We start from the raw sequence: 57,671 nt of genomic DNA on the forward strand, positions 1-57,671 counted from the left end.
CGAACAGCATCTCAAAAACTCAGACTTCGAGGCTTTACCGATGTTGAGATTGCCCCGTTTACCTCAGAACAAATCATCGCCTTTGCTCAAAAATGGTTTGTGGCCTTTACCAAAACCAACATTCAAGACGGTCAAGCGCTGTCCGTTCAGTTTATTGAGAAGTTGGACTTAGATGAAAACTGGCAATTTCGCCAACTTGTAGTTACACCCCTATTTCTGCATCTTGCTTGCTGGGTGTTTCACGGTCAAGAAAAATTTCCGACTAAGCGGACTGACTTTTATAAGCAAGGTTTAGACCTTCTATTGGGCAAATGGGATGAAGCCAAAGGCATTGAACGGGATGAAGTTTACCGAGGGTTTTTGTTACCACAAAAGCTCAAGTTATTGAGTCAGATTGCAGCAGCGACATTTGAGCAAGGTCAGTACTTTTTTGAGCAACGCATCGTTGAGCAATACATTGGTGACTATATTCAGAATCTGACCAAAACGCCAATGGATGCCGAAGAACTGCAAATAGAAAGTGAAGCAGCACTGAAAGCGATCGAGGCTCAACATGGGCTACTAGCAGAACGGGCGCGGGGAATTTTTTCCTTCTCCTATCTGGCGTTTCAGGAATACTTCACAGCAAGAAAAATCGTTGCCAGCCATAATCTAGAGGCATTTGGAGAAGCTTTAGAAGGATTAGTTAGTCACATTACAGACCCGAACTGGCACGAAATTTTCTTGTTAACAGCTACCATGCTCAGAAGTGCAGACTCTTTAGTACAGTTGATGAAGCAACAGATTGATGCACTGGTTGGCCAAGACCCTTATTTACAAGAATTTTTGACTTGGGCGAGCCAAAAATCTCGTACTATTCCCAGCCAACCAAAAGAGGCGACAACTCGAGCCTTTTACCTTGCCTTAAGTCGGACTCCTCACATAGCTTCTCACTTTGCCCTAGCCAGTAGCCTCGACCAGGGAATGTTTCTGGATACGGCTTTAGATGACCTGCTGCTCGAATGTGCAATTGATGGAAGCCGGGACTTTGCCCACATCCACGCCTGTGGAGATGCTCTCGCAAACATTTTGGGTATAGTTCTGGATGTTGGACTTCATAAATCTCTGCAACAACTCTTTGATCAATTGCCAAGTTCTCGTCAAAATAAAGAACGGCTTAGGCTATGGGGGCAGACAAACTATTCAGCCTGGGCTGAACAATTAAAGATGACGGTTATTAATTATCGCAACATTAACCACCAGTGGCAGTTTAGCACCGAACAACAACAAGTTTTGCAACGATACTACGATGCCAATAAGTTACTACTCGATTGTCTGCATAGCAATTGTGAAGTGACTGCTGCTATCAGGCAGGAAATTGAAGCCACCTTATTGTTACCTCAAAAGGAACTTGAGGACAGGGAATGGCAATAATCCTTTTGGTTAATTACGCAAATAGGTAGTTGCCAAATTAGTATTCATTACGTTTTGTGTCGTAGTCAATCAACTAATTTAGTAAATCAAACAACACTTTGCCATATTACAGAAAGTTTTTCATTTAATTTCTAGCAAAAATCCTTCTTTCGGTACTTTTCTGTGTAACCACTCTTCTCATGAGACAGAAGCTGCGCGTAGCTTACTTAGAGTGCTACGGAAACGTTTCCAATGAATGCGCCTTTTGACAGAAGCAACTAGAGACACGATAGGGTCTCTAAGAGTTGCCCAGTACAATTTCGCATCTCTACTTACTCATTTTCAACCCACTTTGCACTTAGAGCTTTAATGGCAGGTCTTGTTATGAATTTAATCAATGGCTTTTGCTTGACAGATGGGATACTCAAAGGTGTAGAAGTACTCGTTGTAGACAACGATCGCGATAGTAGAGATTTGTACACATTTTTACTCGAAGATCAGAGCGCAAATGTGATTACTACAGGCTCGGTAAAAGAAGCTTTAGAAATCCTGAGTTGGTTCACACCCAACATCCTTGTCTGTGAAATTAGGTTTTTAGGTGAAAGTATTTATACATTGCTAAATACATTGAGTGCTATGGAAGCAGACAATGGAAAGCACATCCCAATTATTGTGACTTCAACATCTACCACAGGTACTCATGACCTAATTCCAAATGTGGAGTTTGAAGAATATTTACTTAAACCATTCGACCTTGACAAATTTGTTTCTATGATTAGAAATCAAGTACAAGAAGATGTGTCACAAAACTTTTGCCCCGATGTATTAGTTTTACATTAGTACACTGTAGCGGAAGCGTATCGCCCGATTACTAAGCACTTCTCAAAGCCACAATTGGGTCGAGTTTAGCAGCGCGACGTGCAGGAACAACACCAAAGAATAAACCAATACCACCAGAGACACCAACTGCCATAGTAATTGCTACAGGCGAAAGACTTGCCTCTAAGGGAGTTAAGGCTCCTACTAATAGAATGCCACTGATGCCAACCGCAGTCCCAACTAAACCACCAGCTGCGGAAACTATTACTGCTTCAATAATGAACTGTAGCAAAATATCTTGCTCAGTTGCCCCGATCGCTTTTCTCAATCCGATTTCTTGGGTACGTTCGGTGACGGAGACAAGCATAATATTCATAATGCCAATGCCGCCGACAAATAATGATATCCCGGCGATCGCTGCTAGCATAATTGTCAATGCACCTGTGATTTGACCGACAGTTTGCAAAGCATCCTTTTGAGAGCGGATAGTAAAGTCATCTTCACCATTAATTTTGTGCCGTAGACGCAGCAAATTACCAATTTGAAATTCTGCTGCATCCACGCTCTCTGAATCACGAGCGGCAGCAACGAGATAATCTAAAGCAATACCATAAGGAGAATTCTTTCCCACAAGTCGGTTTGCTGAGGTTGTGATTGGTATGAGCGCAGCATCATCATAATCTGCTCCGACGCTGGAACCTTTGGCTATTAATGTCCCAATCACTTGAAAGCTAGTATTTCCAATTCGCAATTGCTGACCAATAGCGTTACTATTACCGAATAGTTTTTCTGCCAAGTCTCCACCTAAGACAACGACTTGGTTATTTCGCTTAATGTCTACCTCACCAAAAAATCTGCCTTTAGCAGTTTCAAAATCCCGCACTGATAAGAAGGTGGGAGTTGTACCAATGATATTGACATCAGTGTTTCGGTTGCTATATGTAACTACCTGTCTCCTGTTTAACTCTGGCGCAACTCCTACTACTGTCGGTACTTGAGAAGCGATCGCTTCGGCATCTTGTAACACCAGAGTTTTTGGCACTTCAAAGGAGATACGCTGAGTTTCTTGATTACCTGGCAGTATAAACAGCACATTTGGCCCTAATGACTCTAGCTGTTTATTCACGTACTTTTGCCCACCTTCACCAATACCAATCATGGCAATTACTGAGGCATTGCCAATAACGATACCTAACATCGTTAGGGCACTACGCAGCTTATTTGACAGCAGGGTTTTCCCCGCCATTTGAACACTTTCTAAAAAATTCATGTTTTAATAATTACGAATTACTCTTTTCTTTCGCCTTCTCGATTTTGTAGTCTTTGGGTGGATTAACAAAAACGCGATCGCCTTCTTTAACTCCCCCTAATATCTGAGTTTGGTCTTGAATCTGTGCCCCAACTGTAATTTCGCGGAACTGGGGTTTATTCTTTGCATCTGGTACAAGTACACCAGTTTGACCCTTTTCGGTGACAATTGACACCGTTGGTAACACCAAGGCATTATTGACGCGATCGCCTAAAAAAGTCAGATCCACATTTAAGCCAGAACGCAGTTTATCTGTACCAGTATCAAGAGCAATCCGCACCTGGAAGGATGTCACACCTTGTTCCACCACTGCTTCTGGAGCAATTAGGCGCACATGACCTTTAAAGACTTGATCGGGATAAGCATCAGCCACAATTTCCACCTGCTGTCCCGGTTTAATTCTGCCAATATCAGCTTCGGGAACTTGAGCTAATATTTCTAAACCGCGTGCTACGGCGACAATTGAACTAGAAGTTGCCGATGCACTAGTAGAAGCAGAAGTTGTGGGTGTCACAAAAGCACCTGGTTCTGCATATTTTTGCGTCACAATTCCCGAAAGTGGAGCGCGAATAATTGTATCTTCCAACTGCACTTGCACACCCTTCAATTGAGCTTCAGCACTGGCTACAGCCGCTTGGCGCTGGGCAATTTCCTCAGAACGAGTACCATCTTCTAACAGTACCAATGCTGCCCGTGCTTCATTAACAGCTGCTTGACGTTGGTCGATTTCCTCAGTCCGAGTCCCACTTTGGACTAACGACAATCGTTTTTTAGCTTCTTCTAAACTGGCTCTAGCACTCTTATCTTCGCTGATGGCTTGATCGAGTAATTGTTTTTTCTCTGCTCCCTCTTTATATAGGTATTGGTAGCGCTTTACCTGTTCGCTGGTGTAATTTACCTTTGCTTGAGCCGCATCTACTTGGGATTGAGATTGAGCAATCTCTTGGGGACGATTACCAGCCCTAGCTTGGGCTAGCTGGGCTTGAGCTTGTGCTAACCGCGCTTTTGCTTGAGCGATCTCTTGAGGACGACTACCAGCACGGGCTTCGGCAAGTTGTGCTTGACTTTGGGCTAAGTTAGCACGATACTGACTCCTTTGAGCCTCAATACTGGCACTATCCATACGGGCGAGGATTTGCCCTTGTTGAATGCGATCGCCTTGTTGTACATATAATTGCGATAGGACTCCGGGGTTCTTCGGACTAATATTTACGCTCTGAACTGGTACGACTTTACCGCTAGCTGTAATTCTCAATGTGACGTTTTTCGCTGCCACTGGCACAGTTAATTGAGCAATATCTTCTTTTTTCCCTTGATTCATCAGGGTGTAGGTTGTGATCGTACCAACAACCAAAACACCCCCTGTTATCAGCCCCATCAACCAGCGAAATGGATACTTAACTTTGCCAATAACAGGAATTTCTATGTGCGTAGCCATATCTAACAGCCTAATTAATCTTGCTTTATGGGAGTAGCCTGTAGTTAAAGGGCGAGTACAGGAATGGGGAGTTGTTAAAATTTTTGGATTAAATCTTGATTAATAAGCTAACAACTAGACGCATAATTAGCTTTATAGTTGCTTAATATTACTTCATGATAGGTGTTACATGTCTGTATGCCTTCACCTGAATGGGTGACTTTATACCATTTCTGTTTAAAATAGGTTGGGTGGAGCGGAGCGTAACCCAACATATATCAGAAGAGCGATCGCAACCAACTGCTACTAGAAACGGAAATGAGTTGAGCGAACAACACCCTGATGTCAAACAATTATGAGAAATAAACGCAGTTAATGCCAAGTTATAGGACGTTTGCCTTTGCTACGCTTACCTTTTATTAAGTTAAAGTGGCATCAGGTGTGTTGGAGATAAATATTCCTCAATGCATGTTACAACTTCTTACGTTTTGGTGTTAAAAAGCTAAAAAAATCTAATTATTATACTCATGTAGCATTATTTAAATGCTTGTTAGGAGTATGAGTATGACAGCTAGTACCCTGCTGGAAGAAATAGAAAAGCATATCCCCATTGTGGGAGATATAAATATTAAGAGTCCATTTGCATACCAAGTAACTCGTGGGGCGGTTGAGGTAGTTAACACAGTCCAGATGGCAGTAGCAGAAGCTTATATTAACGGATTAGAAGTTCCTGATTCCGTTCTAGAATCGCTTTTCGATACCTGTATGCCAATTTTCTTTCAGTATTTCCCATCCCTACTAGCACCGTATGAATGGGTATTAAAAGAAACTGATCATCTCGCCGAAGGATCGCGGGAATTAATGAAAATTCAGTACGACTTGCCTCAAGCCATGCTGAATACTATGTTGGGGGACGGGAAACTCATTTATCCTAAGTACAGCATGGGATTGTGGGAAAAAGGAGCATTAAACCTTGAGCAATCCCAGATGCAGATGATTGATGATGTGATTGAAAAACTAGACATCAAGGACGGAGATAATATCTTAGACTTTGGGTGCGGGTGGGGATGTGTTCCTAATTACATTCTTTCTAAGTTCCCCAATGTAAAATTTACGGGTCTTAATTTGAGCCATGAGCAATGCGAATATATACGCCGCAAAATGCAAGATCCTGAGAGTTATCTCAGTTCAGATCGGTTTACCCTATATGAAGGTGATTTGAATAATGCAAATTTCGAGACGAAGTTTGATAAAATTCTCTCGATTGGTGTTTTTTGTCATGTTGGTAACTTAACAGCAGCCTTTAAAAAATTAGCTTCGTTTTTGAAGGATGATGGCAAAGTTTTAATTCACATTATTACAGTCCGCATCCCTAACAATATGTCTAGCGTTTACACCCACAAATATATTTTTCCGCACGGTCGGTACTGGAATTACGATGCAGTTCCTAGCCATAAAGAAGACCTCAAAACAATTCAAAGATGGTATCTCAATGGCTCTAATTACTCTAAAACACTAGCTAACTGGTTACAAAATTTTGACGACAACCAGACAACAATAAAAACATTAAACTATGGCATGGACTATGCCAAGTTTCGCCGGATATGGAGGTTTTATTTGATATGGTTTATTCGAAATTTTGCTAGTTGTGATGGAGAATATAATGGTAATGGTCAATTTTTAATGGTTCATGCTTAACCGGACAAAGCTAGTGTTTTCCCTCATAGGGGATGAACATCCTGCCTTTCCTTATTTAACTAGCTGAACATGCTTTCTTCACAAAAACATCTTCAGCCAGTTAAATCCTTAGATTCTTGACTGAGACGGCAAGGAACAGAATTTTTTCCTGAGCTATCTGTCAACCAAAATATCAGACGGATGTCTTTGCTTTTGCCTTGAACACTGAGTTTTGAAAGTTGCGGTTTCTAGCGCGAGCAATAAGTTCTGCTTCAGAAGGCACTCTAACCTTTGACGCTAGCTTCAAAAACTCAAGGATTTTAATGAACCAAAATGTTGGGTCTGGAAGATAGGCAACCTGGCCTTCTCGCACGGTTATGCCATGCCGGGCTGATGCCTGGAATGCATGATGAAGATTATGCCAGCCTTCACCCAAGGTTAGAAATGCTACGAGCCAATGGTTCCGACTGTAATCATTGGTTGTGAACGGTTGCTCGCCCAGTATGTGGCTGAGTGAATTGACGGTCGCGACACAGTGGAAGAGGACAGTCGTGCTGAGGAAAAAAGCGCCGAGATATTCAACTCCACCAATGTAGTATGAGAACGCACCAAGAGCAAAGGTGGGAATGAAGTGCAAACGATCAACAATCTTCAAAACCACATTACTCTCAACATCAGTGGGAAGTTTCGAGGGAAAAAACTGTGGGGAGAATAGCCATCCAGCTTGAGACCACCAGAATCCTTTGATCCCCTTGAAAGGCATATAGGGAGAATGAGGATCTTTTTCCTGATCTGAGTATTGATGATGCTCCATGTGGTGAGCTTTCCACCAACTTGGCCCCATCTGCCCGGCTGAAGCAGCCACGATGCTTCCAACGCATAGAACTGAGGTTGGAGCCTGGTAGCTCTTGTGGGTGAGTAGCCTATGATAGATGCCAGTAGTTGCAAGCATTCGTATTACATATAACAACACGGCCCACAAAACAGCACCCCACGATAAGCCAGTAACAATAATCAGTAATGATCCTAAATGACTCACCACGATCAAAGTAGGGCCTAGTATGTAAGAAATAATCGTGAGATGAGAGTACTGCTTCATTAGTCTTCTAACGTCCTTAAGCTTCAAAATAAAAATGCACCACACCTTCGCCGCAGTCAAGCTTGCGGACAGCAGAACGCCCACCCTTGTCAGCGTTAGTACTTACACGCATATCTTGGCACAATTCGCTTGGCATATGAAAAGCAGTTTCAAACACAAGCAGTGGCAAAAAACCAGTGAAGAGTTTCTATAGCAATGGGATTTGAGTTAAAATCTCTAATCCCGTAACAGCGAGTTGACCTGGAAAATGTCAAAATTAAATGAGTTTTGCGTAGGCGCATTCGCGCAGCGTCTCGTAGAGAAGCGACTTTATTAGCGCAGATTTGAGATAACTTAGTTGAAATTTATGGGCAAGCAACGTGTTCTTTCTGGAGTTCAACCAACGGGCAATTACCATCTAGGTAACTACTTAGGAGCCATTCGCAACTGGGTAGAAGGTCAGAGTGAATACGAAAATTACCTCTTTGTGGCTGATTTGCACGCGATTACAGTACCACACGACCCCAAACAGTTGGCAGCTGATACCTACACTCTTGCTGCTCTCTATCTAGCTTGTGGTCTTGATTTAAATCACTCCACTATCTTTGTACAATCTCACGTTTCAGCCCACAGTGAACTCACCTGGTTGCTCAACTGCATTACACCTCTAAACTGGCTACAAGACATGATCCAGTTTAAGGAAAAAGCTGTTAAACAGGGAGAAAATGTGAGTGCAGGTTTGTTGGATTACCCAGTCTTGATGGCGGCTGATATTTTGCTTTACCAAGCGGATAAAGTACCAGTGGGTGAAGACCAAAAGCAACACCTGGAATTGACAAGGGATATTGCAGCTCGGTTAAATCACCAATTTGGTAAACCAGATCAGCCAGTTCTAAAGTTACCAGACCCTTTGATTCGTAAGGAAGGGGCAAGGGTGATGAGTTTAGCGGATGGTACACGCAAAATGTCGAAGTCCGATCCTTCAGAGTTAAGCCGAATCAGTTTGCTCGATTCACCCGAACAGATTCAATACAAGATTAAGCGTTGTAAAACCGATCCGATTCGTGGGCTAACTTTCGACGATCCAGCACGTCCAGAGTGTAATAATTTGTTGACGCTGTATACATTGCTTTCTGGGAAGAGAAAGGAAGATGTAGCAGTTGAGTGCCAGGATATGGGCTGGGGACAATTCAAGCCATTGTTGACAGACACAATTATTGAGTCCTTGAAACCAATCCAAGAAAAATATCAAGCGGTAACGGCAGATAAAAGCTATTTGGAGTCCGTATTGCGGGATGGAGGGGAAAAAGCTAGAGCGATCGCAAATCAAACTTTATCACAAGTAAAAGCTGCTTTAGGCTACTCGCTTCCTCTCTAAGTTTTCGCTTTTAGGTGTGATTTGCTATACCATTTAAGAAATTGAAATTCTTAATTTTATGTATCACACCCATAGCCACACAGCTTTTCGCAGAGCTGTACAAGCAGGTGAATTTCTAGTTACCGCCGAGGTAGCACCCCCGAAAGGGGGAGATCCAGCGCACATGATTCAAATGGCGGCGACTCTTAAGGGAAGGGTTCATGCTGTCAATGTTACTGATGGTAGCCGCGCAGTGTTACGGATGTCTTCGTTACTCGCGTCGGTGATTTTGTCACAAAATGGTGTAGAGCCAATTTGTCAAGTTGCTTGCCGCGATCGCAACCGCATTGCTTTGCAAGCTGATTTAATGGGCGCTCATGCTTTAGGTATCCGTAATATTTTAGCTTTGACTGGCGACCCAGTAAAAGCAGGCGATCATCCAGATGCCAAAGCAGTGTTTGACTTAGAAGCGGTGCGACTGCTGCAACTAATTCGAAAGATGAATCAAGGCGTTGATTGCAACGAAAAACCCTTGACTGATGGAGCGCTAGATTTATTTGTTGGTGCAGCAGTAGATCCGCAATGTAAAAGTTGGTCGGGTTTACAAAGTCGATTTGAACGAAAAATCGAAGCCGGAGCGCAATTTTTTCAAAGTCAGTTGATTACCGATTTTGAACGCCTAGAAAAGTTTATGGATACCATTGCCTCTGGTTATAAAAAACCGATTTTGGCAGGAATTTTTCTGTTGAAATCGGCAAAAAATGCTCAGTTTATTAATAGATGTGTTCCGGGTGTCAATATTCCCCAACATATTATTGATAGATTGGCAAAAGCCAAAGAGCCTTTTGAGGAAGGGATAAAAATTGCAGCCGAACAAGTGCAGATAGCACGGCAATTGTGTCAAGGTGTTCATCTGATGGCAGTAAAGCGGGAAGATGCGATCGCACCAATTTTAGATTTGGCTGGGATTGCTCCAGTTAATCAGTTGGTATCTAAGTAAATGAGATAATGGTTTTTTGAATTAAAGCAGATGATTGTTACTATCTGCTTTTTTTAATGCGTAATTAAACGTGCATACACGATTTTTGATAAACTTTGAATATCCAATTTACGCTTGACTAAATCCAAGTGCAAACTGACAAAATATTTTATAGCTTATTTCAATCTTTCCCTAGCATATTTTTTGCAATAATTGGCGATAATACTATCAACGTCAACGCATATCAATTTGTTTCAGTCGAACTAAAAGAAACGGCTTTTAGGATTGATGGGGTATTCATGCCCACAAGTGAAACCACAAATCAACCACTCTACTTTGTTGAAGTCCAGTTTCAATTAGACCTGACTTTTTATAGACGCTTCTTTGCCGAAATCTTTCTTTACTTGCGTCAAAACGAATCAGTCAATTTTTGGCGTGCTGTTGTCATCTATCCACAGCGAAGTTTAGATCCGAACGATCAACTACCGTATCAATCGCTGCTAAACAGTTCACAAGTGCAACGCATTTATCTAGATGAATTAGATACGGCGGAGAACTCACTTCAAGTTGCGATCGTTAAATTAATTATCGAAAGAGAAGAGACAGCCGTTGACAAAGGTAGAGAATTGATTTTACAAGCAAGGCAACAACTAGCGGATGAAGCAACCAGGAAGCAAATTGTAGAATTGATAGAGACTATCCTGTTGTACAAATTTACCCGGTTAAGCCGAGAGGAGTTAGCAGAAATGTTGGGTATAGACGACGAATTCAAAAAAACAAGAATGTATCAATCTATCAAGCAAGATGGCTTGGAGGAAGGTAGACAAGAAGGTAGACAAGAAGGTAGACAAGAAGGTAGACAGGAAGGTAAACAGGAAGCTAAGTTAGAAGCTATTCCCCGGTTATTGGCATTGGGGTTGAGTGTTGAACAAGTGGCGGTGGCTCTTGATTTAACGGTGGCGCAAGTACAGCAAGTAGCCCAGAATCAGTCTGGCTGATAGTGGGCGCTTGCCTGAGTATTGCGCTTTATCTCTGGAAAGAAACACTGTGCTATATATTTCTTAAGCGAAGTGTGCAATATATCAGTTAATAAAGTTTTTTACGTAAAGTGCGTAGGCGTAGCCCGTCGTAGACATCGCCTCTTTTTTATTTAGCAGGATTTACGCAAAAAATACCCCAAACTTGATTTTCTTGTAGGGGCAATTCATGAATTGCCCCTACCGCATATAATTTTGCGTAAGTCCTATTTAGGTTCACTAAAGTAGAAGTGATGTCTACGATGGGCTACGCCTACGCAGTTAAAAACCTGGGTTACATTTTACCGTGTTGCAGCACTTGTTGTAGATGTTGGCGAATCTCTTGTGCGTGTTCAATATCAGATTGGCGCAATTTTTGGAACAACTCTACACAAGGCTGAGAACCTACTTGCTCTGCATCTTTGATGTAGGTATCGTAAGCTTTAACGGCTTCAGCTTTGTTGTGCAACACAGTGACAAAATCATACTCCAAGTCGCTAATCGCTGTTTGAGACTGTCCGTTATCTGTATTTTTAGCCATTGCTTGATCCTCTTTTAGAATTTCTAATTAACTTTATACTCACCCTTAAAGAGCGATTCATCTTCCAAAAAGAGTATATTTCAATACGTCGAAAGTACCTTGCGAGTGTAGATTATAGTATCCAGTGCGTAGGCGTAGCCCGCACTTCGGCTGCGCTCAGTGACCGTCGTAGACATCGCTTTCCAATTACCTCAGTCTTATCCAATCTCGTTTTTCCTTTACTGATGGAACCCTTTAAATTAGTGAGGCAATAGGCAATAAGTAAAAATCAATAAGCCTCTTTGAGTTGTACTGAATTTTTTCAAAAATCAAATAGTAGTCCTATAGATAAATCAGGAAATAGGACAGACAAGGAAGAAAATTCTACCTCATCTCCCCACTCCCTATTTTCATTAGAATTTAGCCAAGCGGTTTATTTTCATCACATTGACGTGAATACTGGAATTCCAAATCATTTTGCCGTTCTCTACCTCCTCTATACACAACCGGACAAAACTTAGTGTTAGCGCTCATACAATCCATGTGTGGAGTTTTAGCACAGACTACAAGTAGTCCACCCAGAACAAATAACAAACCACAAATTGCAAGTGTATTAACCCAAGAAATTTCCAGCGCTCCATGAACTACTATTTCTCGCAGTAGGGATACAATTGTTACCTCAACCGCTACTCCCACAGAGATACTATGTTCTTGCAAGTAGACCATTAATAGTCGAAATAACTCGACTAAAATTAACACAAATAGTATTTTTGCAGTCACGTGTTTATAGTCTAGTGGCTGCATGAGGGCGATAGCTATCCCCCACAATTGGATCAGCATGACGGCGAATAAACCTAAACACAAGACAATCACAATCAAGTCTTGAAAGGCTTCCATGTTGCGAACAATTGAGTGCCGATCAAGCCAGCGATCGCTAAATAAAAATCGACTTTTCTGGCGCTTTTGCATGTACATTTTCCAATCGGGACAAGTTCAGACAACACCAGCGAGTCAACCCAATAGTTTTATGTTATGCAATATTAAGCTTTCGCGCCTCAGCGAGGTTTGTAATTTAAATTTTGTGCTTGTTGCAACAATTGCTCGGCATTTTTCGCCCACTGAGGATTCTTCTGAGCATTATATAAATCTCTAGCAAATTGCAATACTTGCACTGCATCCCCATATTGCTGTAACTGCATAAAAACTAACCCTGCACCATAATAAGCATTGGGATAGTTAGAGTTAGCTTCGGCTGATTTTCTAAAAGCCTCTAATGCTTCTTGTAACTTGTTTTGCTGAAACCAAATTGAACCGAGATTGTAGTAAGCTTCTGGATATTTCGGATTAATTTTTACTGCCTGATTAAAGGCATCCCTTGCTTGATCGAGTTTGCCTTGTTGAAGATAACACATACCTATATGGTAAGAAGGCTCCGGTGCATTTTTGCTATATTCTATGGCTTTTTTAAAAGATGCGATAGCTTTCTCACAATCTCCTTGTTGCTCTCTTACTAACCCAAAATTATAGTGGGCAAATCCTAATTTTGGATCGAGTTCTAACGCTCGGCGCAAATAATCGTTAGCTAACTGTAAATTATTGCCTTCTAATAGCGCACCACCTAAATTAGCAAAAGCTGGAGCAAATTTCGGATCGGCTTGCGTTGCTCGATAAAATGCGTCTGCAGAGGGTTGTAATTGTCCTGTTTGTCGGTACGCTAGCCCTAAATTATAGTACGCTGGTGCTAATGTTGGATCTAACTTGGCTGCTTGTTTAAAGGCTGCGATTGCATCTTTTACTTTGCCCGCCTGAATTGCCTGTAAACCTTGGTTTAGCCAGTCTATGGCTGTTTTTCCATTAGATTGTGCTAGCTCTGAGGGGACATACTCAGAGAGAGAAAGAGAAGGGGAGGGAATGCTAACAACCAACAAAGTCAAACTGACTAACCCTGCTATGGGATATTTAGAAAATGATAATCTCATTGATTTTCTGATTCGCAACACTTTCAGTTAAATTTACTTCATAAAAAGTTATTTACAAAAATTTTAGATTCGCTATTAATCTTTACTAAGATTAACTTTTATTAAGCTAAATCTTACGACAGGCTACAATTTTTTTAACTTTCGATTAAAAGGAGGATAATAACAAATTAAAGAAGGGTAATTTTGACTCCAGAGAACAATTTTTTTATCAATATAGAATTCAGGAGTCAGGAGCCAGAATAATGCCTCCGGCACGCTCCGCGAACAGAATGAATTCTGTACAACTGGCGGATTAATAAATCGGTTTAAGACGCTCGCGGACTAGCTACTGTCAAGATTTATGAATCCTGTTAGCGGATAGCTAAGGTTTAGCTCATTCAGAATAGCTGGATTCTTCTTCAACCATTGATATATACGGAATCATGCGGTTATAAAAGACTTACCGCAAGGAGGATTTTATGAACGAAAAAGTAAAATCGGGTTCGCGGAATGTTGCAATTGTCGGGCCTTATTTAAGTGGAAAAACCACTTTACTAGAAAGCTTGTTATTTGTCACAGGGGCAATTTCTCGTAAAGGCAGCATTAAAGACAGCAATACAGTGGGAGATAGTGCTGCCGAGTCGCGCGATCGCCACATGAGTGTAGAAGTCAGCGCCGCTAGCACTGAGTATAACGACATTCGCTTCACTTTTATTGACTGTCCGGGAAGCGTAGAATTTGCCCAAGAAACGTACAATGCTTTAATCGGAGTGGATGCGGCAATTGTAGTTTGCGAACCCATCCGCGATCGCGTCCTCACCCTAGCCCCTCTATTTAAATTCCTCGACGATTGGGAAATTCCCCATCTCGTCTTCGTCAACAAAATGGATCGGGCAAATATTCACGTTCTAGAAACGTTACACGCCCTGAAAGCAGTATCTAGCCGTCCCCTGGTAGCGCATCAATATCCCATCATGAACGGGGAACAACTCACCGGCTTTATTGATATGGTGAGCGAACAGGCGTATCAATATCATCCAGGCGCACCGGCTGACCCCATCCCCTTCCCCGAAAGTTTAAAAGAAGAAGAACATGAAGCACGGGCAGAAATGCTCGAAGCCTTAGCAAATTTTGACGATCATTTACTTGAAGAACTTTTAGAAGATATCGAACCACCCCAAGAGGAAATCCTCAAAGATTTAAAAATGGAATTAGGGGCAGATTTAGTAGTGCCCGTTTTCTTTGGTGTGGCAGAACAAGATTATGGTGTTAGACCTCTATTAGAAGCCTTGTTACGGGAAGCACCTGAACCAGAAACTACAGCAGAACGCCGTTTAAAAAACTTAAAAGGTGATACACCTCTAGCACAGGTATTAAAAACTTACTACACTCCCCAAGGTGGCAAACTTTCTCTCGTGCGTGTTTGGCGAGGCAAATTAACTGATGGCATTGTCCTCAATGGCATTCGTACTGGTGGAATTTACCGCCTGATGGGACAACAACAGCAGATAGTTAACCAAGTTAGTGCTGGTGAAATTGTCGCATTGAGCCGTTTAGAAGGAATCAAGACAGGCGATACAATTTCCACAGAACAGCAGTCGGCAATCAAATTACCCAAAGCTGTAGAGTTAGAACCTGTTTATGCCCTCGCCATTACACCAGAAAAGCGCAACGATGAAGTAAAACTTAGCAGTGCCATCACCAAGTTATTAGAAGAAGACTGCTCACTTGCTTGGGAACAACACGGCGATACTCACGAAGTAATTCTGTGGGGTCAAGGCGAAATTCATTTACAAGTCGCCCTAGATAGACTGCGCCGCAAATATAACTTGCCGATGACAACCCACTTACCGCAAGTGCCTTACAAAGAAACCATTCGCAAAACGGTGGCTTCAGTTCATGGGCGCTACAAGCACCAAAGCGGTGGTCATGGACAGTTTGGTGATGTTTTTCTCGATATCAAGCCTTTACCACGCGGTACAGGCTTCAACTTTAATGAAACCATTGTCGGCGGCGTGGTTCCCAAACAGTACATTCCTGGGGTGGAAATGGGCGTGCGGGAATTTCTCACACATGGGCCTTTGGGCTTCCCAATAGTAGATTTGGCAGTAACTTTGACTAATGGTTCGTATCACAACGTTGACAGTTCCGAACAAGCCTTTAAGCAAGCTGCGCGATTAGCAATGCAAACGGGGATACCCCAAGCAGAACCTACGCTGTTAGAACCAATTCTCCGCGTGGAAGTGACTACACCGAGCGAATTTACCTCCAAGGTGCTGCAACTTTTGAGTGGTAGACGGGGGCAAATTTTAGGCTATGAAGGTAGAAATGATTGGCAAGGCTGGGATAATGTCTCGGCATACTTACCACAAGCAGAGATGCAAAACTTTATTGTAGAACTGCGATCGCTCACCTTGGGCGTTGGTTCCTTCCACTGGGAATATGACCATCTCCAGGAAGTGCCGGAAAAACTCGCTGAACGCGTCATTCACAGCAATGGCAATGGTAGTAACGGCAATGGCAAGTAATTTTGGATTTATCTGAAATCAAAGCCCTGCACTTAAATATGCGGGGCTTTTTATTAATGAATATTTAATACGCTTTGAAGGTGCTGTTGAAACGCTAATACTTCTGTACTCCACCGTTCTTGGAATGCTTGTATGTTTTCCAATCTTATTGCTTTTCCATTCGGAGGGAAGTTAATTGCACAATCAAAGACTTTACTCTTATCTGGAGGATGATCCCAATCATTCGTCATCCAAATCACCTGGACAAGACGATAAATATTAAATTCCTCTTCAGCATTCCCATCAGGATAAAGTTGCTTATTCAGCATTTGAACAACGTGCGTTACTTTGCTACGTTGTCTTAAAATAATCAGTTCACCTTCTTGCGGAGTCTTGGCATTTATTTCATCTTGATTTTTTAAATTTCTCCAATGTAAAGCAAAAATCTTTAATTCTGGATGTATAGTAAGTATGCTTTGATAAGCCCAACGTTCACCATCTATAGGTTTTACGTTTTTAGTCCAAATTGATCCATTGAAATCCATAAATATATCTCAATCTTGTTGTAATAGAGAAGCTACCGATTTAGTTTTCCCTAAAATATTGTTAAAATAACAAAACTTTTTTTTGCACATATTAATAAAAGGTGTCAAACTGAGCCGAACTTTAGGTATAAGTCCAACGCTCAGAGTATTTAGGCAATGGGTAAAAGAGGAAATTACTCAAACTTAACGTAACGACTGCTCTTTTAACAACTCACTCACCCAAGCCAAATAAACTTCTCCAAGGGGCGGAATTGGTTCACTACTATAATCTATAACCAAATCAAATCCGGCGCGATCATGTACACCGTGTATTAATGCTTGTAAGTCTAATAATGGTTCTGTATCACCCTGACGTAGGGGTAACAAAAAAACGGGAATCTGCTCTTGTAGTTCAAATGAATATAGTTCTGCTTTAGGGCGATATTCACTCCGACTTACCAAAATACGATAGTCTGACTTAATTTGATTACCTAAAATTGGCATGGGTTCGCCGCCACGCAACAAGTCTATTTCTATTAGATGAGTCAAGCTACCTAATACTTGCTGACGTTTACTTTCGTATGCCTTTCTTCCTTCACCAGTCCGCTTATTTTTTGGTGATAAAATTTCAATCACTGTGACAACTTCTCCGGTTGCTACTTCTTAAACTTCTAGGTATCCTTCTCGCACTTCTTCTAGAATAGGAAGATTGACAGTTATTGGTTTTGTAAGCGGTATAGCAATCGCAATATTAGACGGTTCTTTTTCTGTGTTTGTTAAAGAACGTCCGACAACCACATCAGGAATACCAACTAGAATAGAATTTCCATCTGTCATTTTATATACTCGTTTCCCAACCGCTACTCGATATTTGGGTCGTAGTTGAGGAGCAATTACATCTGCAATCGCAATTATCAACCGACTGTGAACTTCAGCCCAGAATTCGGGATTTTCTAGGTAGGGGTTCATCCCTGGAAACGGTGAAGGCATAAGCTTGGCAAAAAAATATTCTTACTGTTTATCCTAACAATCTGGGCTGCCATTAAGAGTACTGAGTTAAAAAGGGTATCAACCAATACTGCTCGGGTAAAGCATTTTTAACTCGGAATTGGGTTTGGGGAAAAGGTTAAAGGTTTTTTCTTTCCCCTTTTCCCCTTAACCGAGAAGTATTGGGTATCAACCTTCTCAATGACAAAAGAGTTCCGCCCACAATAAATGGGGCAAATACCTCAGTGCAAACATCAAGCACTCAGTACTGAGTTTTAGGAATTAATTCTGCAAAATTTATAGCTTGCTGCCCTTGAGGGGAAGTTTCATAAAAGCATCTGGGAATTATGTGATTAAGTATATCCGTCTTAACCACACAGAAAAACTCATGGGCTTTATAATCTCTCTTCTAACTAGCCTGATAGGAATCCTCATTTATCTCAATACGGGTAGGATCTCTGGCGAAAAATCACGTTTAGCAATACGCACAATTACGATATTGATTAGCAGTATTGCAATACTGAATTCTATTTCTAGACTTGTGGTGATTGTCCCACCAGGCAATATTGGTGTCGTCAACTTATTTGGTGAGGTTTCCGAAACTACTCTTAATCCTGGTGTCCACTTGTTGAACCCCTTTAACAAAGTGCTGAATTTTTCCACTCGCATTAAGGATGTGAAGGAAAACATAGATGTAACAACCCAAGAAGGTTTGAGTTTAAATCTGGATGTCAGTCTTCAGTACAAGCTCGATCCCCAGAAAGCAGCCACAGTATATAAAACCATTGGAACTGATGAAACACAACTGGTAATTTCCAGATTTCGCTCTACTGTTCGCGCTATCACGGCAAACTACCCAGCCAGTGCGATTTACTCTACCAAACGTCAAGAAATCGCCCAAAAAATTGACCAACAACTCACTCAGGAGATACCCACTTTGGGTTTCATCGTTGAGGAAGCTCTTTTACGAAACGTCAAAATGCCTGATATTCTACAAGTTGCAATTCAAAACAAACTCAAGACAGAGCAAGAAAACCAGCAAATGAAATTTGTTTTAGAGAAAGAGCGTCAAGAGGCAGAACGAAAGCGTATTGAAGCTCAAGGCATAGCTGATTCTCAAAAAATTATCTCTGGTGGACTTACCAACCAAGTGCTACAATTACGAGCGATTGAAGCCACAGAAAAACTAGCTCAATCTAATAATTCTAAAATTGTAATTATTGGTTCTGAAAAAGGTGGAGCGCCTATTTTGATCCAGCCAGAAGCAGGAACTTCAAAGCCCTAAAATTTTCTGATGAGCGATCGCTGCGGCGTTGCTTCCTCCTACATATCTCTCTTTCGGCTTCCCACCTTGCTACTGGCTGAATGATACAGTATGAGCGTTGCTAGAAACTGATGACTATGAGCGGTGAGATTGTCGAAAAACTCAAGGAAGCTAGTACTGGCTTGTTAATGATGAGCGAGTCGGATTACCCTTTCGAGGTTGTTCAATGGGAAGGTGCTGCACCTGCAACACAAGAGAAAATATTACAGCTAACAGGTTCTCAAAACCTGCCAGTCGAAGTAGTAGAGTTGGACTATTTCTTTCGTAATTGTGCATTTGAACAAGAGTGGCACAATGAATTACAGAAAAAAGATGTTAAAAGATTTCAAACACTTATGCAGGCACTAAAAGATAATCTTAGTGACATCAGCGTTTATCGTATTGGACAAATAAATATTGACGCTTATATCATCGGACAAACTAAAGACGGTGACTTAGCTGGAGTAGTAACAAAACTGGTTGAAACTTAGTAAGCAGGTTGGAAATTTCTTTAAATAAAAGCCTAGCCATCTGTGCAGCTAGGCTTTCTCATTTTTGAAATCATCCAAACTTATAAATTATCAACTTTCGCTTCTATGACAGACTGAGTAGATGTTGAAACTTGTGAGAGAAAATTGTATCCAGTTAGGGATTCTAATGAGTCAACACTAACCCGATAGTTTCTCCAATTTGCTGTTCGCACGCCTTGGGCGTTGGGAATATTGACAGCAATGACTCTCGTGCTGGTTGTCACACCAGCAAGACCTGAACCAGGAGTATTCAATACAACAATAATTTTCCAGGTTCTGTTTGGGACTTGAACCCGTCCATTAGCTATTGTATAGAATGTTCCGTTAGAACCAGTACCACCCATCCCATATCCACCAGATATGATGTAAAGTTCTTTACCCTGTCCTACTAGAGTTCTGGCATAATCCTCTAGGCTTGCCCAAATTCCCTGATTGTTATCTGGGGCTTGAGCAATCATATTACTCATCAAAAAGGTGGCAGAATTATTAGTAACACTACTAGTCCTGTCAGCACTAGGTGTCATGTGACCGCGATCAAACCCACTTCCACTAAAATCGGTAGATTGAACTTGATAACACCCTGAAGGAAGTGTTGTATCAGCCCGAAAAGTATCTTGCCTTGGTGTGCTACCTAACCAACTACTATTTAACTGCCAAGATACCCAATTTGGTCTACCTATTGAGCAGTTGTAACCAATTACATATTGTGGTTTTACCAACAAGTAGTTATTTTGGCTAGAAGTTCCAGCGTTGCTAGGGTTGCCAAGAGTTAGGTGAACACTTACTGATGACTGGGCTGGTACAATCTGTGCTAACCCAATTATGAATAAAGCTACCGTCACGAATGGCAGTAGAAACTTGAAAATCTTGATTTTTTTCACGTTTTTGTGCTTTTGATTACCAAAACAGTGTCCAAGTTCTTCGTTTCAATATCAAGTATTCAGTGATACAAAAAATATTTTTTAATGATAAATATGTAGTGACACAATAGCCTAAAATCTTTATTCGATAAGAGTTTACAATCAAAAAACCCACTTTTGTAATGAGCGATGGCTTAAAATTTTGCATCTCTAACCAAGATTTATGCATCTAATTAGCAATGCCAATCTTTTTTCTTAAAGAAAATTTGATTCACACGATAAATTAGGGCGATGCCTGCGGTGGAAAGCTACGCACTGAATCGCCTTAATATCTAATTTTATAGTTGCAACGGCGGCTATTTAATTTCCTGAAAATTCTCAATTGTGAGATATATTTCTTCATCAGCTATCTGACTGTCGTAATCTATCTCTATTTTGGTTGGATAGCCGAATTTAGGGCTGTAACTCACATTCAGGCTGTAGGCTTGACGGTTGATAGCATCTTGAATCACATCAAACAGCTTAGGAATTGTTTCGTAGTTTTGAAAGAATTCTGGATTAACTGCTTGACCTGTAGCTACAGAAGTGATGGAAGTTGTTTGACCATTACGGACTTCAATGACTACTGGCCCCCTAGCGTCGGGTATACAAAAGCATCCATTACTAAATGTATAGCGATAGTTGGAAATATTTTGCTGATTCCACAAATAGCGATTAAATTTTAATCGCCTTAAATCCAAGTTATTATTTTTTGTTGGCGATTGTGCTATCTCTATGGGAGATTTGGACATTACTGGTAGGTTAAGACCGAAAGATAGCAATAATCCGGCACTGATAATGATAGGTAAACGCATATCAATTCACTTAATTTTAAAAGTGTTATATACATTAGTTCATCTACTTGTTTAAATACACTTTATCTTTTGATTAAAATCCATCAGTGGTTAGCCAAGATCAAATAACAATAAGAAATTTATTCTTCCCACAGGGATCGCTTACAATCGCATTTATCGCTTGTAACTTAGTTTTATGGAAATCTGTGCGATCGCAGATGTACGAAAATCTTTTCTCTATGCTGTAAAATCTTTACTGTAAAAAACAGATTTTTTGTTTCAAGCATGAATGAATCACAAACTTGGTATATTGTCAAGCATTCTGCTGGTAATTGCGAAATCGTCCCCAGCGACAAAATTGGCGACGATAATTTAGAGATTAAAGAAACTATAGAACAGTGGGGGCCTTTTAGTTCGCAAGGAGAAGCGATCGCTCGGCGTGTCGGACTTATTAGGGCTGGAAAGTGCCAACCAGTTTAAGTTAGGAGTTAGAAATGATGGTTTTTATTCTTAAATCCTTACTATTCACTCCTAACTCCTAACTTTATTCTTAACTCTTCATTTTTCTGCTGTGGCTGTGCCCTTAGCAGCAATCTTTTTACCTATCACTTCCACTGCTTTAGCGAATTGGGGATCTTGTAAGGTAGCGAGTTTATCGCGTTCATGGAGCCATAATTCCTGCATCTGCTCTTTGGTCAACTCTACCTTCACATCTGGATTAATACCTTTGTGATTAATATCCGTACCATTAGGAGTATAGTAATGAGCAATTGTTACCGCCAATCCTGAGCCATCTTCTAAGGGACGTACCGATTGCACTAGTCCCTTACCAAAAGTTTGAGTACCAACCAAAGTAGCACGCTTGTTGTCCTTCAAAGCCCCTGAAAGGATTTCACTCGCACTAGCTGAACCTTTATCTACCAGCACCACCAAAGGTTTATCCGTTAAGGCGCGTCCGTTTGCCTCTTCTTTTTCTGCCTCTCCTTGGCGTTCAACGGTGGAGACAATCTTACCTTTATTTATCCACATCCGGGCAATGTCTACACTGGAGAACAGTAAGCCACCAGGATTACCACGTAAATCCAGAATATATCCAGCTACCTTTTTGCTTTCTAAATCCTTGATAGCTGTTTGCATTTCTTTCCCAGCATTAGCGCTGAACTGGTTCAGGCGAATGTAGCCAAGATTACCTGCTGGAGTTTGCTTTTGGGAATATTTAACTGGATGAATTTCAATCCGCGCCCGTTTGATGTCTAATTGTTTTATCTGACCGTCGCGCTGAATCGTTAGGCTAACTTGCGTTCCTGCTTCACCTCGAATCAGGGATACTGCTTGATTAGTATCCATTCCCTTAGTGCTTTTGTTGTCGATTTTGAGGATGACATCTTTTGCCAAAACACCAGCTTTAAATGCTGGTGTGTCTTCGATTGGCGCAATTACAACCAGTTGCTTAGTTTTTTCATCTTGACTGATAGTGATCCCAATCCCGATCAATTCTCCAGAAGTGTCCACTTGCATATTTTTGAATTCTGCTGGATCCATAAACCGGGTGTATGGGTCTTCCAGCTTTTTCAGCATTTCCCGAATAGACTTATAAGCATCCTGGGGATTACTGTAGGACTTGCTTAAGTACTCCTTACGAACAGCCTGCCAATCTACCTGATTGAAAGTACCATCTACATATTGGCGCTGAACAATTTGCCAAACTTCATCTACTATTTCTTTGGGACTTGCTTTAAATAAAGCCTGACCTCGCGAGTGAATGCCAAGGCTAGTAACTGCGATCGTGGAGAGTGTCACCGCCGTAGCACCCAAAACAAGCCTACTTTTTGTAATCACCATAATGACAGCTGCGTCAGAGGGAAAATATATAGTCAGTATGCTCAATCTAACACAGGCTTTCACTGTACAGACCGAGTATGTATTCTTAATTTAAACAAAATACTTGACAATCCGGCGACCTTGGTCGTTATCAATACAAAAGTTTTAAGATTCGGAATTGAGAATTGGGCATTGGGAATTGGGCATTGGGAATGGGGAATGGGGAATTGGGCATTGGGTATTGGGTATGAAGAAGAGACAAAGGATACAAGGAAGAGTGGGGAGACGGAGAGACTTGTCCCCCTGTCCCTTTGTCCCCCCTGCCTCCCCTGCTCCCTTGCCCCCTTGCCCCTCTCTGCTCCCCTTAAGGTTCTACCCAGCGTTCATCTGCCTTGATGAGGTTAATTAATTCCTCTACACCTTTTTCTTCCGGGACTTTTTTAATTTCTTCTCGACCACGATATAAGGAAATGTAACCAGGTGTTTTGCCAACATAACCATAGTCGGCATCTGCCATTTCGCCGGGGCCGTTGACAATGCAACCCATAACCGCTATGTCTAACCCAGTCAGGTGTTTAGTGGCTTCCCGGACTTTGTGTAACACTTCTTCTAGGTTAAACAAAGTGCGCCCACAAGAAGGACAAGCAACGTATTCCACCATCGTTTTTCGCAATCCCAAAGCTTGGAGAATGCTGTAACAGACAGGAATCTCTTTTTCTGGTGCTTCTGTGAGTGAGACGCGAATTGTATCGCCAATGCCATCAGCAAGTAGAGTAGCAATACCAGCCGTGGATTTAATTCGCCCATATTCGCCATCACCAGCTTCGGTAACGCCTAAATGTAGCGGATAATCCATACCCAGTTCATCCATGCGCTTGGCGATCAGGCGATAGGCGGCTAGCATCACAGGTACTCGTGAAGCTTTCATGGAAATTACCAAGTTGCGGAAATCCAAGGATTCACAGATGCGAATGAATTCTATGGCAGATTCCACCATTCCTTCTGGGGTGTCACCGTAGGTAAATAGCATCCTCTCGGCGAGAGAACCGTGATTTACCCCAATTCGCATTGATTTACCTTGATCTCGCAAAGAAACTACTAAAGGTTCTAGAGTTTCGCGGATTTTATCGCCAATTTCGTCAAATTCGGATTGAGTGTACTCGGTTCGATTGACGTTGGGCTTTTCAAAGACATACAACCCCGGATTAATCCGCACTTTTTCTATGTGCTTGGAGACTTCCAGGGCGATTTTTAGCCCATTATGATGGACATCAGCCACAACTGGCACGTCTTGGTAAGTTTTTATTAATTTTTGTTTAATTTCTGCTAAAGCTTTAGCATGAGCCATACTCGGCACTGTAACACGGACAATTTCGCAGCCAATTTCGTGCAGACGACGAATACCAGCTACGGAACCATCAATATCAAGGGTGTCTTCGTTAATCATTGACTGCACTACAACGGGGTAGCCACCGCCAATGGTGACATTTCCTACCTTTACGGGACGGGTTTTACGCCGCTTGATAGTTGTATCAAAGATAGGTTGACTTGATGCAGTATTTGAAGTATCTACTATGGGCAGAGTTTGCATAACCTGATCGGGTAAATTTGCAGTAGCTAAAAATATCAGATTTGATAAATCTCTGTTTCCCAGATTGCCACAGCTAGGGGATCTTTTGGAAAATTATGTAGAAAAAATTGGAGAATTGAGTCGGCAAAGAATTAAAAACTTTTCTAACTGAGCAGTGTTAGTGAGGTTTAACGACGCGATCGCTCTTTTACTGAGTTATAAGTACTACTAACAATGGTAGTAATTATTTGTCTGGTATATTTTCGCTGTTGTGATAGTTGTGTAGCAATGTACCAATACGTTTGATACTTTATCGAGATAACTGATTTTGAACCTTGTAAGCTTAATGCCTTTGGCATATCGCAACTACGGCTTACCGAAGCGATCGCGATCGTGCAGTTCGTCAAAATCGATGATTGGCCCCTTGGGTACAATTCGATTTGGATTAATCTCGGTCATACTCATGTAATAGCCGCGTTTAGTATAGTCTAGATTGCACGTTGCTTTGAATGGCCACGCATCAGAAAGAGTTTCGCCCCCTGCACCCTGTCCAAATAATGATTACTACCTGAGATAGAACTGGCGTTACCCATTTGGGAAGACTAAATATGAAAGCCTTCAAGATTTAGTAGCATGGTTAGTATTCCTGGATACCACGTAACTGAAGAAATCTACAATGGTTCGAGAACCCTAATTTATCGAGAGTATGGAGAAACTGACTTTTCCATCAAAGATGATTTTGGTTTTGAGCGGAGGCGATATGTCGGGTATTTACAAGAGTTTTTAGCGATCGCTCGAAAAATTATAGTGGAAAAAAATAGTGGTTTGATCCAATGCAACTCTTCTCCAGGGCTAGGTACGGAATTTGAGATATTAATTCCAGTTCAACAGTAAGCAGGAGAAACAAGTAATGCATAACACAGAATTCGAGCAAGAAATACTTTTTCTTCGTCAGCAAAACGCTCAGTTACAGCAACAACTGGCAAAATCCACCACAGAATTCAGTGCAGAAATCGCCCAATTAGAACAGAAACTTAGAGAATCAAAACAACTATTAGAAAGTAATTGTCAAGCAGAACTAACCTTCAAGGCTTCTCAAGCAGAATTACTAGCATTGTTTAACGCCATACCAGATGTGATTCTCATCCTTAATGCCGAAGGACGCTACCTCAAAATTGCTCCTAGCGGTGCGCCTTTACTATACCAACCACCTGCGGAACTAATAGGTAAAACCATGCACGAGGTTTTACCTTCTGCTTTTGCAGACTCTTTTCTCAACTGCATTCAGCAGGCACTAAAAACCAAGAAAACTTTCAAAATCGAATATAGCTTGCCCATTGGCCATCAAGAAGTTTGGTTTGAGGCGAGTATTGCGCCAATGAGTGAGGATACTGTTGTTTGTGTAGCTAGGGATATTAGTAATGTCTACAACGAGCTTCGTCTACGCAAAGCGGCTGAGGCAACCTTAAGTCAACAAGAAGCTCAGTATCGCAGCATTTTTGAGACTGTGAATGATGGCATCAGTGTTGTTGATTTAGATACAGGTAAGATTGTCGCTGCTAATCCCGCTTTTTGTGAGATGCATGGCTATTCTCAAGCAGAATTTTTCCACTTAAGTCCTACAGATTTTATTCATCCCGATTCTTTTCAGCAATTTGCCGAATTCATCAACACAATCAAAAAGGGAGGTGAATTTCACACTCAGGCTGTAGATATTCGCAAAGATGGCACTTATTTTGATATAGAAGTTACAGGCAAACTATTGAACTACAATGGCAAACCTCATGCACTTTCGGTAGTGCGAGATATTAGCGAGCGTAAACAAGCAGAGCAAGAGCAAAGAAGACTGCTAACTATTTTAGAAGCCACAACTGATATCGTCGGTATGGCTGATGCAGATGGAAATAATTGCTACCTAAACAAAGCAGGGCAGAAGATTTTAGAAATTCCAGCCTCAGAAACCAACAAATTTCATATTAGCGAGGTTACAGGACTATCAATTTTAGAAAAATTCCAGAATGAAATAATACCTACCGTAGTTCGAGAAAGGATTTGGTCTGGAGAATCTATATTTCGCTGTCGCAATGGTGAAGAGTTTCCAGTTTCCCAAGTGCTGATTGCCCATAAAAATGAACAAGATGAAATAGAATTCTTCTCAACCATTGCCCGTGATATCCGCGATCGCCAACAAATCGAAGCCCAGCTTAGACAACATGCAGAAGATTTAGCCCAAACCCTTCAAGAACTCCAACGTACCCAAGCACAAATGATTCAGGCAGAAAAAATGTCTAGTCTGGGTCAACTCGTGGCCGGAGTTGCCCATGAAATCAATAACCCTGTCAATTTTATCCACGGTAATCTCAGCCATCTTGAAGAACATACCCAAGATTTATTACGGTTAATTAACTCATATCAAATTATTAACCCGCCTGAATTTCAGAACGGTAATTGCTACTCTGGTGAAGCAAGCTATGCGTTAGCAGAGCAACTCAACCCACTACTGACTTTATGCCAAGAAATTGACCTGGAATACATTCAGAAAGATTTACCAAAAATCTTGAATTCAATGAAAGTGGGAACTCAACGCATCCGTCAGATTGTCCTGTCACTGCGTACTTTCTCGCGCATGGATGAAGCCGAGTTTAAAGCTGTAGATATTCATGAAGGCATAGACAGTACCTTAATGATTTTGCAACATCGCCTTAAGGAAAAAGCAGAATTCCCCGAAATTAAGGTCATCAAAAACTACGGTAGCTTACCTTTAGTAGAATGCTACGCCGGACAACTGAATCAGGTGTTTATGAATATTTTTGCCAATGCTATTGATGCCTTAGAACAAAAAACAGATAATGAAGTTTCTCTACCCAAAATTACCATACATAGTACGTTAATAGATTCTCATTGGGTCAAAATCGCGATTGCCGACAATGGTTTAGGGATGCCAGAAGGAGTTGAAAAGCAGGTTTTTAATCCATTTTTTACCACCAAGCCTGTGGGTAAGGGAACAGGTATGGGAATGTCTATTAGTTATCAAATTATTACCGAAAAACATGGTGGCAAATTGGAGTGTTACTCAACACCAGGTCAAGGAACAGAGTTTGTAATTAAAATTCCAATTCGGCATTAGATATTTCAGATGACCTACGCTAGCACTAGCCTTTTCCTCTTGTCGAACAACTTAATAGTACCCTCAAGGGTACTATTAAATGCGTTTTTTAGTTGATATCGTAGCTTTTGAGTACAGCGATGGAGACAATAATTTGCTCTAGCTGGCATTAAAAATTACAGGTTCAACAAAAAATGATTATGAATTTACTCAAGAAGTCTATGCGCTTAACCAAGATTTTAGCATTTGCTCTATCATTTCTGATTTTCTGTTTCTCTACAGAGGCGATCGCAGCACCAAGCACCCTTGCTACCTTAATTATCACGGAAAAAGCGGCAATTACTGGAGGCAAGTTCAGTATCGACACAACAACAACACCTTTGCCAGCGACAACAGTTATTCGCTCTGCTAAACTTTTTTTACCGGCTGGTGAAACTGGAACAATCAACAAGATTCAAATTACTGGACCAAATGGACTTGAATTTGGTTGTCAAGATATTAAGGTGAAGAACGGTGTTGATTTAATTAAAGCCTGTGGTGGCCCTGCTGTTTTAGAAGCTGGAGGAGCAATTACTTATGTAGCTGAAGGAAGTGGTTTTGCACCAAAGCTTAACACCAAATTAAAAGTAGTTTTATCGGATGAATTTTAAACATTAATTTTAACCTGAATTACAACCAAAAATTGTTAACTAAACTATTGGGGTAAAGGTTTTTTCTTTACCCTTTTTCTCTTTGCTTTTTCCCCACAAATCGACAATTATTGATTGCCTAATACCAATTCTGTATGAAGATGCGCTAAACCATGTTTAAGTACAAGAAAGGAAAACGAACCGCAAAGGACGCATTCGCGTAGCGTCTCGTCAGAGAAGGACACAAAGTAAAGAAAGAAGTTAAAAGGGTTTGGCGCAGCCTCACAAAGAAATGGTATAAGTATCTAGGCATAAATGAATTTAAAGTTTGTAGTAAGGACTTTATTCCTGATAATCCTTGCTCTGAGCGATAAATCGCTCACTACAAACTAGAGTTTATGAAGAAGGGGAAGGGGGAAAGGGGAAGGGGGAAAGGTAAAAACCTCGCCCGAAGTCAAGCGAAATAATCCAAATTTTATGGGGAAGGTAAAAACCGTACTGCGTCCCGCTCCGCTAACGCCCGCAAGTGGCGCGACAATCATCATCCCTTTCCCCTTTCCCCTTTAACCTTTTCCCTTTGATTTTATATTTGTTATGACTGCCGGACTACAAGTCGAGCAAATAACCCTTCTTCTGCAATCAATTCTGAGAAATTACCCATCTGCACTACATTACCTCCATCAAGAACATAAATGCGGTCTGCATGACGAATTGTGCTGAGGCGATGGGCAATCACCACTCTGGTAGCATTTAATTTGGCTAAACTTTCAGTCACAATTGCCTGGGTGCGATTATCCAGAGCGCTGGTTGCCTCATCCATTAAAATAATTTTGGGCTTTGCAACTAGCGATCGCGCAATCAATAATCTTTGCCGTTGTCCCCCAGAAAGATTGGTACCACCCTCAGCAATGATAGTATGCATCCCCATCGGCATTTGCTTGATATCATCAGCCAAACCTGCCATCTGTGCGGCTTCCCAAGCTTCTTCTAGAGAAACCAAAGCTCCGGCGGTGATATTATCAAAAACTGAGCCAGTCCCAAATTTGCCATTTTGCAATACTACTCCCAACTGCCTGCGTACAGCCTGAAGTTCCAAATCTGCTAAGTCTTGGCCATCATAGTAGACACTGCCTGTTAATGGAGTCTCAAATCCTAGCAACAACCGGAATATCGTTGATTTACCACTTCCAGAAGGGCCAATAATCGCCACAAACTCTCCTGGTTCAGCATGGAAACTGACATTATTGAGAATTAAGTTGCCACTTTCCGAGTAGCGAAAACTCACATTTTCTAAGGCAATGCGACCACTTAATTGACCAGGGTTAACTTTGGTTGAGCCATCTTCAGGCTGCGATCGCCAAATTGGTTTTGCCCGTTCCCATATTGGTACAATCCCCCAAATCTCAGATACAGTATTGCTCAGGTCAATTATCCCTTTGATGAAAATTGTCAAGGCATAGTTAAAAGCAACAAATATACCAAGTGTGAGGCGTGGCTGCATCAACAGCATCGCCAATCCGAAAAGCAATATAGAACTGACTAAGGGTAGTGCTTCATTGAATACAGACATCCCATCTTTAATCTGTTGCCAATTCGCTTTTAGCCGGATTTGCTGGCTATACTTTTTTGCCCAAGCAGCAAATGCCCGTTCTTCTGCCATTGCTACCCGCAGTTTGGCAACACCGTTGATTAGTTGGACAGTGAGTCCCTGAATCGCGCCATTGAGTTCTTGCTGTTCGCGGGATTTCTTTACCAAGCGGAAACTTGCAACTGTCGTAACCACAGCAGCAAAAATTGCTAAACCCACTCCCACCAGTGCTAATTGCCAGCTGTAAATAAACATCAACACTAAATTGAGTAAGGCAAAAACCCCACTCAACAACGTTTTTTGGGTAGCACCGCTTAGTTTTTGATGAATTTCCCTCACCGCCATGACACGGTTAACTAAGTCTCCGGCGGTATACTGACGAAAAAACCTCGGACTTAATCTCAGCAGACGATCCCAAATAGCTGGCTGCAATACGCTATCAGTGGCACTTTCGACTCGGAGGGTAATAATACTTTGGGCAATTTGAAAAGCTAACTGTCCAAAGGCAACCGCAAACATTACCAATCCTATCTGCCACAGTAAAGCGCGATCGCTATCTGGAATGGCATTATTGATTAAAATTGCTGTTGCTTGTGGTGCAACCATTCCCAATATCGTCCCCAGTAGCCCCACTACTAAAATGCTAGCGATGTCTTTTTCATAACCTTTAACCCCAAACCGAAGTAAATCGATGGCTTTGAGTGCAACTTGGGGCAAAGGTCGATACAGAACGTAGGCAGATGTTGTCAGTGTTTTTGCTACTGCCTCATTTACGGGGATGCGAGTTCGCGCTACTGGGTCAAAGATCACATAATCCCGCTTATCTGTGGGTAACAAAGCTACTGGGCGCTTTTCTAATTGAGTATAAGCTAGCATCGGCCCTTGATCTTGCCGCCACCAACCGCTTGCCAAAGTCACACGCCGGATACGAATTTGCGATGACTGGGCGATCGCTGCCACAGGGTCTTTAATTGAACTAAAATTATCTGCTGCTGGACGAATCTCAATTCCTAATGTCCGCCCAATTGCTCCCATTGCTACCAACAGAGGCGGTCCCTCTTGAGATACAGCTTCTTGCTGTGGTTGCAATACTGTTGCTAAGTCAGAGAGTGCGCCCTCAATTACTTGCTGATTAAGTTGCTCTCTTTGCTGAAACTGCCGAAATTCTGCTTCTGCTTGTTTGTTTGCTAGCAAACTCAAGTAGTGAAAAAAATAAGTATGTAAACATACTAAACCGCTACGTATTTCTTCATAACTTAGTAAATCTGTGGTTGTTAATACTTGTCCAATAACTGCATTTTCTGCCTCCAGCCACATCGCACTCATGAAGGGAAAAGCTGGCGAGGTAGGATTCAACGTTAGTTCTTCAACTCCCATCCAGCTAACATTACCTTGTTGCAACTTTACCCACACAAGTGTTTGTTGCCACAGATGTAGTGCCTCACCAGTGGATAATGAAAAATCCTGTCCCGATATCTGCACAATGTTTAATGGCGTTGTCAAAACTGTTTGCTGGGCGCTAAGAGACTGACTTAAATGATTTACCCAACCTTCTAAAAGCTTTATGGCTTGAGAGTCAGCCTCTGCAATTCCCTGAACCAAATCAACCATTGACATCTGGCATAATTGGGTAGGTTCAATTGCGATCGCTACAAAACTCCACTTGCTTTCTTTTGGTAACAAGGCTGCACTAAACAATGCTTCTCCAGCGTTGACATGAAACAGATAGCGGCGCTGCTCCTTTAGTAAACTGTTATCAAGGCAGTCTTCCTCCTGCCTCCTGCCTCCTGCCGACGCTCGCGGACTCGCTAACGCTGCGCTATCCTGCCTCCTGCCTCCTTCAACAACTCCAGTCGCAAACACAGCTAATGTTCCAGACTGGACTATCCAGAACATTTCTGAGTCATTTAACAATACTGCTTCGTTTGCCTGAAAGGAGTACAGTTCAGAAGAAGGATTTTCCTGCGCGCTACTCATTGCTCAACTATGCCTCTGCTGCGTGGAGTAGGCGAACATAAGTTCCGCCTTGCTGCCATAATTCCTCATGGGTACCACTTTGGACAATTTTACCTTGGTCTAGAACAATAATTTTATGGCAATCACGAATTGTACTGAGGCGGTGGGCTACTACAATACAGGAGCAACCACGCTGTCGCAAGTTACGGTTAATCATCAATTCAGTTTCCACATCGAGGGCGCTGGTTGCTTCATCCAGTACTAATATTGTGGGATTTCTCACCAAAGCGCGGGCGATTTCTAGACGTTGGCGTTGCCCACCACTGATATTCATACCGCTTTCAATCAATTCAAAGTCATATTTGGCAGGCATAGAAGCGATCGCATCATGAATGGCTGCATCCTGACAAGCTTGCACCAAATCAGCTTCTGGCACAGTTGAATCCCAAAGAGTGATATTATCTCGCACAGTCCCCGCAAATAAAAAGATATCCTGCTCAACCATTGCCAATGAGTTAGCCAACACAGAACGCTTAATTTGCGATCGCTCTACACCATCAAAACAGATTTCCCCTGCCCAAGGCTGATAAAGACCGCAAATTAATTTAGCAATCGTAGATTTCCCTGAACCACTTCCCCCCACAAGCGCTATGCGTTGCCCAGGTTGAACAGTTAAGCTAAAATTCTCAATTAAGGCAGGTTCCACCCGACTGTAGCCAAAGGTGATATTTCGTAACTCAATATGTCCCTGTAATTGCCACAGAGATGAAAAAGTAATTTCTCGGCCTTCTCCCCCTGCCCCCTGCCCCCTGCCCTCTTCCCCCTGCCTCTCCTCCACTTCCAAATCAACGGGATTTTGCAGCACATCATCAAGGCGATTTAAATCAGCTTCTAAATCTTGCAGCGTGCTGCCAAAATTAACGAGGCTATTAACTGGCTCTAAGAAGCTCAGTGTTAAACTTTGGTAGGCAACGAGCATCCCAATACTGAGATTGCCATTCATTACCTGAAAGCCGCCAACCAGTAGAATAGAAGCTGTGGTTAGGGCTGTCAAAATCGTCGGTAATGTGGTGAGAATTTGAGTTTTTAAGCCTAATTCCTGTTGGGCGTTGAGTGCTTTAGCGTAATAACCGGCAAACCGAGCAAATAAATCTGACTCCAGCCCAGAAGCTTTGATGGTTTCTATGGTTTGGATACCACTAACGGTTACGCCACCAGCTTTGCCATATTCTTGAGCCAAGCGGATATTGGCATCGACACGAGTTTGCGATAAAAATAGGAGGGCGAAAATATTGATTGCAGCAAAACCAACTGCGATCGCACTCAATAATTGGTCATACTGAATCATTATCAGTAGGTAAAAAACCATCATTACTGCGTCAATTAATGTGGTTGCCAAAGGCCCTGAGAGTACTTCCGCCACTCGGTCATTCAGTTGCATCCGACTACTGATTTCCCCAGCAAAACGTTGGTCATAAAACCCAATAGGCAATCGCAGGATATGCCAGAGAAATAGTCCTGATGTGCTGACTGACAACTTAACCATCAATCGCCGCAGATAAGTCAGCCGCAGTCTAGCAAGGAATGCCCGCAATATAGTAGTTAACAACATCCCTAACAATAAAGGTCGTAACCAATCTTGCCGGTCTTGGACTAAAATCTCATCAATAAACACTTGAGCAAAGGCTGGCACCGCTAATCGAGGCAATGTTAACAACAACCCAGCCAGCAAACAAAACAAGATAGTAACTCGTGAGTTTTGTAAACGGGTAGTTAAAGCCGAAATAATGTGATTTTTTTTGCCACCCTTCTGGAAGTCCGCTCCTGGTTCCATTGTCAGCACAACACCAGTGTATGCGCGATCGAACTCTTCCCAACTCACTGTTCTCCGACCACTGGCAGGATCGTTCAGGTAGACGCGTTTTTTGCTATATCCTTCTACCACAAGAAAATGGTTAAAATTCCAAAAGGCAATGTAGGGCAGACGGGTAGCTGTTACCTTTTCCAGAGGCAGTTTTAAACCTTTAGCATTGAGTCCATAATTTTTAGCAGCTTTGACAATATTAAAAGCTTTACTCCCATCCCGCGAGACACCGCATTCTTCACGCAGTTTAGCCAGTGGCACAATCCGGCCGTAATAGCTAAGAATTATTCCCAAAGCAGCCGCACCACATTCGACCGCTTCCATTTGTAAAAGGGTAGAAGTGCGGACACGATTTGGTTTAAATTTTGGGATTGGGAATGGGGGATTGGGCATGGGGAAGGGCATTGGGGAAGGGGGAAGGGGGAATGGGGAAGGGATAAGATTTTATTATTTTAATGACTGATTTATGGATTGAATTTGATTAGATAGCATACGGCTCAACTCCATAGCTTGATTATGAAGTTGTGTATAAGTTGGTTGGTCTAAATAGCCTATTTCTAAGGCTACTCTTAAAAGACTGCGAACTTCCCCGGCAGACCCTTTGGCGATATTTAGAAAGTTTAAGTATTCTTTGCGAGAATATCGTTCAAATCCTTCAGCAATATTTGTAGGTATTGATACGCTAGCACGTCTTAGTTGATCCCTTAAACCAAAGTCTCTATTGAGTTCACCGTCCTTAGTTATTAAATATATTTGCTTAACTAAGTCAATACCTTTTTGCCATACTCTTAAATCTTCAAAAGTTTCAATTTTTTTCCTTTCCATTCCTTTCCCCTTTCCCCTTTTCCCTTTCCCCTTATCCTAGTTATATTTCCCCATTCCCAAATCAATAAATCCCCGTCCAAGATCGCAGCATAGGAATAATATAAGAAATCGGTGCTTTTTCTCCAACTTTTACTTGAACAGAGGTAGTTGTGCCAGAAGATATTTTTAAAGCTGGGCCGTCAGAAGATGACCATTTGTAGCCACTGACTGATGCAGGGTTTTCTTGGAGTTGGACAAAAGCTTGCACCTGACCTTCACCTTTACCCGCAAGACTGGCAGCCATTTCTTTGTTACCAACGATCGCTGTAATATCTTGTGTAGTTACCGGAAATGAAGAAATATCTGCGATCGTTCCGACAATACCACCTTCGCGTTCACGCTTGGCGAAACTGGGAGTCACCTGTACAGCCATCCCTGGCTTGATTTGCTTACCATCTTTATTAGCAAAGTAAACAAGGCTCATAAGTTTTGAATTTGCTTCTTCAGCTTCGATTGACCCTAAGCGAGTACCTGGATTCATCATTTGACCAGGAACAACACTCACTTCCAAAATATGACCATTGTATTTGCTAATGATTCTACTTTCTTGAGATAGTTGCAGTTCTAATTGGGCAATGCGACGCTTTACTTCCCGAATTTGATTTGTTTTGTCAATTGATTGCTTCAGGTCTTGCTCGCGTAATTTAGTATTTTGAGTATTCAGGTCTTTAATTTTGGTTTTAATTTCGTCAATTCTATTAAGATTTTCCAGATATTCGCGTTGTGTGGTGGTTTCTTGGATTTCGAGATCCTTTAGTTGCACGTCAATATCTGACAGTTCGCTTTGAGTGTTAAAATATTCCTGTTCAGCTTGCACCAACATATCTTGGCTGATGACATGCTGCTCAAAAAGGTGACGACGATTATCAACTCGTCCTTTAAGAGTTTTGAGTAAGTAATTAATTTGTTGTTTGCGAGAATTAACGCTTTGACGTTTTTGAGCGATCGCTCTTTGTGTTTGATCGCGTAACTTTGGCGCACCTTGCTCTCGACGCAAATTATTTTCCAAATCCATTCTCTGCTGTCCAAGAGTAATGATTTGTTGGTCAATTAGCAGCTTTTGTAACCTGTCAGTCTCTTGATTTTGGGTTTGCAATTGTTGCAACTTTACTTGCTCTTGCTGTAGTTGCTGCTTTAGCGCTGATTGGTCGATAATACCCAGCACATCACCTTGTTTAATAATATCTCCCGCCTTTACCTTCAGAGTTAGTAACGGGCCAGAACTGGGTGCTTGAAATTCCACAACATGGTGCGGTTTAATCAAGATACCTTGACCTGTGACAGTCAGGGGAATTCTGCCGAACACACTCCAAAGGCCAGCTACAGCAACCACAAAACTCATGGTAGATAAAGTCAACCAAGCTTGAGGTTTGACTACATTTATAGCTTGATCCAGTTGTTCTGGTGAAGATAAGCGCTCTAGGGCTTCTTGGCGAAAGATATGGCTGTGTTTGAGTTGCATTGTTCTCCTTCTTGCTGATGGCACTCAGAGCCTCAAGTCTTCTAGACCTTTAAGATTAAAGTGCGATCGGGGAGAACTAGGGGAGAGATTGCGAATCATATCATGTCCGCTTAATTAGTGATAATTCCCACATTTGTGCAAAAACTAGAAAATCCTCTTTTCGGCTGCTCCCTACGGTTTTAATAATAAGTCTTTCACCAAATACCTACTATTACTGCCACAACAACACTGAAGGCAGGTCATTAGTAGCTAAACGTAGCAAGGTGTAGCCAATACCAGCAGTTCCTTGGAAGAATCCAGGGTTAAATACCGAACTAGGTAAATTAGCAAACAGTTGATACCCCCCAGTTCGTTTAGCTCTAGTAACTACATTTGTTGCATTTTGGAGAGCAACCTGATACAAATCAGGGCAGGAATAGTGTTTGGCAGCAACTAACAATACCTCAACCCGACCTAAGTTTCCGCAACATACGTGATCGACGATTTGTAAGCCAACATTTTGTGTCGTTTGCAGAGCAATTTCAATCTCTTTTTGAATTTCTGGTTTATCTAGAATCTTTAAGTTACCCAAGCGAGCTAAACTAATTCCTGCTGCGCCATGACACCATGCACTAGGGAAAGCTGCTTGTCCTTGCTCAATTTTGAGAAAGTTAGGCCAGTTGCCATTAGACTGACAGAAGACACTGCGCTCATACTCGATCCCTGCCAATGCAGTTTCTAAATAATTCTGCTCTTGAGTTACGGTGTAGAGTTTAAGCAAAGCATAAGAAATTCCTGCTGCACCGTGGGAAAACCCAGCCAAAGGCTTTTCTCCAAGGGTCTGCCAGGCTTTAGGAGCGCCTTGGTAGCTGGTCTGCTGTGCGAGTAAATGCTCTCCGCAGGCGATCGCTTTATCTAAAACTTTCGCTTCTTTGGTTACTTCATATAAGGTTAGTAATCCCAAGATGGCTCCAGCTGAACCGCCAATGATATCTAGTTGTTTATCCGCACTAATCAATTCAAGTGTAATCAAGTCTGCTAGAGTTTGAGCATCCAGCAATAGGGTTTCATCTTCTATAAATTGGCTGACTTTGACAAGCGTATAGATTATCGATCCTAGTCCCGTTGCACCACCAATTCCTGTAAGTCGAGCAAATCGCTGCTGCGACTCCAAGTCAGAGGTATACATCACTGAACGCAAGGACTGTAGCGCTTGCAATGCTAAATTCCGAAATTTTTGCTGACCAACAACTTGATATAGGGCTGCAAAAAACAGGGCAATGCCGCAGCATCCGTCATAAAGGTTATGATTTAATACTTGTAGTTGAAAATGTTCAGCTTCTAAAACATATCCTAAGCCTATCCAATTGATACTACCATTGGGGTCTTGAAAGGCTCTGGTTTCTAGTTCAATTGCGATCGCTTCTGCTTCTTTGATCAGTTGCCCTTTTGTCAGCAATGGTAATGACTCGGCTTGCCATTTTTCAGGCTCTCCAGTTGAGGTTTGTGCTACTCTGGCGTAAAAAGACGCTTGAATAATTGCCACTTGTCGATTCAAGTCAATTTCATTCATGGTCTGCAACTGAGTCAGAGTGTGTTGGTAACTGGGTTGCTTGAAATAGCCCAAAACCAAGCCATTCACTCCAACACTGAGATCGCTACTAATTGTGCTGGCACTGAAGCAAGGAATATCTAATTGTTCCATAGCTTGCAGTTCCGCTTTCAAAATCGGCCATGCACTTGGTTTTTCTTGAGCGACGAGAAAGGCTTGGCTGAGTTGATCTAGTTCAATACTGTAATCAACCCCGTGCCGAAGATAATCAGGCAACCAAGTTGATTGCAAGATTGTGCCATAGATTTGAGTAGCGCGGAAAATAAAGCGTACTTGCTGCTCTTGCATGGCTGCTAGTGGACTATCACAAGCAAGTAAGACATCTTTGTGTGCCATGAGCAAGCGATACATCTGCTCAAAGCCAACAGCGATTTGTGTTTGATAATTGTCGGGAGATAAAGCAATATTGCCTAAGCGAGGAACATTCTTCTCAACAGGTAATGTTACAGACTCATAGCGCAAAGACATGTTGTCGGTATTAATTGAATGCCAGCGAGGAACTTTTGTCTGTGTTTGTTGAGTAATTGTGCTACCCAAACCACTAATATCGTAAGCAACACTGCGATCGCCACTAAAATCCCAACGTGGTAACATACCTGTACGCAACACGGAATTCCAAAACTGTTGTGCTGCTATTGTTGCAAACTCTTGGGCAGTAGGTGAGTTTTCAATGGGGTTGGCTTCGTGATGCAACAAAGCTTCCATGTCAATCAACACCAAATGTTCGCCACTGGCAATTAAGTTTTCATGGTGACAATCTGTCCCTCGCAGGGCATAAATTACACACAACAACATTCCGGCCCGTTGATAAAAGCGTGCAGCGGCGGCTTCATCCGTACAGGGCAAATGCTCAACATATTCCACCCAACCGTAGTTATCCCGGTTGAGTACCTGTACCACCTTGAAATCTAAAGTTTGAGTGTGTTGATTACACCAGTCCAAAAATCGATTAAAGGCAACCTCGACCCCTAAATCTTTAGGTTTATACACCAGTTTGGGTCCAGACTCGAATTTAAGGGAAATCACGGTTCTTCCTCCCTCGTGGAGGTCAGACAGGGAAGCATAGATTTCCGTAACTTTGCCTAAGCTAATGCTCGTTGAGCCAAACTTTTGCTGAATCTCTGCTTTATCCTGAGCCAGACGTTGCAGAAACTCACAAGAAGACTCTACCCAAAAATTGACTGCTGTTGCCACTAATCGGCCAAGAACTGGATATTTTTGAAAGAATTTCAGCAATCCATCTGCTAGCAGTTGATTAACAAACTTGGTGTAGTGCGTTTTATTGCCGTTATCTGTTGCCACTCCCAACAAGTTGAGCAAATTTCGACCAATAGGACGAACTAGGGAGAATTCAAAGTCTAGGGTCTTTGTGCAAAGCCTTGCAAGTTGTTGCAGTAGACTGCGTTCTAGAGAACTGTAAGCGGCTGCTGTCAGAATTGTTAAAGGAAGATAGTCTCCAGTAAATTGTAGACAACCAAGACGAGTTAGTAATTGCTGTCTAGCAACTTGGAGGGTTGGTAAGAGGACATCTTCAAAGGGGATGGGATTCTGTGGTTCAATCGGTAGAAATACTTCTTTTTCTGGAATAAATTCTCTAGCGGTTTCCATAATTTGCTGCAAAGTTTCTGCCCAGTCTGGCAACACTTGATTAGCAGCAAGCCGCACATTTCCTAATCGGGGACGAACAGTATTAAGGTCTAGTCCTTCCCACTGCAAGCGTTTGTGCAAGGTGTCCCACTTGTCATTTCCTACAACTTGGCACCAGCGCTCAAATCGGCGGTCAATCTGCTGTTCATTCTGCTCAACGTCAACCACAAATCTTTTTGAATCAAGGCGTTCCCACAGAAAGCTGGCATTGGCAACGATATTTTTTAGGTCGTCTGGTGTGATTTGCTGGAGGGAGTGAACAAGTTGTTGAATCATAGCTGGGATTTGCAACTATACGCTATATGTATATTGGATTTTGAACTTAATACAGATATGAATTCAATACTGCTTGGGTTTTGGATTTTAAACTGTAATTTGGTTTGAGGAAAAGGGTAAAGGTTAAAAGTTAAAAGTTAAAGGTTTTTCTGTCCCCTTTCCTCCAAAACCCGACAAGTATTGGATATGAATTATGGCGGCTCCCGAACGAATGAAACACACCAATAAATTTCCCCAACCCCCTGATGAGAGGAGAGAAGGGGAATTTTGCAGAGTCTCGGTGATTAACTCTGATGAAGCAACTTGTAAATTGAAGTAATTGCCCGCATCTGAGTCTGAGTTTGTGATGGTATTAACCGCCGCAACCTGCTGTACAATGCCAGTCGATGTTCGGGTTTGTATGGTTGGTGGTTGCCATCATGGCTCCACTTACACTGAGTAATTCTTCCTCAGTTAGTTCGTTAGATTTCACAAAGGTCAATTCTGCCAGCAATTGAGAGATACCTTCAGTTGTGAAATTGTAGCCTTTTTCTGCACAGGCGATCGCTAATAGTTTGATAGCTTCTGCCTGATTAGCTGCTGTTAATACTTGCTGTTGTAATTTTGCATTTTGAAGCAGTTCTTGGATTTGGTGTAGCATAAGTTTATTCCTCTTTTGTTGACTTAAACGGCAGAGAATATCTTGCTTGGTTTGTGCGGTATTCTCTGTTCTTCTGATTCAAATTTAAAGAGAAATAGGGTAAAAGTAGGGGAGATAGTTGCAATTGCGGAAAAATTTTCGGCGCAGTTCAATAGAGGGCATAGTATATTTTTTGCCTCGCGCAAAGGCAAGGTAGCACGTGCGGGGGTTTCCCTCGTTGTTCGCCTTGGTCTCCAACAGGAGAAGGAACTGGCGTGGTTTCCCCCGTTGAAGAGAATGGCACGCAAAGAAGAGCGTGAAAAGAACGACTTTTGCCAGAAGTCTATTCATTCAGCAGGCATCAATGCCACAGAACACAAATACAGAGGTACCCTATTAGCATCAAGTGAGCTAACAGGGCGTAGTCAAAAGTGATTTTTCGTAAACTTTACAGTTAATATGCAAACGACAAGCTCAATCCCATAATAGTATTGAAGGCAAGTCATTATTAGCCAGACGCAAAAACTCATAACCAATTCCCGCCGTACCCCGGAATAAACTCGGATGAAATACGGAACTAGGTAAATTAGTAAACATTTGGTATGCTCCAGTTTGCTTGGCTCTAGCTACGACATTCGCAGCATTCTGGAGTGCTATTTGATGCCAATCAGAGCGAGAGCAACGTTGAGCGCCAACTAACAACACCTCAATCCGACCTAAGTTGCCACAGCATAGGTGGTCGCTGTCTTGTAAGCTGTAATTTTGGGTAGTTTGCAAAGCAATTTCAATCTCCTGTTCAATTTCAAGGGAATCGATAACTCCCAAGCTGCCCAAGCGTCCTAAACCAATGCCAGTTGCACCGTGACACCATCTCACTGGAAAGCCCGGTGGTTGATTCATCTCTGCACTGCGAAAATCAGGCCAGTTACCTTGGGATTCACAAAAGACACTGCGTTCATACTCAATACCTGCCAGTGCAGCTTCGTAGTAATCTTGATTTTGAGTAACTGTGTAAAGTCGCAGCAAAGCATAAGAAATTCCTGCTGTTCCGTGAGAGAAACCAGTTAAGGGTTGTTCGCCAAGAGTCTGCCAAGCTTTGGGAGCGCCTTTATAGCTGACCTGGCGAGAAAGTAAATGTTGTCCGCAGGCGATCGCCTTTTCTAAAACGGTTGCATCTTTTGTGACTTCATACAGGCATAACAGCCCTAAAATAGCTCCAGCCGCTCCGCTCATGATATCCAATTTTTTATCGGCAGCAATCAATTCAGGTGTCATCCACTCTGCTAATGCTTGAGCATCTGCCAATAGCGTTTCATCGTTGAGGAATTGGCTTACTTTCACGAAGGCATAGATTAGAGAACCCAAACCCGCTCCCCCACCGATTCCCATCAAGCGACCCATACGTTGCTGAGATTCTAAGTCAAAAGTCTGGATTTGCCGACGCAAGGGTTGTAATGTCCTCAATGCTAAATCGCGCGAGCGTGGCTCCCCGGCTACCTTATTGAGTGCAGCAAGAAATAAGGCAACCCCAGAACGTCCATCATAAAGACCGGAGCCTAATACTTGCAGTCGGAATCGTTCTGCTTCGGGTACATAACTTAAGCCAATCCAGTTGATACTACCATCAGGATCGGGAATGGCTGTCTTTTCGAGCGCATTAGCGATCGCTGTAGCCTCTTCTATCAATTGAACCGAACTAAGCAACGGTGCAGATTCAACGTCCCATTGCTCACTTTCTTCACTGGAGGTTTGTGCTAACTTGGCGTGGAATGAGCCTTGAATAATCGCTATTTGTCTGGCAAGGTCAGTTTCACTCATTGCCTGCAACTGCCTCAAGACATGGTGATAACTGGGTTGTTTAAAATAGTGCGGAATAGATAAATCATCACTCACACTCAATTCATCACTAGCAGCGTTAGCTGTGAAGAAAGGAATGTCTAATTGTTCCATCGCCCGTAATTCCGCACTCAAAATATGCCAAGCATTAGGTTTTTCCTGAGCGACCAGAAAAGCACAACTGAGGCGTTCGAGTTCGATGCTGTAGTCTATCCCGTCTTTGAGGTAATCCGATGTCCAAATTTTTTGCAGGATGAGGCTGTAGACGCGAGTGGGGCGAAAAACAAAACGCACCTGTTGCTTCCCCATCACAGTTAAAGGACTCTTTGGTTGAAGCAGTATATCCTTGTTGTCCATCAGAAAATGATACATCTGCTCAAACCCCGCAGCAATTTGTGCTTGATAATCATTGGGAGAAAGGGCAATTTCACCTATGTAGGGCACATTTTTCTGAATGGGTAAGGTGATAAACTCATAGCCCAAGTGCATTTCGTCGGTATTAACTAGTCCCCAGCGCGGTACTTTCTGAGGAGCTTGCTGAGGGTCAGTACTGCCCAAACCACTAACATCATACGCAACACGGCGATCGCTGCTAAAATCCCAACGGGGTAAAAGCCCACTACGGAGTACAGAGTTTCCAAGTTGCTGTTCGGCGTTGCCCTCAGATTCTTGCATATCTGGTGAATTTTCAATCAGATTCGCTTCATGATGCAGTAAAGTTTCTGTGTCAATCAGCACCAAATGTTCACCACTAGCAATCAAATTTTCGTGGTGGCAATCTGTGCCCCGTAGGGTATAAAGCACACATAACAGCATCCCCGCTCGTTGATAAAAGCGCTCCGCAGCAGCTTCATCCATACAAGCTTGATGTTCAACATATTCTACCCAACCGTAGTTATTCCGGTTAAGCACTTGGATAACTTTAAAATCCAAAAGCTGGCTGTATTGATTGCACCAATCTAGAAATTGGTTGAAACTAACTTCCAGACCCAAATCTTTGGGTTTATAAACTAGTTTGAGTCCCGACTCAAATGTGAGCAAAATAACGGTTCTTCCTTGTTTGTGAGGGTCAGATAAGGAAGTTTTTATTTCAGCAACTTTACCTAAATAATCTGGTTGCTCAGACCCAGATTCTCCAAAAATTTGTTGAATATCTTCTTTGTCTTCAGCCAGACGTTGCAAGAACTCGGCAGTGAAATCAACCCAAAAGTTGACTGCGGTTGCCACTAATCGACCGAGAACTGGATATTTGCAAAAGAATCCCATCAATCCATCTTGTAGAAGTTGATTGACAAACTTATTGTAGTGAGTCTTAGTTTTTTCAGTTTCTGTTTCTAGTCCCAAGAAGTTGAGTAAGTTTTGACCAAATGGACGAGCCTGAGAAAATTCAAAATGTAGTGTTTTAGTGCAAAAATTCGCCAGCCGTTGCAGCAAACTCCGTTCCAAATTACGGTAAGCAGTTTCTGTTAAAAGTAATTGGGGAAGGTGTTCTTCAACTCGATTCAAAAGTTCTAGTCTGGCGACTTTAATAATAGGTAGAAAAATATCTTCAAAGGGAATAGGATTTTCTGAGTCGGTCGGCAGAAATGTTTCTAATTCAGGCTGAAATTCTGTTGCTGTTTGAATAATTTGTTGTAATGTTTCTGCCCATTTTGGCAACGGCTGACCAGCATTAAACTCTACTGTTCCCAATTGAGGGCGAATTGTATCGAAGTCTAAGCCTTCCCACTGTAGACGTTTTTGTAGAGTATTCCAATTACCTTGTGCTACGACTTGACACCAGCGTTCCAGGCGATGGCCAATCTTTTGTTCATTAAGCAAACCAGCAGCGATCGCAAATTGTTTTGTATTGAGGCGTTCCCAAAGAAAACTGGCTTTAGTAACTATGGTTGCTAAGTCGGGTAGACGAATCTGCTGGGAAGATTGAACAAATAGTTGAGACATGGCTGAACTTTTTAAGGTGGTGGTTAAGCAATACTTCTCGGTTTTTGCATTTTCAACTCGGAATCAAGTTTGGGGAAAAGGGTAAGGGTTAAAGGTTTTTTCTTTCCCTTTTTGCCCTTAACCTTCCCCAGTCTCCAATCCCTGGCTCGCGCTTGTTTATTTGGTTTATCTAGTTGGACAGTCGTTACAACATGACATGTGTACGTGTGTGTCGGCGGGGACTCCTCCACTAACACTGAGTAACTCTTCTTCACTCAGTTCGTTGGAGTCCATAAAGGTCAATTCTGCTAGCATTTGAGAGATAGCTTCAACTGTGAAGTTATAACCTTTCTCTGCACTAGCGATCGCTAACACTTTAATAGCTTCTGCTTGGTTAGCTGTTGTTTTTACTTGCTGTTGTAATTGGGCGTTTTGAAGTAGTTCTTTGATTTGGTGTAACATAACCTATATCCTCTGTTTTTTTGACTCATTAGACCACAGAGATTTTATGCTTGTTTTGGGCAATGTTCTCTGCTTTTTTGTTTTAAATTTAGTAAGGGATTGCTGAGTGGCAAAATCAAGCAGAGTAATCTTTTACTTCTCCAGTCCTCACTCCTCATAATCCCTGACTCGTGCTTGTTTATTTGGTTTATCTAGTTGGACAGTCGTTACAACATGACATGTGTACGTGTGTATCGGCAGCGACTCCTCCACTAACACTGAGTAACTCTTCTTCACTCAGTTCGTTAGAGTCCACAAAGGTCAATTCTGCTAGCATTTGAGAGATAGCTTCAACTGTGAAGTTATAACCTTTCTCTGCACTAGCGATCGCTAACACTTTAATAGCTTCTGCTTGGTTAGCTGTTGCTTTTACTTGCTGTTGTAATTGGGCGTTTTGCAGTAATTCTTTAATTTGGTGTAACATCCGTCTTATCCTCCGTTTTTGTTGACTTATCTAAACCGCAGAGATTCTACACTTGTTTTGTGCGGTGTTCTCTGCTCTTCTGATTTGAATGTAGAGAAGAATCGGGGAGAAGTAGGGGAGATAGTTGCAATAGCAGAAAAATTTTTTGGCGTTGCTGATTAGATATATGGATCTTGGTGTAGAGACGTTGCATTGCAACGTCTCTACAAGAGTTTTGAAATCACGCAAAATCATTTTCATACCTGAATTCAGCAACGCCAATTTTTGGGTGGAAAATAATTGACGACATGGGAACTGAATCTTAGCCCTAACTGTGTAACCAGAGCTAGAGCCTCTATAACGACGAGTTGAAAGGATTATGAATCTAATAGGACTTACGTACAGGTAATGGAAAACGTAGACACGTTCGCGTAGCGTCTCGTAGAGAAGTGGCTTGCCACAGGCTACCACGGAGGACGCAGAGAAGCCAGTGCGTTGGGCGGGTTCCCCGACTTGTAGCAACTGGCGCGACACTGAGGAATGAGAGTTTGAGAAGGTTTTTGCGTCAGTCCTATCTAAAACTAAAGGGCAACCAGTACTTCATTGATTTGCTCTGCTAGTTTCAATGGACGGAAAGGCTTGGCAAAAATAGCAGCAACATCCATATCAGTAAAACTCTCTCGATCTGATTGCTGGAGTTTAGCTGTTAATAAAATTACTGGAATTTTCTTAGTGGCGGGGTTAGCTTTCAGTTGTTGCAGAGTTGCACGCCCATCCATATCAGGCATCATCATATCTAGGAGGATGACATCTGGTTTATGGGTAGCAGCTACCTTCAAAGCTTCCTGACCAGAACTTGCTGTCAATACATTCCAGCCAGCAGCCATTTCTAATCCCAACTTGGCGATCGCCCGCACATCTTCTTCATCATCAACAATCAAGATATTTCTGTTCATAATGGCACTCTTGCAAAATATATGTGCTGATTTGCTTGATCGCTATTGAGCTATTCTAAAGCCAGATCGGGGAAAATTAGGGAAGAATTAAGCTGTTAGAAGCAGTTTATTGCACTGGTAAAGGTAGCAGTACATAAAAGGTGCTACCTTCACCTAAAGTGCTTTGAACCCAGATTTTGCCATCATGTTGCTGGATGATATCTCGACAAATAGCCAGTCCTAAACCTGTTCCTCCTTTGTTGCGGGAGTCGGATGCATCCACCTGCTGAAAGCGCTCGAAAATTATTTGTAATTTATCTTCAGGAATTCCTCGCCCTTGATCTTGGATAGTAATCAAAAGGTATTTGGGTAATAAAGGCGCATTTTCTTGAGGCTCAACGCCTTGGGATTCTGAGAGAGTGGCACTTATATACACCGTGTCTCCTGGTTCAGAAAACTTAATAGCGTTGCTCAGTAAATTAGTCAGGGTTTGCAGCAGGCGATCGGGATCTGCCCAAAGTTCAACTTCTACAGGATTTATAATCAATTTAACTTGGAATTGATCTGCCATTGCTTGCATCGCTTCTGTGGCAGTAGTTATCAAGTCTGCGGCGTTGTACTTCATCTTCCGCGTGAAGATTTTGCCCGATTTCATCCGCTCTAAATCGAGAATATCGTTCACTAAACGAATTAGGCGTTCAGTATTAGTGGTGGCAATGCTCAGAACTTTTTGGCCTTGTTCATTTAGAGTTCCCAGTTGTTCTGAACCCAATAAATCTAATGCTCCCATTGTGGAAGTTAAAGGTGTACGCAATTCATGACTGACTAAAGAGATAAATTCGTTTTCTAGACGTTTGCGTTCGGTGATGTCATTGGCAATTAATAAAGCACACGGTACTCCAGCTAAGTCAATCAATTCGAGAGATATCAGTACAGTTTTGAGTTCTGCATACTTAGTCGAAAATTCAAATTCTAGATTGTATAGTGACCCAGTTTCTGGTAGAAGTTGAATTGTTTGAGCGATCGCGACTGTGTTTTTACCCAAATTAAGTTCAGTGGCAGTATTGCCAATCACTTCGTCTAGAGAGTAGCCGCTCATCTTCAAAAAACTGGGATTGACATCAATAAAACGAGCATCTGAGACTGTAGCGATCGCGATCGGATTGGGACTAGAGCGAAAAACTTTAGCAAACTTCTCTTCTGCTTTGGCGCGATCGCGAATTTCCTGCTGCAACCGTTCATTTTGGGCTTGGAGTTGTTGTTGCAGTTTCCAAATCGTTAAGTGATTTTCAATTCGAGCTAAAACCTCTTCTAGTTGAAAAGGCTTAGTGATATAGTCCACTCCCCCTACTGCAAAAGCCTTCACCTTATCTAGCACATCACCCAAAGCGCTGATAAAAATTACCGGAATTTCACGAGTGCGATCGCTTGCTTTCAAATGTTCGCAGACTTCATACCCATTCATTTCAGGCATATTTACATCCAGCAAAATTAGGTCGGGGGGAACTGCATTTGCGCCTCGTAAACCCGTAGAACCCTTAGTTACACTCCGAACTTTATATCCCTGTTCCGTCAACATGGCAGATAAAAGGTTCAGGTTTTCTGGCGTGTCATCAATCACCAGTATGTCTGCTTTAGGAAAGTTAAGCGGCTCTTTAGGCATGGCAATATCGACTTTAGCCAGAATAGGCTACTAATGATTTCTAGAAATTGTAACCTTAGTCCTAGGTCTTAATAATCGTTTACAAAAAAAATTCCAATTACCCATTTATCTACCCTAGTTCTCCCCGATTAATTTCTAATCTAAAAAGTATCAAATCAAATTTGTAGATAACACCTACCAAATTGCACAGTACGGAGTAACTTGTATGCAAACTTCAACCATGCGTAAACCAATTATTCTTGCACCAGGAGAAGGTAATCAATTTTCAATTATGGGTGGACAATTTACAACCAAAGCAACTGGTGAAGAGACAAATCAAGCTTGGAAAATTTATGAAATTACAGATACACAAGAAAATGGCCCACCACTGCACACTCACCCTTGGGAAGAGGCATTTTATATTCTCGAAGGGGAATTAGACATCCAAGTTGGTACAGAAACAATTTTGGCATCATCTGGCTTTTTTGTTAACATTCCTCATAATGCACCACACGCCTTCAAGATTCGTTCTGCTACTGCTAAATTTCTGGTTTTAATTGCACCTCAAGGTGCGAAGAACTTTTATGAAGAAATGGGTCAAGTCGCAGATAGTCCATCGCCAAACATGGAAAAAATACAGCCTCTTTTGAACAAATATGGATTGCAATTTCTGGCGTGAATCTTTCGTTTGGATGTAGGGCGTACAGCTAGCTAGTACGCCCTTACGGAGAAAAGCTATACATAAACACGCAGAATTTGCATTTGTTGATAAATAAATCTATTTCTAGAAAGCAATATGTACTCAATAACAAAACCAAAAGCTGCTCAACTTTTAACTACTAGTGCGTTGAGTTTGGGACTCATCGCTAGCCTTGTTTTTTACCCAAGCGCGAGTCAAGCAGGTAAAAATGATGCTGGAGTACCTGCCGAACTCCAGGGCGAGTGGCGGTACGGTCGAATCTCATCTATTCAATACCAAGACAGTTACACAGGTCGGCCAGCAGCCCCAAATGGTTCAAGCGATCAATTTCAACTCGCATCTAACGGAAACTACAAGCGAAATCGGCTGCTTCAAATCACCACTTACAACTGTGCATCTAATCTCTTCATAGAAGAAAAAGGCAAAGTTAAGATTGAAGGTCAACGCCTGACTTTCCAACCTAGCGATAGCACATCCAAAGGGCAAATCTGCAATAGTGGGCGCACCTACTCCAGCCGCAATTCGGCAAAGGCTGAGACTTACGATTGGTCGATTGAGACGAATGAATACGGGCAGCAAGTTCTACTGCTTGCAACCCCCGATGGCAAGGGTCTAGCTCACTATGGGCGACCTCAATAGATATCTGTTTAAAAACAATGTAGAGATGCGAAAGCGAGTAGTGAAGCCCAGCCCAGTCTAATTTCGCGTCTCTACAATAAACCCAATACATCTTGCAATACGGTTCGGATAAGGTTTTTCGATGACACGCCCTAGATCACAAAGACGCGATAAATCGTCGTCTCTCGCCTTAACCGAACTCTATTGCAATACATCTTGGATTATCCATTTTTCTCTCCCCTAGTTCTCCCCGATTGTTTTCTAATCTATAAAATATCGAACTGAGGTTATCCCATGATTCACCATATTTCAATTGCTGTTAAAAACCCCAGCCATGTTGCTCAAGTTCTCGCGGAAATCTTAAAAGCACAAGCTGTTCCATTTCCTCCTAACCCAGGAAGCTATATGGTTATACCTTTTGATGAATACGGTACAGCCATTGAACTCTATCCTTTAGGCTCTCAAATTGAACCTGGTAAAAATGATGAAGAATGCGTATTTGTCCGTACTGCAATTACTTCTATGTATACAGATATTCATGCAGCTATTTCTGTACCCATCAGCCAAAAAGAAATTGAACAAATCGGTGTCCGTGAAGATTGGCGTGTAGTGCGCTGTAACCGCGATTCTTTCTTTGATGTGATTGAGTTTTGGGTGGAAAACAGATTAATGATTGAATTGCTAACACCAGAAATGGCATCTCAATATTTGAAATTTGCCACTCAGCAAGAAAATCTGAAATATTTTGTGGCAGAACCAGCTTTAGCAACAACTTGATAAATATCTATCGAACAGAATTCAGGAGTCAGAAGTCAGAATTCAGTTGGGTATTCTCTACAACTGGTGGATAGCGTTAGCGAGTATTCGTTCGCACAGCGTCTCGTAGAGAGCGTCGCGTCTTGATTCTGACTCCTGAATTCGTTTATTCAAAGAAGTTGTAGTTACTAAAACTTCTTCGTTAGTAACTCCAGAAGGAGTTGTAGTTACTAAAACTTCTCCGTTAGTAACTCCAGAAGGAGTTGTAGCTACTAAAACTTCTCCGTTAGTAACTCCAGAAGGAGTTGTAGCTACTAAAACTTCTCCGTTAGTAACTCCAGAAGGAGTTGTAGCCACTAAAACTTCTTCGTTAGTAGCTCCAGAAGGAGTTGTAGCCACTAAAACTTGTTAATTAATAAGTCAAAAAAGAATTTTATTAACTAAAACTTATTTTTTACTTATCATTCAATGACTTTTTATAATTAAAAAATTTATTTAATACAAAATTGGTTTTACTTATCAAATATGCGATCGCACAATCAAAGAGAATATTAACAGGCGAAAATTGAGTGTTTGAAACCCATCTCCGTGGGTAAAGCCTCGTGTAAATGCGGTTTCTAAGCGCCCATTTAATGTTAAGTTGACTCAGTTATAATTTTCTTCCGTTACATCAATAATTTCATCGAAGCAGAAACTTCGGACTAGATTTGTCAATTTTTCTGCCAAAGTAGAATGTGTTGGTGGAATTTGCTCAATTAGTTGAAAAATCCTTTCGGCATCGACTTCAACGGCTGCCTGATTAAGTTTTGTTACCCATTGAGCAGGCATAATGGTAATTGCAGAGCGAAGATCCAAAATGGAAAATTGAATATTCTTTAGGTTATTGTCTGTTGAATCTTCACTGCTTTCTTCTGTACAGATATAACGCACCTGCAAATATTCAGCTATCTTTTCAAAAATTACCTGCTCACGAAATGGCTTACGAACCAAGTCGTTGCAACCTGCGGCTAAGATACTCGCCTGTTGTTCTTCAAAAGCACTAGCAGTTAAGGCAATAATTACGGTGCGATGATTTGTATTTGTATTTCTTTCCCTGGCTCTAATCTCTTTAGTTGCATCGTAGCCGTTCATTACAGGCATCCGCATATCCATCCAAATAAGATGAGGCTGCCAAGTTTGCCACATTGCGATCGCTTCTTGTCCATTATTCGCAGCCTTAATTTCAAAGCCAATGCTACCAAGAAGTTGCACAATTAAATCGCGGTTTTCTTTACGGTCATCCACTACCAGAATCCGGTAAGAGGGTTGGCCTGCTGCTAGCTCGATGACACGTCCCTTATTCAATCTTGGTGAAACTTTCAATGCTGCGGCTAAATTTACTTGGATGTCAAAGCTAAAAGTAGAACCTTGTCTAGGGGTACTCGTTAAGTAAATATCGCCACCCAGCAACCGCACAAATTGACGGCTGATTGTCAGTCCTAATCCAGTTCCTTCCTTGGTTTGGATACCACTTGTTGTCTGAACAAAAGGCTGAAACAAGTTATTCATTTCTTCTGGTGCTATTCCCCGTCCAGTGTCTTCGACTTCAAAATGAAGGAATGGGGAAGAGGCAGAGGGGCAGTGTGCGGGGGGCAGAGGGGAAAATTCTTCTCCCTTGCTCTCTGCTCCCGTTCGGCTACGCTCACGGCAAGCCTGCTCCCTTGCTTCTTCTCCTGCTCCCTGTTCACTCCCCAACCTGACTCGCAACGTTACTCCCCCTGTTTGAGTAAACTTGACGGCGTTACCTAAAAGGTTAATGAGAACTTGGCGGAGTTTCCCCTCGTCTGTCTGGATATAACGGGGAAGATTGGGAGCAATTTCAAATCTGAGGAATAATTGCTTTGTTTGTGCCTTTACCTGAAACATTTCTTGTAATGTTTGCAACAGTAGATAAAGGTCGAAGTCTTCAGGGGTGAAAATGATTTGTCCAGCCTCAATTTTGGACATTTCCAGGACATCGTTAATCAGGTTGAGCAAGTGTTCGCCACTGCGGTTAATGGTAGCTAAAGATTCACGTTGGTTTGAATTGAGGCTAGTATCTCGTTCCATTAACTGAGAAAAACCCAGGATGGCATTGAGAGGCGTGCGGAGTTCGTGGCTCATATTAGCGAGAAAAGCGCTTTTAGCTTGGTTGGCAGTTTCGGCTGCTTCTTTGGCAATTCTCAGCGCTTCTTCTGCCTGATGTCTGGCTCGACCGATCGCAATTATTTCACCTACCAACTTCAATAGATTAATATCTTCTTGACTCCAGGCTTTACACAAGTGGATCATCGCTGTACCGACAAATCCAACTACTTTGCCAGAATGAAGCATGGGTACAGCAGCTAAAGACTGAAATGACATCCCCTCAAATAGCTTTCTCTCTGGTGTATCAAGCGGCAGTTCTGCCACAGAAGGGATTTGTATATGGTTGCCACAAAGGATCGGAGTATAGAAATAGGGAAAACTTTCAATAGGCGAACCTTTGGCAAGATCAATCAATGGCTCGACATTTTCACCACACCATTCATGAATCAGGTCGAATCGCCTTTGATCTTCGGATAATTCAAAAATGCAGCTGTGTTCGGCACTAATAAACTGAGCGATCGCCTGGAGTGTAAAATTAATTGCTGTTTCTAAATTTTGGTCAATAAATTGGCGAGAAATGCTACTGAGTAAACTTTCTGCTTGAGTCCGACGTTGCAAAGCTGCTTCTGCTTGTTTGCGATCGCTAATATCACGAGCTACACCCACAATCTGGAAATTACCCTGGGCATCTTGTGTGCGGACTGCATTAGAGGTTAGCCAAACCCAGCCCTTAGTACGATGTTTGGCGCGGTACTCAGTCCCCGAAATTCCTTCACCGGTTGCGAGGATAGTTTGGGCGACTTCTTGACATTTTTGCACATCGTCGGGATGAGTAAAGAATGTCAAAGAATTACCCTCCATTTCGCTGGGGGCAAATCCGGTAGTATTCAAAATATTAGGGGAAATATAGTTGAAAACCCCATCAGAACTGATCGCAAACAGCACATCATTGACCTTTTCAACAATAGTGCGAAACTTTAACTCGCTTTCTTGTAGGGCTGCTTCTGCTTGTTTGCGTTCTAATTCGGCACCAGCACGGGCAGCAAAGATTTTGATAATCAGTTCCCGTCCCGGATCGTGCTTCATCGGTTTGACATCTATCACTGCTAGATGTCCAATGATTTCCCCAGAGGAACTGGTGAGAGGAACGCCAAAAAAACTCTCGGCATTCATCCTGACTAAATCTGCATCTTCAGGGAAAGCAGCTTGCACTCTTTGGGGATAGTGGCACATATTGCCTTCCAAGGTATGTTGACAAGGAGTACCGTGCAAATAGTATTCCAAATTTTCGTTAATAGCCCCGCAAGACCAAAATGCCAAAGTGCGGACTTTAGTTTTCTGCTCATCATGAAACTCAGTGACTAGGGCATATTGAACTTGCAATACCTCAGCCAGGTAACGAACGCAGGAATTAAAGAATTCATTACCTGTTTTTGCTGCTGTACCCTCAACAATTAAGCGTAAAGCCTGTTCTTGCTGTTTGCGTTCGCTAATATCTGTAAAAACGGAATCTAAACAGGATTCTTCGGCGTTGAGACGGAGTGACAACAGTAACCAAACAACCGAACCATCGAGTCGCTGTAGTGCTACTTCAAAATTACGAACTTCACCGTCTTTTTCTAACTCTGCTAACATCCGTGTGCGATCGCCTGGGTTAGCATATAAGTCAGTTGTGAAGAACTTGCCAATCAAGTCAGCGGCAGAGGCAAAACCTAAAATATCGGCACCGCGTTGATTAGCCTCGATAATCAATCCATCTTGTTGCCGAGTGCGGAAAATACCCACTTGGGAATTTTCAAAGATGTTGCGGTATTTCATTTCACTACGCCGCAAAGCTTCTTCTGCTTGCTTGCGTTCTGTAATGTCACGCCCTACACCCAAAATAGCAACTGTGCCACTCTCAGAATTAATTGTCGAAGTATTAAAGTTGAACCATCGCCAGTTGCCATTTTTGTGTCTTAATCGCACCTCAATGTCAGTCAGTTTTTCTCCAGTGGCAGCCCTTTGTAATGCTGCGGCGCTAGTTGCCAAATCTTCCGGTTTGGTAAACTCCGCCACAGAATGACCTTCTATTTCCTCTAGGCTGTATCCCATAATTGAGGTAACATTAGGCGAATGATAGGTAAAGATTCCATCTAGGTTAAGGACGAATATCAGGTCATTGGCATTTTCAACGATGCTACGGAACTTTAACTCGCTTTGCTGGAGGGCTGCTTGAGCGCGTTTGCGTTCTGTGGCATCAGTTCCTACTGAAAGAATTTCGATTAAGTTTCCTTGTGCATCTAATATGGGTTTATTTGCCCAGACTATCCAGACGCGATCGCCATTTTTGCATAAGTTCTCATTTTCGTTGAATAAATAGTTTTCTGGGTGTTGACAAATATCAACCATTAATGTCTGTAAGTCACGCCCAGAAGTCTCGGTTTCTGGAACAATTGTGCCGATGACATTATGCCCAATAATTTCATCTAAATCGAAGCCAAAAAGCCTTTGACCGTAGTCATTTAAAAATATAATATCACCGTTGCCGTCCCAACGCAGAATAATACAGTTGGCTGTTTGCACCAAATCTCGATACTGGACTTCGCTTTGGCGTAAGGCTTCTTCGGTGCGTTTGCGATCGCTAATATCGCGCACTACTGCTAAGATGTGTGGCTTACCGTTGTAAATGCAAGTCGTTCCTTTGACTTCCACATCTATTAAAGTACCATCTTTGCAGATATCAACTGCTTGCCCATAAAATTGCCCGCCAGCTCGCGTTGTTTCAACAAACTGTAGAAAAACTGAATGTGAGCTTGGGTGAATATAGACAGATGGATGTAAACTAAGAAATTCTTCATAAGAATAACCGTGCATCTGATAAGCCGCAGGGTTAACTTCAGCTACTTTTTCAGTTTCTATATCAGTAATAAATAGTCCATCATTGATTGCTTCAAAAATAGTCCGATATTGCAACTCACTTTGTCGTAGTGCTTCTTCTGCCCTTTGGCGTTGGGTAATATCGCGGAAACTCCACACTCTACCAATAATCTGTTCGCCAACGCGCTGAGGACAGGAATATCGCTCAAAGACTCTACCATCTTGCAGTTCTAAGCAATCGTAACTAACTACTTCCGGGTGTGAGTATAATTCTCGGACTCGTTTTAAAAACTGATCGGGGTCTTTTAGTTGGTTTGCTAAATACGCCAGTCGCTGAGGATGATCTGGTTCTGTCAAAAGTTCTGGTGGAATTGACCACATTTCTAAGAACTTTTGGTTATGAGTAGTAATATTACTTAAACTATCGACTACTAAGATACCGTCTTGAATCGATTCAAAGATAGCGCTTAATAAAGACAAAGAGTTTTCTAAGGCTACTTGAGTTTGTTTGCGTTCGCTCAAATCCCTTCCTAAAACCACTAGAGCCTTGCGTCTACCATCCTGGTGAAATAGGGGAGCTTTAATCATATCGACACTGCTCACTGTCCCATCAGGTCTAGGTATAATTTCTTCTACCCGATGCACACATCCCGACTGCCAAGCTTGCTCATCTGTTTCCTTGCAGTTGAGTAAAGCATCGTGATAAAAATTGCTAAATTCTGCCAGTTCGGAGTCTGTTTTACCTTGATAATCAACGCCTTGTATCTCTAAAAATTCTAGGTTAGCCTGGTTTGACAGCAACCATTTTCCCTCGCCGTCCTTTAAACAGATAATATCGGGTGTAGCATTAATTAATGTCTGCAATCGCTCTTCAATCTCTTGCAAAGATTCTTGAGTTTGTTTCGTTAGCGTGATATCCCGAATCACCAGTATTGCACATTGGTCGTCAGTCAGTTCGGTACAGCTACCAGAAATTTGTAGTGTTAAAGTTCGCTCACCCTGCTGGTACTGATAATTTGCTGTTTCATACTCCCCATTGAGTATCTGCACATCAGGATACGCCGCTTGTCCTGCTTGTGATAAGGGTAGCAAGTCAGTTAATTTTGCGCCGCAGATATTGTCGTGGGGTTGATTTACCAGGGATTCAAAATGAGAATTGCACCATTGAATGCGTCGGTCTTCTCCTACCCAGACTACAGCATCAGCGATCGCACCTAATGTTACTTCCATCTTGGTGAGGGTAGCTTGCAATTGCTTCACCTGCTCCAATTGTTTAGCGCTCATCACCCACTCCTTAATGTCTCCTGGTATAGATAAAACAACCTGGTATAGTGATTGTATCTATAGTTAATCGTTAAGATATTTAACCATAGCAAAACTACATACTGCCTTTAAATGTTACAGCAGCAATACGGTTATCAGCATCATTGAAGGTTAAAGGGGAAAGGGAAATGAGGAAAGGTTTTGAATACATCCTTCTTGAGGGTTAAAGGGGAAAGGGAAATGGGGAAAGGATTTGAATACATCCTTTACCCAATACTCAAAAAGCCTTCTTTCCTATTGCTTATTGCCTATTGCCTCTTGCCTTCTTACCCTCTAGCTCTGCTTCAACATAGAATTAGCAACTTGGTATAGAGATTGTAAGTTTAGTCCATCATTAGGATACTCAACCACAGCAAAGTTACAAGTTACCTGGAAGCGATCGCCATTTGAAGCTGTAAATACTTGCTGGCGAAGCTTAATTAAAATTTCACTGAGACGATGTTTGATGACAAGCTGCTCAGTGTCTACACTGACTTCTGTTTCAGTAAACCCAGAAATTCCCACCACAAATTCTCCATTACCCCAATAGCCCAATATTTCACCACTGCAAAATGCTGATTGGAATAGACGACTCCATCGTTGCAATACTTGATTACCAGCCTCATGGCCGTACTGGATATTAATTTGGCGTAAATCGCTAATATTCAAGATCACCAAGCAAAGCGATCGCTGATTTTTTTCGGCTTGGGCAATCAGGCGCTGTAAGTCGCGGCTAGACTGAAATTGATTTGACAATCCCGTTAAGGGATCTTTGGTAGAGAGTGACTGTAGTAGGCGGCTGCGTTCTAAGCGATGGGTAATCCTTACCAGCAATTCTGCCCCTACAACAGGTTTAACCACATAATCATCTCCCCCAGCAGCAAACACCTGCTGCACCGTTTCCATCTCTCGGTGAGCCGTCAGAAAGACGATTGGCAATTCCTGCCATTGGGGATCTGTGCGAACTGCCTGGCAAAGTTCTATACCACTAATTTGGGGCATTTCCACATCCAAAATTAACAAATCTGGTGCAGTAGATTGTAATACTTCCCAGAAACGTAGGGGATCGTCCAATCCGGTGATTCGCATTCCCCAAGGTTCTAACATTGGGCCTAGTGCTGCTAAGATAAACGGGTCATCATCAACGACTAATACATTTACTTTTAAAGAACGGGTAAACTGTAATATTTGTGAGGCAGTTTCCCAAACTTGACTTGCGGTGACAGGCTTGAGGAGAAAACCCCGCACTCCAGACTGAGCCAAAGTTACACGATCCACTAGTCGATCGGTGACAGCAAGTGCCAGAACAGGTATAGGAGGGGTGTGTGTTGCTAAGTCCAACATTAATGCTAAAGTTTCCTCTCGCTGACCGATCTCATCTACATTTAGCACTACTAAATCTGGTGATGTGGTTTGCAAGCAGTTTTTTGCACCTTCTAACGTCGTTATTTGCTGCCAACGCATTCCCATAGAATATGCTACTTGTTGCAACTGTGAACCTAGTTGTAAATCAGGGTCAATCAGCAGTAACTTAGAACTTATCTCTTCCTCAATCGAGGTAGCAGTTTGATCTACTAGCTTTTGTGCCATTAGATTTAACAATTCGCCTAACTCTTGTATCAGCGATCGCAGTCGGCGTTTTTGGGCTGCTAATAAATCCCCTTCTGTGGCTAAAATCTGTTCAATTTTCCGTGCTATTTGAGTTCCTGTTTCTTGCTCAAACATTCCCAAAACACCAGCTAGCTTGTGCGCTTCCCGTTCAGCCGAGTTACGTAATTCTATAGTTAGTGTGCCGCTAGAGAGTTCTGCTGCTGCTTGTTGCAATACCTCCATTCGCTGTGTCATTAACCCCTGGTATTGACTCCACAACCCATTCATTGCTTGCTTAAACTGCTGTTCAACGGATGGAGATGTATCAGTTGTGGAAGAATTTTGAACTGGATTTTTTTGAGTTATTTCTTGTTTGCTATTTCCACTACTAGTAGTTTTTTGGGATTTTAAGCGATATCCCAAACCATAAACGTTTTCAAT

Annotated in this window: 44 protein-coding genes and 1 pseudogene (1 of these 45 running past the window's edge); 18 read left to right on the forward strand and 27 right to left on the reverse strand. The window is 42.1% G+C overall.

Going from position 1 to position 57,671, the window contains the following annotated elements:
- Positions 1-1,413: NACHT domain-containing protein (locus H6G86_RS24265; protein ID WP_190936471.1), on the forward strand; the 1,413-nt coding region annotated here is incomplete at its 5' end.
- A gap of 363 nt (positions 1,414-1,776) precedes the next feature.
- The gene (locus H6G86_RS24270) at positions 1,777-2,232 is read left to right on the forward strand and encodes a response regulator (RefSeq protein ID WP_242064946.1); all 456 of its coding nucleotides are present in this window, start codon (positions 1,777-1,779) and stop codon (positions 2,230-2,232) included.
- 31 nt (positions 2,233-2,263) lie between these two features.
- Here the strand turns inward: H6G86_RS24270 and H6G86_RS24275 are convergent, their stop codons facing one another.
- A complete protein-coding gene (locus H6G86_RS24275; protein ID WP_190936473.1) occupies positions 2,264-3,481 on the reverse strand; it encodes an ABC transporter permease in 1,218 nt (405 codons plus the stop codon).
- Positions 3,482-3,491: 10 nt separating this feature from the next.
- Positions 3,492-4,958 carry an efflux RND transporter periplasmic adaptor subunit gene (locus tag H6G86_RS24280; RefSeq protein ID WP_190936474.1) on the reverse strand — a complete coding sequence of 489 codons (1,467 nt, stop codon included), beginning with the start codon at positions 4,956-4,958 and terminating at the stop codon, positions 3,492-3,494.
- Positions 4,959-5,149: 191 nt separating this feature from the next.
- Here H6G86_RS24280 and H6G86_RS24285 point away from each other — a divergent pair, with 191 nt between their 5' ends.
- Together H6G86_RS24285 and H6G86_RS24290 are read left to right on the forward strand one after the other, a co-directional pair.
- The gene (locus H6G86_RS24285) at positions 5,150-5,296 is read left to right on the forward strand and encodes a hypothetical protein (protein WP_190936475.1); all 147 of its coding nucleotides are present in this window, start codon (positions 5,150-5,152) and stop codon (positions 5,294-5,296) included.
- Between the two features lie 205 nt (positions 5,297-5,501).
- Positions 5,502-6,635 carry an SAM-dependent methyltransferase gene (locus H6G86_RS24290; protein WP_190936476.1) on the forward strand — a complete coding sequence of 378 codons (1,134 nt, stop codon included), beginning with the start codon at positions 5,502-5,504 and terminating at the stop codon, positions 6,633-6,635.
- A 172-nt stretch (positions 6,636-6,807) separates the two neighbouring features.
- Here H6G86_RS24290 and H6G86_RS24295 read toward each other — a convergent pair whose 3' ends face one another.
- Positions 6,808-7,713: an acyl-CoA desaturase gene (locus tag H6G86_RS24295; protein WP_190936477.1), complete on the reverse strand. Its 906-nt coding sequence runs from the start codon at positions 7,711-7,713 to the stop codon at positions 6,808-6,810.
- A 346-nt stretch (positions 7,714-8,059) separates the two neighbouring features.
- Here H6G86_RS24295 and trpS point away from each other — a divergent pair, with 346 nt between their 5' ends.
- The 3 genes from trpS to H6G86_RS24310 all read left to right on the forward strand — a co-directional run bounded on the left by trpS (position 8,060) and on the right by H6G86_RS24310 (position 11,026).
- Positions 8,060-9,070 (forward strand): tryptophan--tRNA ligase, encoded by a 1,011-nt coding sequence (gene trpS / locus H6G86_RS24300; protein WP_012411359.1) that lies wholly within the window; start codon positions 8,060-8,062, stop codon positions 9,068-9,070.
- A gap of 58 nt (positions 9,071-9,128) precedes the next feature.
- A complete protein-coding gene (locus tag H6G86_RS24305) occupies positions 9,129-10,049 on the forward strand; it encodes a methylenetetrahydrofolate reductase (RefSeq protein WP_190936478.1) in 921 nt (306 codons plus the stop codon).
- A 128-nt stretch (positions 10,050-10,177) separates the two neighbouring features.
- On the forward strand, positions 10,178-11,026 hold the full coding sequence (locus H6G86_RS24310; RefSeq protein ID WP_190936479.1) for an Rpn family recombination-promoting nuclease/putative transposase: 849 nt from the start codon (positions 10,178-10,180) through the stop codon (positions 11,024-11,026).
- Between the two features lie 313 nt (positions 11,027-11,339).
- Here the strand turns inward: H6G86_RS24310 and H6G86_RS24315 are convergent, their stop codons facing one another.
- From H6G86_RS24315 to H6G86_RS24325, 3 genes are all read right to left on the reverse strand, one after another.
- Positions 11,340-11,585, reverse strand: a complete 246-nt coding sequence (locus tag H6G86_RS24315) for a hypothetical protein (protein ID WP_190936480.1) — start codon at positions 11,583-11,585, stop codon at positions 11,340-11,342.
- A gap of 399 nt (positions 11,586-11,984) precedes the next feature.
- Positions 11,985-12,533, reverse strand: a complete 549-nt coding sequence (locus H6G86_RS24320) for a phosphate-starvation-inducible PsiE family protein (RefSeq protein WP_114082584.1) — start codon at positions 12,531-12,533, stop codon at positions 11,985-11,987.
- 86 nt (positions 12,534-12,619) lie between these two features.
- The gene (locus H6G86_RS24325) at positions 12,620-13,543 is read right to left on the reverse strand and encodes a tetratricopeptide repeat protein (RefSeq protein WP_190936481.1); all 924 of its coding nucleotides are present in this window, start codon (positions 13,541-13,543) and stop codon (positions 12,620-12,622) included.
- Between the two features lie 458 nt (positions 13,544-14,001).
- On the opposite strand from H6G86_RS24325, the gene H6G86_RS24330 reads away from it, so the two are divergent.
- Positions 14,002-16,050: an elongation factor G gene (locus tag H6G86_RS24330; protein WP_190936482.1), complete on the forward strand. Its 2,049-nt coding sequence runs from the start codon at positions 14,002-14,004 to the stop codon at positions 16,048-16,050.
- Between the two features lie 53 nt (positions 16,051-16,103).
- Here the strand turns inward: H6G86_RS24330 and H6G86_RS24335 are convergent, their stop codons facing one another.
- The gene (locus H6G86_RS24335) at positions 16,104-16,574 is read right to left on the reverse strand and encodes a hypothetical protein (protein WP_190936483.1); all 471 of its coding nucleotides are present in this window, start codon (positions 16,572-16,574) and stop codon (positions 16,104-16,106) included.
- Between the two features lie 183 nt (positions 16,575-16,757).
- Positions 16,758-17,543, reverse strand: a pseudogene (locus tag H6G86_RS24340) (DUF4058 family protein).
- A 385-nt stretch (positions 17,544-17,928) separates the two neighbouring features.
- On the opposite strand from H6G86_RS24340, the gene H6G86_RS24345 reads away from it, so the two are divergent.
- Positions 17,929-18,825, forward strand: a complete 897-nt coding sequence (locus H6G86_RS24345) for a prohibitin family protein (protein WP_190936484.1) — start codon at positions 17,929-17,931, stop codon at positions 18,823-18,825.
- 116 nt (positions 18,826-18,941) lie between these two features.
- Positions 18,942-19,334, forward strand: coding sequence for a nuclease A inhibitor family protein (locus H6G86_RS24350; RefSeq protein WP_190936528.1), 393 nt, complete (start codon positions 18,942-18,944; stop codon positions 19,332-19,334).
- Between the two features lie 80 nt (positions 19,335-19,414).
- Here the strand turns inward: H6G86_RS24350 and H6G86_RS24355 are convergent, their stop codons facing one another.
- Both H6G86_RS24355 and H6G86_RS24360 read right to left on the reverse strand, forming a co-directional pair.
- Positions 19,415-20,254, reverse strand: a complete 840-nt coding sequence (locus H6G86_RS24355; RefSeq protein ID WP_190936485.1) for a DNA/RNA non-specific endonuclease — start codon at positions 20,252-20,254, stop codon at positions 19,415-19,417.
- Between the two features lie 335 nt (positions 20,255-20,589).
- Positions 20,590-21,087, reverse strand: a complete 498-nt coding sequence (locus H6G86_RS24360; protein ID WP_190936486.1) for a DUF6174 domain-containing protein — start codon at positions 21,085-21,087, stop codon at positions 20,590-20,592.
- 264 nt (positions 21,088-21,351) lie between these two features.
- On the opposite strand from H6G86_RS24360, the gene H6G86_RS24365 reads away from it, so the two are divergent.
- A complete protein-coding gene (locus tag H6G86_RS24365; protein WP_190936487.1) occupies positions 21,352-21,546 on the forward strand; it encodes a transposase in 195 nt (64 codons plus the stop codon).
- A 78-nt stretch (positions 21,547-21,624) separates the two neighbouring features.
- On the opposite strand, the gene ctpC is transcribed toward H6G86_RS24365, so the two are convergent.
- From ctpC to H6G86_RS24380, 3 genes are all read right to left on the reverse strand, one after another.
- On the reverse strand, positions 21,625-22,908 hold the full coding sequence (gene ctpC, locus H6G86_RS24370) for a carboxyl-terminal processing protease CtpC (protein ID WP_190936488.1): 1,284 nt from the start codon (positions 22,906-22,908) through the stop codon (positions 21,625-21,627).
- A 343-nt stretch (positions 22,909-23,251) separates the two neighbouring features.
- A complete protein-coding gene (ispG, locus tag H6G86_RS24375) occupies positions 23,252-24,478 on the reverse strand; it encodes a (E)-4-hydroxy-3-methylbut-2-enyl-diphosphate synthase (protein WP_163937909.1) in 1,227 nt (408 codons plus the stop codon).
- Between the two features lie 167 nt (positions 24,479-24,645).
- A complete protein-coding gene (locus H6G86_RS24380; RefSeq protein ID WP_190936489.1) occupies positions 24,646-24,864 on the reverse strand; it encodes a hypothetical protein in 219 nt (72 codons plus the stop codon).
- Between the two features lie 226 nt (positions 24,865-25,090).
- On the opposite strand from H6G86_RS24380, the gene H6G86_RS24390 reads away from it, so the two are divergent.
- The 3 genes from H6G86_RS24390 (at position 25,091) to H6G86_RS24400 (ending at position 28,213) form a co-directional block, all read left to right on the forward strand.
- On the forward strand, positions 25,091-25,351 hold the full coding sequence (locus tag H6G86_RS24390) for a hypothetical protein (RefSeq protein WP_190936490.1): 261 nt from the start codon (positions 25,091-25,093) through the stop codon (positions 25,349-25,351).
- Positions 25,352-25,367: 16 nt separating this feature from the next.
- Positions 25,368-27,584, forward strand: coding sequence for a PAS domain S-box protein (locus tag H6G86_RS24395; protein WP_190936491.1), 2,217 nt, complete (start codon positions 25,368-25,370; stop codon positions 27,582-27,584).
- A gap of 173 nt (positions 27,585-27,757) precedes the next feature.
- Positions 27,758-28,213, forward strand: a complete 456-nt coding sequence (locus H6G86_RS24400) for a hypothetical protein (protein ID WP_190936492.1) — start codon at positions 27,758-27,760, stop codon at positions 28,211-28,213.
- 571 nt (positions 28,214-28,784) lie between these two features.
- Here the strand turns inward: H6G86_RS24400 and H6G86_RS24405 are convergent.
- The 6 genes from H6G86_RS24405 to H6G86_RS24430 all read right to left on the reverse strand — a co-directional run bounded on the left by H6G86_RS24405 (position 28,785) and on the right by H6G86_RS24430 (position 40,080).
- Complete coding sequence (locus H6G86_RS24405) at positions 28,785-31,757, reverse strand: NHLP bacteriocin export ABC transporter permease/ATPase subunit (RefSeq protein ID WP_190936493.1); 2,973 nt, start codon at positions 31,755-31,757, stop codon at positions 28,785-28,787.
- A 7-nt stretch (positions 31,758-31,764) separates the two neighbouring features.
- Positions 31,765-33,924: an NHLP family bacteriocin export ABC transporter peptidase/permease/ATPase subunit gene (locus H6G86_RS24410; protein WP_242064947.1), complete on the reverse strand. Its 2,160-nt coding sequence runs from the start codon at positions 33,922-33,924 to the stop codon at positions 31,765-31,767.
- Between the two features lie 123 nt (positions 33,925-34,047).
- The gene (locus H6G86_RS24415; RefSeq protein WP_190936495.1) at positions 34,048-34,425 is read right to left on the reverse strand and encodes a four helix bundle protein; all 378 of its coding nucleotides are present in this window, start codon (positions 34,423-34,425) and stop codon (positions 34,048-34,050) included.
- A gap of 61 nt (positions 34,426-34,486) precedes the next feature.
- Positions 34,487-35,926 (reverse strand): NHLP bacteriocin system secretion protein, encoded by a 1,440-nt coding sequence (locus H6G86_RS24420; RefSeq protein WP_190936496.1) that lies wholly within the window; start codon positions 35,924-35,926, stop codon positions 34,487-34,489.
- A 211-nt stretch (positions 35,927-36,137) separates the two neighbouring features.
- Entirely contained in the window at positions 36,138-39,440 is a 3,303-nt protein-coding gene (locus tag H6G86_RS24425; protein WP_190936497.1) for a type 2 lanthipeptide synthetase LanM family protein, read from the reverse strand.
- A 352-nt stretch (positions 39,441-39,792) separates the two neighbouring features.
- Complete coding sequence (locus H6G86_RS24430) at positions 39,793-40,080, reverse strand: Nif11-like leader peptide family natural product precursor (RefSeq protein WP_190936498.1); 288 nt, start codon at positions 40,078-40,080, stop codon at positions 39,793-39,795.
- A 42-nt stretch (positions 40,081-40,122) separates the two neighbouring features.
- Between H6G86_RS24430 and H6G86_RS24435 the strand changes: the two genes are divergently transcribed.
- Positions 40,123-40,494: a hypothetical protein gene (locus H6G86_RS24435; protein WP_190936499.1), complete on the forward strand. Its 372-nt coding sequence runs from the start codon at positions 40,123-40,125 to the stop codon at positions 40,492-40,494.
- A gap of 39 nt (positions 40,495-40,533) precedes the next feature.
- Here H6G86_RS24435 and H6G86_RS24440 read toward each other — a convergent pair whose 3' ends face one another.
- The 5 genes from H6G86_RS24440 to H6G86_RS24460 all read right to left on the reverse strand — a co-directional run bounded on the left by H6G86_RS24440 (position 40,534) and on the right by H6G86_RS24460 (position 47,320).
- Complete coding sequence (locus H6G86_RS24440; RefSeq protein WP_190936500.1) at positions 40,534-43,839, reverse strand: type 2 lanthipeptide synthetase LanM family protein; 3,306 nt, start codon at positions 43,837-43,839, stop codon at positions 40,534-40,536.
- A gap of 165 nt (positions 43,840-44,004) precedes the next feature.
- Positions 44,005-44,280 (reverse strand): Nif11-like leader peptide family natural product precursor, encoded by a 276-nt coding sequence (locus H6G86_RS24445; RefSeq protein WP_190936501.1) that lies wholly within the window; start codon positions 44,278-44,280, stop codon positions 44,005-44,007.
- 187 nt (positions 44,281-44,467) lie between these two features.
- Entirely contained in the window at positions 44,468-44,743 is a 276-nt protein-coding gene (locus H6G86_RS24450) for a Nif11-like leader peptide family natural product precursor (RefSeq protein WP_190936502.1), read from the reverse strand.
- Between the two features lie 560 nt (positions 44,744-45,303).
- Positions 45,304-45,678 carry a response regulator gene (locus tag H6G86_RS24455; protein ID WP_114082561.1) on the reverse strand — a complete coding sequence of 125 codons (375 nt, stop codon included), beginning with the start codon at positions 45,676-45,678 and terminating at the stop codon, positions 45,304-45,306.
- A 106-nt stretch (positions 45,679-45,784) separates the two neighbouring features.
- Positions 45,785-47,320, reverse strand: coding sequence for an ATP-binding response regulator (locus H6G86_RS24460; RefSeq protein WP_190936503.1), 1,536 nt, complete (start codon positions 47,318-47,320; stop codon positions 45,785-45,787).
- Positions 47,321-47,525: 205 nt separating this feature from the next.
- Between H6G86_RS24460 and H6G86_RS24465 the strand changes: the two genes are divergently transcribed.
- The 3 genes from H6G86_RS24465 (at position 47,526) to H6G86_RS24475 (ending at position 49,394) form a co-directional block, all read left to right on the forward strand.
- On the forward strand, positions 47,526-47,978 hold the full coding sequence (locus H6G86_RS24465; protein WP_190936504.1) for a cupin domain-containing protein: 453 nt from the start codon (positions 47,526-47,528) through the stop codon (positions 47,976-47,978).
- Positions 47,979-48,095: 117 nt separating this feature from the next.
- Positions 48,096-48,638, forward strand: coding sequence for a hypothetical protein (locus H6G86_RS24470; protein WP_190936505.1), 543 nt, complete (start codon positions 48,096-48,098; stop codon positions 48,636-48,638).
- Positions 48,639-48,911: 273 nt separating this feature from the next.
- Positions 48,912-49,394: a hypothetical protein gene (locus tag H6G86_RS24475; RefSeq protein WP_190936506.1), complete on the forward strand. Its 483-nt coding sequence runs from the start codon at positions 48,912-48,914 to the stop codon at positions 49,392-49,394.
- Between the two features lie 57 nt (positions 49,395-49,451).
- On the opposite strand, the gene H6G86_RS24480 is transcribed toward H6G86_RS24475, so the two are convergent.
- The 3 genes from H6G86_RS24480 to H6G86_RS24490 form a co-directional block, all read right to left on the reverse strand.
- Complete coding sequence (locus H6G86_RS24480) at positions 49,452-49,772, reverse strand: hypothetical protein (RefSeq protein ID WP_190936507.1); 321 nt, start codon at positions 49,770-49,772, stop codon at positions 49,452-49,454.
- A gap of 246 nt (positions 49,773-50,018) precedes the next feature.
- A complete protein-coding gene (locus tag H6G86_RS24485) occupies positions 50,019-55,622 on the reverse strand; it encodes a PAS domain S-box protein (protein ID WP_190936508.1) in 5,604 nt (1,867 codons plus the stop codon).
- Between the two features lie 312 nt (positions 55,623-55,934).
- Positions 55,935-57,671 carry the 3' portion of a response regulator gene (locus tag H6G86_RS24490; protein ID WP_190936509.1) on the reverse strand. The gene runs 627 nt beyond the window's last position, so only the last 1,737 of its 2,364 coding nucleotides appear in the window; the start codon falls outside the window, past its right edge; the stop codon is at positions 55,935-55,937.

Origin of the sequence: Nostoc sp. FACHB-133, from assembly GCF_014698055.1 — a bacterium.
In the GTDB taxonomy this organism is placed as follows: domain Bacteria; phylum Cyanobacteriota; class Cyanobacteriia; order Cyanobacteriales; family Nostocaceae; genus Nostoc.

What these genes read in the sequence shown, in the direction of transcription:
- H6G86_RS24270 (WP_242064946.1), top strand. Translation starts at nt 1,777, where the DNA reads ATGAATTTAATCAATGGCTTTTGCTTGACAGATGGGATACTCAAAGGT.
- H6G86_RS24275 (WP_190936473.1), bottom strand. Translation starts at nt 3,481, where the DNA reads ATGAATTTTTTAGAAAGTGTTCAAATGGCGGGGAAAACCCTGCTGTCA.
- H6G86_RS24280 (WP_190936474.1), bottom strand. Translation starts at nt 4,958, where the DNA reads ATGGCTACGCACATAGAAATTCCTGTTATTGGCAAAGTTAAGTATCCA.
- H6G86_RS24285 (WP_190936475.1), top strand. Translation starts at nt 5,150, where the DNA reads ATGGGTGACTTTATACCATTTCTGTTTAAAATAGGTTGGGTGGAGCGG.
- H6G86_RS24290 (WP_190936476.1), top strand. Translation starts at nt 5,502, where the DNA reads ATGACAGCTAGTACCCTGCTGGAAGAAATAGAAAAGCATATCCCCATT.
- H6G86_RS24295 (WP_190936477.1), bottom strand. Translation starts at nt 7,713, where the DNA reads ATGAAGCAGTACTCTCATCTCACGATTATTTCTTACATACTAGGCCCT.
- trpS (WP_012411359.1), top strand. Translation starts at nt 8,060, where the DNA reads ATGGGCAAGCAACGTGTTCTTTCTGGAGTTCAACCAACGGGCAATTAC.
- H6G86_RS24305 (WP_190936478.1), top strand. Translation starts at nt 9,129, where the DNA reads ATGTATCACACCCATAGCCACACAGCTTTTCGCAGAGCTGTACAAGCA.
- H6G86_RS24315 (WP_190936480.1), bottom strand. Translation starts at nt 11,585, where the DNA reads ATGGCTAAAAATACAGATAACGGACAGTCTCAAACAGCGATTAGCGAC.
- H6G86_RS24320 (WP_114082584.1), bottom strand. Translation starts at nt 12,533, where the DNA reads ATGCAAAAGCGCCAGAAAAGTCGATTTTTATTTAGCGATCGCTGGCTT.
- H6G86_RS24325 (WP_190936481.1), bottom strand. Translation starts at nt 13,543, where the DNA reads ATGAGATTATCATTTTCTAAATATCCCATAGCAGGGTTAGTCAGTTTG.
- H6G86_RS24330 (WP_190936482.1), top strand. Translation starts at nt 14,002, where the DNA reads ATGAACGAAAAAGTAAAATCGGGTTCGCGGAATGTTGCAATTGTCGGG.
- H6G86_RS24335 (WP_190936483.1), bottom strand. Translation starts at nt 16,574, where the DNA reads ATGGATTTCAATGGATCAATTTGGACTAAAAACGTAAAACCTATAGAT.
- H6G86_RS24345 (WP_190936484.1), top strand. Translation starts at nt 17,929, where the DNA reads ATGGGCTTTATAATCTCTCTTCTAACTAGCCTGATAGGAATCCTCATT.
- H6G86_RS24350 (WP_190936528.1), top strand. Translation starts at nt 18,942, where the DNA reads ATGAGCGGTGAGATTGTCGAAAAACTCAAGGAAGCTAGTACTGGCTTG.
- H6G86_RS24360 (WP_190936486.1), bottom strand. Translation starts at nt 21,087, where the DNA reads ATGCGTTTACCTATCATTATCAGTGCCGGATTATTGCTATCTTTCGGT.
- H6G86_RS24365 (WP_190936487.1), top strand. Translation starts at nt 21,352, where the DNA reads ATGAATGAATCACAAACTTGGTATATTGTCAAGCATTCTGCTGGTAAT.
- ctpC (WP_190936488.1), bottom strand. Translation starts at nt 22,908, where the DNA reads ATGGTGATTACAAAAAGTAGGCTTGTTTTGGGTGCTACGGCGGTGACA.
- ispG (WP_163937909.1), bottom strand. Translation starts at nt 24,478, where the DNA reads ATGCAAACTCTGCCCATAGTAGATACTTCAAATACTGCATCAAGTCAA.
- H6G86_RS24390 (WP_190936490.1), top strand. Translation starts at nt 25,091, where the DNA reads ATGGTTAGTATTCCTGGATACCACGTAACTGAAGAAATCTACAATGGT.
- H6G86_RS24395 (WP_190936491.1), top strand. Translation starts at nt 25,368, where the DNA reads ATGCATAACACAGAATTCGAGCAAGAAATACTTTTTCTTCGTCAGCAA.
- H6G86_RS24400 (WP_190936492.1), top strand. Translation starts at nt 27,758, where the DNA reads ATGATTATGAATTTACTCAAGAAGTCTATGCGCTTAACCAAGATTTTA.
- H6G86_RS24405 (WP_190936493.1), bottom strand. Translation starts at nt 31,757, where the DNA reads ATGAGTAGCGCGCAGGAAAATCCTTCTTCTGAACTGTACTCCTTTCAG.
- H6G86_RS24410 (WP_242064947.1), bottom strand. Translation starts at nt 33,924, where the DNA reads ATGGAAGCGGTCGAATGTGGTGCGGCTGCTTTGGGAATAATTCTTAGC.
- H6G86_RS24415 (WP_190936495.1), bottom strand. Translation starts at nt 34,425, where the DNA reads ATGGAAAGGAAAAAAATTGAAACTTTTGAAGATTTAAGAGTATGGCAA.
- H6G86_RS24420 (WP_190936496.1), bottom strand. Translation starts at nt 35,926, where the DNA reads ATGCAACTCAAACACAGCCATATCTTTCGCCAAGAAGCCCTAGAGCGC.
- H6G86_RS24425 (WP_190936497.1), bottom strand. Translation starts at nt 39,440, where the DNA reads ATGATTCAACAACTTGTTCACTCCCTCCAGCAAATCACACCAGACGAC.
- H6G86_RS24430 (WP_190936498.1), bottom strand. Translation starts at nt 40,080, where the DNA reads ATGCTACACCAAATCCAAGAACTGCTTCAAAATGCAAAATTACAACAG.
- H6G86_RS24440 (WP_190936500.1), bottom strand. Translation starts at nt 43,839, where the DNA reads ATGTCTCAACTATTTGTTCAATCTTCCCAGCAGATTCGTCTACCCGAC.
- H6G86_RS24445 (WP_190936501.1), bottom strand. Translation starts at nt 44,280, where the DNA reads ATGTTACACCAAATCAAAGAACTACTTCAAAACGCCCAATTACAACAG.
- H6G86_RS24450 (WP_190936502.1), bottom strand. Translation starts at nt 44,743, where the DNA reads ATGTTACACCAAATTAAAGAATTACTGCAAAACGCCCAATTACAACAG.
- H6G86_RS24455 (WP_114082561.1), bottom strand. Translation starts at nt 45,678, where the DNA reads ATGAACAGAAATATCTTGATTGTTGATGATGAAGAAGATGTGCGGGCG.
- H6G86_RS24460 (WP_190936503.1), bottom strand. Translation starts at nt 47,320, where the DNA reads ATGCCTAAAGAGCCGCTTAACTTTCCTAAAGCAGACATACTGGTGATT.
- H6G86_RS24465 (WP_190936504.1), top strand. Translation starts at nt 47,526, where the DNA reads ATGCAAACTTCAACCATGCGTAAACCAATTATTCTTGCACCAGGAGAA.
- H6G86_RS24470 (WP_190936505.1), top strand. Translation starts at nt 48,096, where the DNA reads ATGTACTCAATAACAAAACCAAAAGCTGCTCAACTTTTAACTACTAGT.
- H6G86_RS24475 (WP_190936506.1), top strand. Translation starts at nt 48,912, where the DNA reads ATGATTCACCATATTTCAATTGCTGTTAAAAACCCCAGCCATGTTGCT.
- H6G86_RS24485 (WP_190936508.1), bottom strand. Translation starts at nt 55,622, where the DNA reads ATGAGCGCTAAACAATTGGAGCAGGTGAAGCAATTGCAAGCTACCCTC.